The organism is Roseovarius gahaiensis (assembly GCF_011601345.1).
GTDB lineage: Bacteria > Pseudomonadota > Alphaproteobacteria > Rhodobacterales > Rhodobacteraceae > Roseovarius > Roseovarius gahaiensis.
Genome location: NZ_JAAORB010000026.1, coordinates 1 through 41,524 on the forward strand (window position 1 = coordinate 1; position 41,524 = coordinate 41,524).

The 41,524-nt window shown below is 58.2% G+C and carries 38 protein-coding genes; 20 read left to right on the forward strand and 18 right to left on the reverse strand.

Going from position 1 to position 41,524, the window contains the following annotated elements; all coding sequences use genetic code 11:
- Window positions 1–184 precede the first annotated feature (184 nt).
- From HAT86_RS11845 to HAT86_RS11865, 5 genes are all read right to left on the reverse strand, one after another.
- A complete protein-coding gene (locus HAT86_RS11845) occupies window positions 185–1,618 on the reverse strand; it encodes a mannose-1-phosphate guanylyltransferase/mannose-6-phosphate isomerase (protein WP_167197794.1) in 1,434 nt (477 codons plus the stop codon).
- Window positions 1,619–1,738: 120 nt separating this feature from the next.
- On the reverse strand, window positions 1,739–1,993 hold the full coding sequence (locus HAT86_RS11850; protein ID WP_167197797.1) for a Rossmann-fold NAD(P)-binding domain-containing protein: 255 nt from the start codon (window positions 1,991–1,993) through the stop codon (window positions 1,739–1,741).
- 132 nt (window positions 1,994–2,125) lie between these two features.
- A complete protein-coding gene (locus tag HAT86_RS11855; protein ID WP_167197800.1) occupies window positions 2,126–5,095 on the reverse strand; it encodes a glycosyltransferase in 2,970 nt (989 codons plus the stop codon).
- On the reverse strand, window positions 4,987–7,140 hold the full coding sequence (locus tag HAT86_RS11860; RefSeq protein ID WP_167197803.1) for a glycosyltransferase family 2 protein: 2,154 nt from the start codon (window positions 7,138–7,140) through the stop codon (window positions 4,987–4,989). Before HAT86_RS11860 ends, HAT86_RS11855 begins: the two co-directional genes overlap by 109 nt.
- Entirely contained in the window at window positions 7,137–7,661 is a 525-nt protein-coding gene (locus HAT86_RS11865; protein WP_167197806.1) for a hypothetical protein, read from the reverse strand. The genes HAT86_RS11860 and HAT86_RS11865 overlap by 4 nt, the downstream gene beginning before the upstream one ends.
- Before the next feature lie 377 nt (window positions 7,662–8,038).
- Between HAT86_RS11865 and msrB the strand changes: the two genes are divergently transcribed.
- Genes msrB through HAT86_RS11880 form a run of 3 tightly spaced genes read left to right on the forward strand, consistent with a single transcriptional unit; the run spans window position 8,039 to window position 9,959 of the window.
- Window positions 8,039–8,488, forward strand: coding sequence for a peptide-methionine (R)-S-oxide reductase MsrB (gene msrB / locus HAT86_RS11870; protein WP_167197809.1), 450 nt, complete (start codon window positions 8,039–8,041; stop codon window positions 8,486–8,488).
- On the forward strand, window positions 8,485–8,982 hold the full coding sequence (gene msrA / locus HAT86_RS11875) for a peptide-methionine (S)-S-oxide reductase MsrA (protein ID WP_167197813.1): 498 nt from the start codon (window positions 8,485–8,487) through the stop codon (window positions 8,980–8,982). Before msrB ends, msrA begins: the two co-directional genes overlap by 4 nt.
- Window positions 8,983–9,035: 53 nt before the next feature.
- On the forward strand, window positions 9,036–9,959 hold the full coding sequence (locus HAT86_RS11880; protein ID WP_167197816.1) for a DMT family transporter: 924 nt from the start codon (window positions 9,036–9,038) through the stop codon (window positions 9,957–9,959).
- Between the two features lie 9 nt (window positions 9,960–9,968).
- Here HAT86_RS11880 and HAT86_RS11885 read toward each other — a convergent pair whose 3' ends face one another.
- The 5 genes from HAT86_RS11885 to HAT86_RS11905 all read right to left on the reverse strand — a co-directional run bounded on the left by HAT86_RS11885 (window position 9,969) and on the right by HAT86_RS11905 (window position 15,518).
- The gene (locus HAT86_RS11885) at window positions 9,969–11,294 is read right to left on the reverse strand and encodes an NAD(P)/FAD-dependent oxidoreductase (protein ID WP_167197819.1); all 1,326 of its coding nucleotides are present in this window, start codon (window positions 11,292–11,294) and stop codon (window positions 9,969–9,971) included.
- Window positions 11,291–12,106: an ABC transporter permease gene (locus HAT86_RS11890; RefSeq protein WP_167197823.1), complete on the reverse strand. Its 816-nt coding sequence runs from the start codon at window positions 12,104–12,106 to the stop codon at window positions 11,291–11,293. Before HAT86_RS11890 ends, HAT86_RS11885 begins: the two co-directional genes overlap by 4 nt.
- The gene (locus HAT86_RS11895; RefSeq protein WP_167197825.1) at window positions 12,103–12,993 is read right to left on the reverse strand and encodes an ABC transporter permease subunit; all 891 of its coding nucleotides are present in this window, start codon (window positions 12,991–12,993) and stop codon (window positions 12,103–12,105) included. The genes HAT86_RS11890 and HAT86_RS11895 overlap by 4 nt, the downstream gene beginning before the upstream one ends.
- Window positions 12,990–14,369 (reverse strand): ABC transporter ATP-binding protein, encoded by a 1,380-nt coding sequence (locus tag HAT86_RS11900; RefSeq protein WP_167197827.1) that lies wholly within the window; start codon window positions 14,367–14,369, stop codon window positions 12,990–12,992. The genes HAT86_RS11895 and HAT86_RS11900 overlap by 4 nt, the downstream gene beginning before the upstream one ends.
- A gap of 63 nt (window positions 14,370–14,432) precedes the next feature.
- Entirely contained in the window at window positions 14,433–15,518 is a 1,086-nt protein-coding gene (locus tag HAT86_RS11905) for a polyamine ABC transporter substrate-binding protein (protein ID WP_167197829.1), read from the reverse strand.
- A 148-nt stretch (window positions 15,519–15,666) separates the two neighbouring features.
- Between HAT86_RS11905 and HAT86_RS11910 the strand changes: the two genes are divergently transcribed.
- On the forward strand, window positions 15,667–16,362 hold the full coding sequence (locus HAT86_RS11910; RefSeq protein ID WP_167197831.1) for a GntR family transcriptional regulator: 696 nt from the start codon (window positions 15,667–15,669) through the stop codon (window positions 16,360–16,362).
- Window positions 16,363–16,456: 94 nt separating this feature from the next.
- Complete coding sequence (locus HAT86_RS11915) at window positions 16,457–17,854, forward strand: aspartate aminotransferase family protein (RefSeq protein ID WP_167197833.1); 1,398 nt, start codon at window positions 16,457–16,459, stop codon at window positions 17,852–17,854.
- A 34-nt stretch (window positions 17,855–17,888) separates the two neighbouring features.
- Here HAT86_RS11915 and rfbA read toward each other — a convergent pair whose 3' ends face one another.
- From rfbA to HAT86_RS11945, 6 genes are all read right to left on the reverse strand, one after another.
- The gene (gene rfbA, locus HAT86_RS11920; RefSeq protein WP_167197835.1) at window positions 17,889–18,761 is read right to left on the reverse strand and encodes a glucose-1-phosphate thymidylyltransferase RfbA; all 873 of its coding nucleotides are present in this window, start codon (window positions 18,759–18,761) and stop codon (window positions 17,889–17,891) included.
- Complete coding sequence (rfbD, locus tag HAT86_RS11925; protein ID WP_167197837.1) at window positions 18,758–19,615, reverse strand: dTDP-4-dehydrorhamnose reductase; 858 nt, start codon at window positions 19,613–19,615, stop codon at window positions 18,758–18,760. Before rfbD ends, rfbA begins: the two co-directional genes overlap by 4 nt.
- A 36-nt stretch (window positions 19,616–19,651) precedes the next feature.
- Window positions 19,652–20,422 carry a glycosyltransferase family 17 protein gene (locus HAT86_RS11930; protein WP_167197839.1) on the reverse strand — a complete coding sequence of 257 codons (771 nt, stop codon included), beginning with the start codon at window positions 20,420–20,422 and terminating at the stop codon, window positions 19,652–19,654.
- A 6-nt stretch (window positions 20,423–20,428) separates the two neighbouring features.
- On the reverse strand, window positions 20,429–21,469 hold the full coding sequence (gene rfbB / locus HAT86_RS11935; protein WP_167197841.1) for a dTDP-glucose 4,6-dehydratase: 1,041 nt from the start codon (window positions 21,467–21,469) through the stop codon (window positions 20,429–20,431).
- Complete coding sequence (rfbC, locus tag HAT86_RS11940; RefSeq protein ID WP_167197843.1) at window positions 21,466–22,032, reverse strand: dTDP-4-dehydrorhamnose 3,5-epimerase; 567 nt, start codon at window positions 22,030–22,032, stop codon at window positions 21,466–21,468. Before rfbC ends, rfbB begins: the two co-directional genes overlap by 4 nt.
- Window positions 22,033–22,130: 98 nt before the next feature.
- On the reverse strand, window positions 22,131–23,315 hold the full coding sequence (locus tag HAT86_RS11945) for a M24 family metallopeptidase (RefSeq protein WP_167197845.1): 1,185 nt from the start codon (window positions 23,313–23,315) through the stop codon (window positions 22,131–22,133).
- Window positions 23,316–23,476: 161 nt separating this feature from the next.
- On the opposite strand from HAT86_RS11945, the gene eutB reads away from it, so the two are divergent.
- From eutB to HAT86_RS11990, 9 genes are all read left to right on the forward strand, one after another.
- Window positions 23,477–24,478, forward strand: a complete 1,002-nt coding sequence (gene eutB, locus HAT86_RS11950) for a hydroxyectoine utilization dehydratase EutB (protein ID WP_167197847.1) — start codon at window positions 23,477–23,479, stop codon at window positions 24,476–24,478.
- On the forward strand, window positions 24,468–25,460 hold the full coding sequence (locus HAT86_RS11955) for a cyclodeaminase (protein ID WP_167197850.1): 993 nt from the start codon (window positions 24,468–24,470) through the stop codon (window positions 25,458–25,460). The genes eutB and HAT86_RS11955 overlap by 11 nt, the downstream gene beginning before the upstream one ends.
- On the forward strand, window positions 25,457–25,930 hold the full coding sequence (locus tag HAT86_RS11960) for an Lrp/AsnC family transcriptional regulator (protein ID WP_167197852.1): 474 nt from the start codon (window positions 25,457–25,459) through the stop codon (window positions 25,928–25,930). The genes HAT86_RS11955 and HAT86_RS11960 overlap by 4 nt, the downstream gene beginning before the upstream one ends.
- 109 nt (window positions 25,931–26,039) lie before the next feature.
- Complete coding sequence (locus HAT86_RS11965; protein WP_167197855.1) at window positions 26,040–27,515, forward strand: NAD-dependent succinate-semialdehyde dehydrogenase; 1,476 nt, start codon at window positions 26,040–26,042, stop codon at window positions 27,513–27,515.
- Between the two features lie 76 nt (window positions 27,516–27,591).
- On the forward strand, window positions 27,592–28,962 hold the full coding sequence (locus HAT86_RS11970; protein ID WP_167197858.1) for an aspartate aminotransferase family protein: 1,371 nt from the start codon (window positions 27,592–27,594) through the stop codon (window positions 28,960–28,962).
- 227 nt (window positions 28,963–29,189) lie between these two features.
- Window positions 29,190–30,293, forward strand: coding sequence for an ABC transporter ATP-binding protein (locus tag HAT86_RS11975; RefSeq protein ID WP_167197861.1), 1,104 nt, complete (start codon window positions 29,190–29,192; stop codon window positions 30,291–30,293).
- Between the two features lie 110 nt (window positions 30,294–30,403).
- Window positions 30,404–31,516 carry an extracellular solute-binding protein gene (locus tag HAT86_RS11980; protein ID WP_167197864.1) on the forward strand — a complete coding sequence of 371 codons (1,113 nt, stop codon included), beginning with the start codon at window positions 30,404–30,406 and terminating at the stop codon, window positions 31,514–31,516.
- 88 nt (window positions 31,517–31,604) lie between these two features.
- A complete protein-coding gene (locus HAT86_RS11985) occupies window positions 31,605–33,272 on the forward strand; it encodes an ABC transporter permease (RefSeq protein WP_167197867.1) in 1,668 nt (555 codons plus the stop codon).
- Window positions 33,273–33,277: 5 nt separating this feature from the next.
- Window positions 33,278–34,453: an ABC transporter permease gene (locus tag HAT86_RS11990; protein WP_167197870.1), complete on the forward strand. Its 1,176-nt coding sequence runs from the start codon at window positions 33,278–33,280 to the stop codon at window positions 34,451–34,453.
- A gap of 219 nt (window positions 34,454–34,672) precedes the next feature.
- On the opposite strand, the gene HAT86_RS11995 is transcribed toward HAT86_RS11990, so the two are convergent.
- Complete coding sequence (locus HAT86_RS11995) at window positions 34,673–34,915, reverse strand: hypothetical protein (RefSeq protein ID WP_167197873.1); 243 nt, start codon at window positions 34,913–34,915, stop codon at window positions 34,673–34,675.
- A gap of 272 nt (window positions 34,916–35,187) precedes the next feature.
- On the opposite strand from HAT86_RS11995, the gene HAT86_RS12000 reads away from it, so the two are divergent.
- Window positions 35,188–35,559 carry a DUF4168 domain-containing protein gene (locus HAT86_RS12000; RefSeq protein WP_167197876.1) on the forward strand — a complete coding sequence of 124 codons (372 nt, stop codon included), beginning with the start codon at window positions 35,188–35,190 and terminating at the stop codon, window positions 35,557–35,559.
- A gap of 299 nt (window positions 35,560–35,858) precedes the next feature.
- Here HAT86_RS12000 and HAT86_RS12005 read toward each other — a convergent pair whose 3' ends face one another.
- On the reverse strand, window positions 35,859–36,728 hold the full coding sequence (locus HAT86_RS12005) for a branched-chain amino acid aminotransferase (protein WP_167197878.1): 870 nt from the start codon (window positions 36,726–36,728) through the stop codon (window positions 35,859–35,861).
- A gap of 166 nt (window positions 36,729–36,894) precedes the next feature.
- Here HAT86_RS12005 and HAT86_RS12010 point away from each other — a divergent pair, with 166 nt between their 5' ends.
- The 5 genes from HAT86_RS12010 (at window position 36,895) to HAT86_RS12030 (ending at window position 41,468) form a co-directional block, all read left to right on the forward strand.
- Complete coding sequence (locus HAT86_RS12010) at window positions 36,895–37,392, forward strand: MarR family winged helix-turn-helix transcriptional regulator (RefSeq protein WP_167197881.1); 498 nt, start codon at window positions 36,895–36,897, stop codon at window positions 37,390–37,392.
- Window positions 37,389–38,090 carry a response regulator gene (locus HAT86_RS12015; RefSeq protein ID WP_167197884.1) on the forward strand — a complete coding sequence of 234 codons (702 nt, stop codon included), beginning with the start codon at window positions 37,389–37,391 and terminating at the stop codon, window positions 38,088–38,090. The genes HAT86_RS12010 and HAT86_RS12015 overlap by 4 nt, the downstream gene beginning before the upstream one ends.
- 397 nt (window positions 38,091–38,487) lie before the next feature.
- A complete protein-coding gene (leuC, locus tag HAT86_RS12020) occupies window positions 38,488–39,891 on the forward strand; it encodes a 3-isopropylmalate dehydratase large subunit (protein WP_167197887.1) in 1,404 nt (467 codons plus the stop codon).
- Entirely contained in the window at window positions 39,891–40,496 is a 606-nt protein-coding gene (leuD, locus tag HAT86_RS12025; RefSeq protein ID WP_167197890.1) for a 3-isopropylmalate dehydratase small subunit, read from the forward strand. The genes leuC and leuD overlap by 1 nt, the downstream gene beginning before the upstream one ends.
- A gap of 360 nt (window positions 40,497–40,856) precedes the next feature.
- Window positions 40,857–41,468, forward strand: a complete 612-nt coding sequence (locus tag HAT86_RS12030) for a hypothetical protein (RefSeq protein WP_196780598.1) — start codon at window positions 40,857–40,859, stop codon at window positions 41,466–41,468.
- The last annotated feature ends 56 nt before the right edge of the window (window positions 41,469–41,524 follow it).

The window sequence follows — 41,524 nt, forward strand, 5'->3', positions numbered from 1 at the left end:
AAATGGTTGCCCACGATGCCGTGAAACACGTGCCCGAGATCACGTGAAATCGCTGCCCAACTTCCGCGAAATACGCAATGAATACCCTTGCGGCAGATTTGAAGTCTTTGCAACGGGAGCTTTCCAGCTAATCACGACAAAGACGTCGTGAGCGGGCTGGATCGAGGGGTGCCGGCACCGGTCTCTATCCCTTGGCCCCTTGGTCGCGGGCATAGACATCCTCGTAACGAACAATGTCATCCTCGCCGAGATACGTTCCGGTCTGCACTTCGATCAGCACCATGTTCACCTTGCCGGGGTTTTCCATCCGGTGCACGGCACCCAACGGGATGAACACCGACTGGTTCTCGCTTACCAGCTGTACTTCATCGTCGACGGTCACCCGCGCTGTGCCCTCGACCACGATCCAGTGTTCGGCACGGTGGTGGTGACTTTGCAGGCTTAGCGCCGCACCGGGATGTACGACGATGCGTTTCACCTGGAAACGCCCGTCCACCACCAGGCTCTCGAACCAGCCCCAGGGGCGGTAGTCGCGAGGCAGGGTTTCGGCCTGTGCGGCCCCCTCTTCCTTCAGCGCGGCGACGGCCTTCTTTACATCCTGCGCGCGGTTCTTGTGGGCCACCAGCACTGCGTCGGGCATCGCCACCGCGATGATGTCGGTCAGCCCGATACCTATCAGATGCTGATGGCTCTCCTCGGCCCGTAGGAGCGTGTCGTGACAATCGATCGCTGTGGCCGGGCCACCAATCGCGACGCCGCTGTCATCGGGCCCGCTTTCGCGCCACACCGCATCCCAGCCTCCCAGATCGGACCAGGCGCCGTCGTAGGGCATCACCGAAAGGTTGTCGGCATTTTCCATAACCGCGAAATCGATCGAGATATCTTCGAGCGCATCCCAGGGTTCGCGGGCCAGCCGGGTGAACCCCAAATCAATTTCGGCCATGTCGAGCGCGGCGCGCACCCCGGCCAGGGTTTTGGGTGCATGACGTTCGAATGCTGCGATCATAGCATCGGTGGACAAAAGGAAGATGCCTGCGTTCCACAGGCACTGCCCACCCTCCAGCATGGTCTGCGCGGTAACAGCATCAGGTTTTTCAATAAAGGCCTTCAGCGGCTGCGCTTTGGGCGTGAAATCTGGTGCCTCGCTCAGTTCCAGCCAGCCATAGTCAGTTTCGGCACGGTCGGGACGGATGCCGAATGTCACGAGTTGCCCGGCCTCTGCAGTGGGGGCGGCGGCAATCACGGCCGTGCGAAACGCCGCCGCATCGGGGATCACGTGATCAGACGGCGCCACCAACATCAGCGCTCCGGGTGACGTAGCTTCCAGTTTCAGTGCGCCTGCCAGAACGGCCGGGGCGGTATTGCGTCTCTGGGGTTCGATCAGGATCGCCGCAGGGGCAATTTTGACGTCGGCCAGCTGTTCTGTGACGATGAACCGGAAATCCGACCCGGTGATCACCATGGGCGGGCTGAACCCGTCCCCCGACAGGCGCTGGGCGGATGCCTGGAACAGGCTTTCGTCGCCGGTCAGCTTGGAAAACTGTTTGGGATAGCTTTTGCGCGACAGGGGCCAGAGGCGGGTGCCGGATCCACCGCACAGAAGAAGGGGGGTAATCATTTCATTAAATCCTTGTGTCTTTGGCGAACCCTTGGGCGTCTGTAACCATGCTGTGGTATATCCTCTTGTGACGGGTCAAAGCCCCGAAGACTTTTGTTTTCAATTGCTGAGCCCGTTGAATCATTTTGCGCGTAAGGCACCGGATCCATGTCTTGGAAACCAGTCATAGGTGGAGAGGATATGCTTTTCCAGCCCGATCCTCGCAGGCCAACTCATGCGGCCTGTCGCGACATATCCACTAGCTTGCGCATGGTTCCATCGGGTTTGGAGGACGTCAGTGGTGATGCGGCTCTGAGACCAGGTCATGGCGGCCACCATCTGTACCAGTTCCAGGATGCTGACATCGGTGCCAGAGCTTACGTTGATATGGGTCAAGATCGGTGCGATTCATCTTGAGTGCGGTTTTTGCGTCAATATCCATGGCGTGGCCAGAAACGTTGCGGCGACTGATGCATATTCCACCGTTTTAAGCAACCTCAAGATGGAAACTATGGACGAGAAAGCGCATTAAATAGCATCAAGATTATCGGCCGAGGCGTCGAGCTCTCTTGCCCGCGCGCGTGCGCTGCGGCTCATGTCCAGTAAACTCAGACGGGTGGTCGACAATGCAAGTACCGCGCGCGCCACCGCTGCGGGGGTGTCGGGTGGGGCGACGAAGCCCGTTCGACCATGCAGGACTAGGCGTGGTGGGGTTCCTCTGTCATAGCAGATCACGGGTCGGCCTGCAGCCATGGCTTCTAGCACGGTCCGTCCGAAGGATTCCGCAAAATGCGACAGACTGGTGACGAGATCGACTTGTCCGATCGCGGCAAGCGGCCCTTCAGCGTAGGATGCGTGAACCACGTTGCGGGGCAAGCGGCCGAGCGCGTCGAGATCCGCCGATCCAGGGCCAATCAGCCTAAACCGGCAGCGTGCGCGGTCGGGTAGTCCCGCAGCGTCCTCGGCCTGCGCGACTAGCCGCGCGACCTCGACGAAATCGGCGATTCCCTTCTTTGTGATATTGCTACTGATCAAGCCGACCCGCACTGCTGGGCCCGGGGCAAATGGAAGATTGAAGAGCTGGGGATCGATTCGATTGGGACGGATCGTTGTGCGGTCCGGGCATGCAAGCCAATCGGCCACCGCCTGTGAATTGGCGATGAACCGGTCGGCCTCTGACAGCAACCGGCGACGCAGTCCACCGGCGTTGTCACCTAGAATACGACACAGGTCTGGATCCTGCTGCGGCAATTCCCTGACATGAACAATGGTTGGGCAACTTTCCGCGCGTGCCGCGAGAAGGGGGGCGTTCAGGACCAGCGTGTTCACATGTAACTCGGCCGGGTCATATCGCCGAATCAGGGCGCGGATGGCGGACAGGGTCTCCGGCGCGACAGGACGGAAGCGGTGCCTCCAGGCCTGTGGCAAGATCTCGACGACGGCGGAACGCGCTCGCACATCGTCGAGATAAGTCCCATTCACTGCCGATGGCAGGATGACCACGGGGGTCATTGGCATTTCGACGCGGCGATCGGCCAGTGCTTCCAGCGCACGCAACAGACTGCGCTCAGCGCCGAAGACCTGCCGATTGGCTGCATGGGCGAAAACAAGGGCCACGGGGCCTTGCCCTAGTTCAAGTTGCCCTGTGAAGCGTGGCGCGGGCACCGATCTCTCCGCCGGGAATGCCTCCCTGTCGAGCAGTGGCACCGTTTTTTGTGTCAGCTCGCGCAGACGCCGCCAAGTAGAGCCAGAGAAGCACGGCCCCGGGTCCCGGTCTTCCACGCCGCCATGGTCGAGATAATGGCGAACCGGGTCCGCATCGGCCCGCAACACATCACCGTTGCGCTGAAGATACCAATGCGGGTCGAACCGCGGCGAAGTTGCGATTTTGGCATAGCCATCGTCGACCACGACAGCGGAGCCCTCAGCCGGGCCAAGCGCTTCAGGTGCGTGGAATAGGCGCTGCGACGGGGTTTGCGGCAGGTACATCGTAGCGGCACGCACGGCGGCGTCCCCATCACGCCCCGCCATAGCAAGGCGCCGTCTGTGCCAATCTAGCGCCGCGTCGAGATAGGCCCGACGCGGGCCGTGAAACTGGGTCGCCAGATGCGTCGGGATCGAGAGGGTGAGCGAGTCAGCTCCTGTGCGCCCGAAAGCGAGCGGGGTCCCGGGTCGCACTTCGCGCAGCGCTGTTTCGCCATAGGCTGCCAGCACTCGGTGGTAGTATTCCGTGTCTGCATTGGCGCGTACACGGTCCCAGTAACCTAGGCTTTCGCGCAGTTCCATGCGCATCATAAGCGAGGATACGTTGCGGTACACCCAACGGTCCTCGATCCGCCATAGCGCCATCGACAAATCGTCCCCAGCACGAACCCAATTGGAGACGTTGGCGACCGCCGCGGGCGTCTCCAGCAGCGCGCGGACCTGCAACTCAATCTTGCGTGGATGTGACCAGTCATCGGCGTCATGCACAGTGAAAAACGCACCGCGCGCGGCTGCCAGCCCGCTGTTTCGCGCGATATAGGCGCCGCCGTTCTGCTTCTGGCTCAGCACGCGAATCCTTGGGTCTTCCGCCGCCATCCGTTGCGCGATTTCCAGTGTGTCGTCCGGGCTGGCATCGTCAACGAGGAGAATTTCGAGATTACGCCAGCTTTGCGCGGTAAGGCCGCGTAGGCAGGTGGCGAGGGTTGCGCCGGAACCGTAGGCCGGCACTATGACGCTGACCATCGGACCGTCCATGATGGGCGTAACCGGTTCCGTCGTGAACATCCGATCAAATCGCGGCTCCGGGCCAGAGCGCAGAATTACAGGGTCGAGCCCCTCGGCCTCATAAAGCGCGCCAAGCTTTGTAGAAAGCGCGGTGTCCCCTTCGCCGCCTGCAATCGCGACCTCCATCTCGGCAAGGGTTATATCGGCTCGTGGACCGAACCGCTTCCGCGCGGTGTCCAGAAGGCGCCACGCCCCTTCCATATCCCCACAGCGCGCAAAGGCCTGTACCCCCAAAATCCACGGTCCAGCGTGGGAAACGATCGCAGCGCCTTTTGCCCCAGCATGGAATAGCTCGATAGCCGCCTTGGCGCTGTGCCAATGCCCGCGCGAGGCTGCGTGCCGCGCAAAAACCCACCCTGCGACCGCCCGTTCCACGGCTGATCCGCGCCGCATCAGCAATCGCAGTTCCACCAACGCCTCGCGCGGGAAGCCACGCCAAAGGATGTGGTCCAGTTCTAGCGCGCGGATCGGTGCGCCAAGCCGCCCCTCGTCACGGCCATGGGCGAGATAGTGTTCCCAAGGATCTAAACCCGCAGCGCGCACATCCGTGTACGTCTCAAGATACCAAGACGCATCGAATTCGTCCCGTGAGAGGTGGGGAAGTGTGTTGGTTGTGGCGGTCATCGCAGCAACCGCTTCAACCTTGCCGTGGAAAAGGGTCGGCGCATGAGGCGTGTCGCGCCCGCTTTTGACAACGCTGTACGCAGTCCGCACGACACGCTCCACCATTTGGGGTCTCGCCCGCCGGACAGGGCTTGAGCGGCTGCCTCGCACTGTGCCGGGTTGTAGCGACTTAAGCGTCGTCCACTGGGCGTCAGCGTCACCATGGGCGGTGAAGAGACGAGGATACGGACTTTTCTGACGTTCAGCCCAGGATAGGAATGGGGAAGATCTTCCAGCGCCTCGGGATCCGGCAGTAGGAGCAAGGGCGCATGCGCCTGTTCTCCGGCGCTAAGCTGTATTACCTGTTTTCCGTCCAGCCGTGCCCTGAGTGACCGACAAAACATGATTTTTGGGGCTATGCGGCGGGGTGGGTCGAGCCTTGCAAGGGGTACGAGGCCCACCGGACCGCAAGCCGCCGACAACAGGGCATGACACAGTTCTGTTAACCGAGTTTCGCGTCGGAAATCCGCCGCAATAACAAGCGAGAGCGACAGTGAGTCCACATCGCGGGACAGCATGATCCTGGGAGCTGGAAAGGGGCGCGACTGACCCGGCCGGTACCGCAGCGCGGCATCGGCGGCCGTTGCATGGTGATGCTGCTGCGCTTCAAGATAGGCCAGCCGCGCACCGGTGACGTAGCCATCTATCCCGAGGGCACGGCTACGCACGGCCGACCCGGGCCTGTCGCGGGTCAGGGAAAGCAGGCTGGTAACGTCATTCTCGACCGCCGTCGCACCGAACACCCGGCGCATTCGCCGGATCAACTCGTTATCCGCGCCGACCCGAACCTCGTCCCAACATCCAAGCCGCTCTACCACGGGGGCGCGGCGGAACAGGATGGAGGCTGTGTTGTCGGTGATGAAATGTGCCTCGGGGCTTAGACGTGTCAGGCAGAGGTCAGGCTCAATCCGCACATGTTGGGCCGTGCAGGCAATTGCGCCGGGGGACTGCCTCATCACCGCAACCTGTCGTGCGATCCGTTCCGGGTGGCACCAATCATCGGAATCCTGCAACGTCACGAAGGCGCCGCGCGCCTCACCAAGCGCTCTGTTCCGGGCGACATAGGCACCTTGGTTGCGGTCCTGCGCGATGACGCGAATTCTTGAGTCCGTCCGCGCTGCGTCTTGCGCGATGGCAAGGGTTGCGTCGGTGCTGGCATCGTCGACGACAAGGATTTCTAGGTTTCGCCAGCTTTGTTCACTGATAGCACGTAGCGCTGTCCCAAGTGTGGCCTCCGCCTGCCATGCTGCGATGATGACACTGACTAGGGGCCCGCTACTGATTGGATCCGGATGCGTAGCGCCACAAAGCCGATCATAGGGTGGTTTGCCCGACGCATCATCGAGCAGCGCAACGTCTGGCAGACCGTTCGCGGCCAATGCCCGGTTGATCCAGGTCAGTCGATCCTGGGATGCTGCGCCAAATCCCGCTAGGGCAAGGCAGACGTCGGCGGTCAGCAGTCCTTCGGCGTCCCATTCTGCGATTTGGGCGGGCTGAGGCTCGGCCTGTCCCGCCGCCCGGCTCGCGACAAGAAAAAAAGTCAGTATTCTACGGTACAACTGCCTGTCTCGAGCTTCGCGCATCCCAAACCGTGCCCAGTCGAGGGCAGACTGGGCTTCCGTTTCAGCACCCGTTTTACGCCATTGTCGAAGATGCCATAGGCCAAGTTCGCGCGCTGCTAGGGCAGCCTCATCCCCCTCAGCCTCGCGGGCCAAGTTCGCCAATCCGTCCAACGCGGACAGCTGCCCTATGGCGTTCAAACGCGCCCTCAGGATGTCAGTCTCGGCTCGCGCGCGCGCCAGTGGTTCCTCGCTCCAAGGGTCGGGTGAACGCCCTTCACCGCGGCCGAAAGTCAAGAAGTGCTCAAGTGCCGGCTTGCCGGACGCTGTGACATCGCCGTAGGCCGCCAAGTAGGCGAGACTGTCGAAGCCGGGCCCTGGATCGCGCCCCAGACGCCAGCCTACAGTCAGGAAAGAGTCCAGCGGATCGCCATCCATCCGATCACCGGCACCTACCCGCAATCGGTACCAGTCCGGGTCGAAGAGGCCCGACTCCCGCAGAATGTTGTCTGCACCGGGACTTGGGCGGGCGAGGGCCTGTCTGCGGCTCATCCCGTACTTTCCCCGTCGCTGGGGTCTAGCCTGCGCTCCTCGCGCTGTCCGTGAAGCAGGTAATGCGCGAGGGCAGGCCATCCGGCCTGGCGCACATCGGGATTGGCGGCGTAGTAGCTTTCCGTCTTGAAGTCGGGGCCGGGGTCGTGGCCTTCAAAGGCGCCGTACCTGAGATAGTGGGCGCAAGCGTACTTGGGGCCTCCGCACTCCGGGTAGGCGTGCGCGTACCACTGAGCATCGAAAAGCGGGCTGCGCTCAACGGCGGTGTATTTCGATTGGTGCGTGATCCGGTGGTACCGAGAGAGTAACCGCTCTCGGAGTTGATGCATCACATCCGTGTCCTTCCATCTGGACGCACTGCGACGCCCTCTCAGTCCACGCTCATCGGTTGAGTCGAGCAGTTCAAGCAGAGCTTCGATCTCTGCCTCGCGTTCCGCCAGCAAATCCTTGAGCAATCGGATTTCATTGCGCAGATGGACTTGCAACGCGTCGTCGAATGCAGCTTGCTCGATGTCTCGCATGCCTAGTCTGGTTCCATCAGTTCCGCGAATCAATTTATTTGTAACGCGCCATGAAACGAGACACGAGTCTCATCACACTGTGCGAAGTCGGATTCTAATTCAAAATGGCTTAGAACTGAAGCCGTTGGGGTGGCATCCACAGCACCAGTTCGGGTTAAAAGTCGGGTGCTTTAAGTGTCCAGTGAAATTGGTGCCGGATCAAGACCTCCGTCCCAAACTGCATGCGAAGCTTGGTTGTTTGTTTTGGTTTAATTTGGGGAACCATGTGAGGCTGAGTGAGGCTGACAAGCCTCACATGGTTCCGACAAGGTATGTCTTACCTTTAACCCAGAGTAAAACGCACCATCTCATGGGTGACAGACATCAGGAGGGAGGCAATGACGCTATACACCAAAAGCCCCGATGCGATTGCCGCGCTGGACCCCGAGCAATATTGGGTCACGCAGGAAAATGGGACCGAGCGGCCCGGCACGGGCAAGTATCTGGATAACAAAGACCCCGGTATTTACGTCGATATCGTGTCTGGTGAGCCGTTGTTTGCCTCGTCAGACAAATATGAATCAGGCTGTGGCTGGCCGAGCTTTACCAAGCCGATTGAGCCCGCCCATATAACCGAGCTGCGCGACAGCAGTCATGGTATGGTGCGCACCGAGGTACGCAGCACCCATGGGGACAGCCATTTGGGCCATGTCTTTCCCGATGGGCCGCAAGATCGGGGCGGTTTGCGCTATTGTATCAACTCGGCCAGTTTGCGATTTGTGCATCGCGATGACATGGAGGCCGAGGGCTATGCCGCCTATCTGGACCAAGTGGAGGACGTAACATGACCGAACGCGCAGTATTGGCCGGGGGCTGTTTCTGGGGGATGCAAGATCTGATCCGGCGGCTGGATGGGGTGATTTCCACCCGTGTTGGCTATACCGGGGGTGACGTGCCCAACGCCACCTACCGCAATCACGGCACCCACGCCGAAGGGATCGAGATTGTCTTTGATCCCGACAAGATCAGCTATCGCAAGCTGCTGGAGGTGTTTTTCCAGATCCATGATCCAACCACCCTGAACCGTCAGGGAAACGATGTTGGCATGTCCTATCGCTCGGCGATTTACTATGTGGACGAGGCGCAAAAAGATATGGCGGTGAAAACCATCGCCGATGTCGAAGCCTCGGGCCATTGGCCCGGCAAGGTTGTGACAGAAGTTGAACCCGTCGGTGATTTCTGGGAGGCCGAGCCCGAACATCAGGATTATCTGGAACGCTTTCCCAATGGTTACACCTGTCATTTTCCACGCGCCGATTGGGTTTTGCCAGACAGCGCATAAGCGATTTGGGCTAAAATAGAGCCTATGTGGATATGCGGCAGGAGCGACATTACATGAGCCCCTTCAAGGGAATTGCCCTGAAGCTGTGTGCGGTTGTGCTGTTCGTGGTCATGTCGTCGCTGATCAAAGCGGCCTCGGATACCGTGCCGCCGGGGCAGGCGGTGTTTTTTCGCTCATTGTTTGCGATCCCGGTGATCTTGGGCTGGCTGGCGCTGCGCGGTGATTTGGCAACCGGCCTACGGGTAACCTCGCCGATGGGGCATTTCTGGCGTGGGTTTGTGGGTACGGCGGCGATGGGGCTGATGTTTGCCGGGCTTGGCCTGCTTCCATTGCCCGAGGTCACAGCCCTTGGCTATACCGCGCCGTTGCTAACCGTCGTGTTCGCGGCAATGTTTTTGGATGAACGGGTTGGATTGTTTCGTATCGCGGCTGTTGCATTGGGATTGGTTGGCGTCCTGATCGTGCTGGCCCCGCGGTTAAGCACATTGACCGGTGAAACCGTGCAGACCACACAGGCGGTGGGCGCTGTGATGGTCTTGCTGGGCGCCACCTGCGCGGCACTGGCACAGATCTACATTCGCAAACTGGTGGCGACCGAACAAACCAGCGCGATCGTCTTTTATTTCTCGGCTACGTCAACGCTTCTGTCGCTGCTGACTGTGCCGTTCGGCTGGGTGATTCCGGATGGGCCAGAGACGGTTTATTTGATCCTCGCCGGTCTATTGGGTGGGTTGGCGCAGATTTTCCTGACGTCGGCCTACCGCTTTGCCGATGCAAGTGTCGTGGCACCGTTCGACTATGCCTCGATGCTGTTTGCGTTGATGATCGGCTATTTCATTTTTGATGAGGTGCCCACTGGCGCAATGCTATTGGGTGCGGTGCTGGTGATTGCAGCCGGGATCATAATCATCTTGCGAGAGCGGCATCTGGGCATCAAGCGCGGCAAAGCGCGCGCGCTGCGCACGCCGCAAGGTTAGAGCCGGTTTTCAGCCACCGGTCAGGGTGGCCAATGCATAGGGCGGCCACAACCATGCGCGCCGCAAGCGTCCCAAGGGAAAGCGCTGGGGCGGTTTGCGCAGGATCGCCGGGTAGGCCCGGCTTGGTGTCTTGTCTTGCGCCAGATCAGCCAGAATTGCGCCTGCGTGGGTGGCCATTGCAACGCCGTTACCCTGATAGCTGAGCGCGGTAAACGCACCGGGCATTTCAGGGATCGGCCCGGCATAGGGGGTCATGTCACGCGACACCGACAGCAAGCCATTCCAGCTATAGGGTGTATCAACCTGTGCCCATGCCGGGAACATTCGTTCGAAATGCTGGCGAATGGTGCGGTGCATCCGGGCATCCTGTGCGGGTGAGCTGAACAGCCCGCCGCGCATGCCGAACAGGAACCGTTTGTTTGGCATCAGGCGGAAATAGTGCAGGAAAAACCGCTCGTCATAGGCCATTTGATGACTGCTCCAGCCTTGTGCGGCGATTTCGTCATCGGTCAGGGTGCGGGTGACCAACACGTTGGATTGCGCGGGCAGGTATCGCGCGCGCATCCAGCGTGGCAGATCGTCCGAGGAATAGCCATTGGTTGCCACGATCAGGCGTTTGGCGGTGATCTGCGCATGATCGGTGTGCAAGGTAAAACCGTTGCCTTGATCAATCCGGCGCACCGGAGACCGGGCAAAGACGCGCGCCCCTTGCGCCACGGCAGCTTGTGCCAAACCAAGGGCATATTTGGCGGGGTTCAGGGCAAACCCCACCGGAACCGTCATGCCGCAGTGAAACGGGCCGGTCATGCCGTTTTGTGCAAGCTCCGCCTGTGGGATGATCTGCGGTGTGACACTCAGATCAGCCTCAAGCCGTTTGGCCTTGGTTTCAAAGTCGATCAGTGACTTTTCGGTAAAACCCATGATGGTTTCACCGTCCGAGTGCCGATCAACCTGCAAATGGTGGCGGTCGATCAGATCAGCCGCGGTATCGACTGCCGCCATTTCAGTGCGGCGCGCCTCGGCGCGGGCCTCTTCGCCGTGCAGGCGGGCGATCACGCCATCCGGGGCACCAAACCCGCCAAGGCAGCAAAACCCACCATTGCGCCCCGAGGCGCCCCAGCCGGGGGTTTGTGCCTCGAACACGGCGACATCCGCGCCCGATTGCGCCAGATGCAACGCCGCTGACAACCCGGTGAACCCTCCACCGATCACGGCTACGTCACAGGTGATTGGCCCTGATGCGGCCGAATAGCCCGGATCAGAGACTGTATCGACCCAATAACATCCCGCACGGGGTGCATCGGTGTAGGTGTGTGCCGGAAAGACGCGGGTCATGCGCGCTCGGCGGCGCGTTGATCAGCCTCTTGCCGCAGGGCGGAGCGTTTCGTCACGAGCGAGGCGGTGATCACCCCAACCGCGACCACGGCGATCATCAACGTCGACAGCGCGTTGATCTCTGGTGACACGCCCAGCCGGATCGACGACCAGATCTTGATCGGCAAGGTGGTGGAGGATGGCCCGGCGGTGAAGGAGGCGATCACCAGATCGTCAAGCGACAGCGTAAAGGCCAGCAGCCAGCCCGCAAACACCGCAGGCGCAATGATCGGCAGTGTAACAAGGCGAAACGCCTGCATGGGCGAGCAGCCCAGATCAAGCGCCGCCTCTTCCAGCGAGCGATCAAAGCTGACCAGCCGCGATGACACCACGACCGACACGTAGCACATCGAAAAGGTGGTATGCGCAAGGATGATGGTGAAAACGCCCCGATCCAGACCGATGCCTATGAACAAAAGCAGCAATGACAGGCCGGTAATCACCTCGGGCATGACCAGAGGCGCGTAGATCATGCCGGAAAACAGGGTGCGCCCGGCAAAGCGGCCCGCCCGCACCATGACATAGGCCGCCATAGTGCCCAGAACTGTGGCGACGGTCGAGCTGACGAACGCCACCTGTACTGTCACCCACGCAGCATCCAAAAAGGCATCGTTGCGAAGCAATTCGCCATACCACTTGGTGGAAAAACCGGCCCAGACCGTGACCAGCTTGGAGTCGTTGAAGCTATAGATGATCAGCAGGACCATCGGCAGATACAGGAAGGCAAAGCCAAGGGTCAGGGATGTGGCATTAAACCATGTAAAGCGTCTCATCCTTCGGCCTCCCGCTGTTTCTGCTCGTTGCGCTGGAACAGGATGATCGGGATGATCAGGATCAGCAGCAGGATCACCGCCACGGCACTGGCCACCGGCCAGTCGCGGTTGTTGAAGAATTCTTCCCAAAGGACTTTGCCGATCATCAGGGTTTGCGACCCACCCAGAAGCGACGGGATGACGAATTCACCGATGGTGGGGATGAACACAAGGAAACACCCCGCGATAATGCCGTTTTTCGACAGCGGAATGGTGATCAACCAAAAGGCTTGCAGCCGCGAACATCCCAGATCTTCCGCCGCTTCCAGAAGCGAGGCATCCATACGCTCAAGCGCGGCATAGATCGGCAGGATCATGAAAGGAAGGTAGGTATAAACGATACCGATATAGACGGCGACAGGTGTGTTCAGGATCGTGAGCGGCTCGGAAATCAGACCGGTCCACATCAGGAACTGGTTCAAATACCCCTCACCCGACAAAATCCCCATCCAAGAATAAACCCGGATCAAAAAGCTGGTCCAGAATGGCAAGATCACAAGCAGCATCAGTGTCGGACGCCAGTGATCGGGGGCATTGGCCATGCCGTAGGCGATCGGATAGCCGACCAGCAGGGTCAGCAAGGTCGCGATCACCGCGATCTGAAGCGAAGATAGGTAAGCCTTCCAATATAGATCGTCGGTCGTCAGGAATTGGAAGTTTTCCAGATCAAGCTGTGACAGAAAGTCCTTAACGCCCTGCCAGCCAGCGCCAAGGTCAAGCGTGGGGGTATAGGGCGGAATGGCAAGGGCGGTGTCGCTGAGGCTGATTTTCAAAACGATCAGAAACGGCACCAGAAACAGCGCCAGCAGCCACAGATACGGGACGAATATGAGGATCAGGCGCCTCATTCTACAAGCACCACGCCTGCAGTGTCACGGAAGCTGATCCAGACGTCGTCTTCCCAAGTGATGTCGCGTTGGGAAACGCGGCGGGTGTTCGTGGCTTGCGCCTTGATTTTCAGGCCGTCCGGCAATTCGACATGATAGGTCGAGATATTGCCCAGATAGGCAATATCGACCACCTTGCCATGCAGCACGTTCGGGGCGTCGGGCCGGGTCTTGGAAATGCTCATCTTTTCCGGGCGAAGCGACAGAGTGACCGTTTGACCATCCAGCGCGGGGTCTCCGTTGCTGGCGATCAGTGGCGGTGCGCCTTCGTGCCAGTGAATTTCGAGGCCGCCGGGTGCGGCCTCGACGGGCTGTGGGGTCGCCTGCGCCGAGGCCAGCGGCGCATCGCGCGTCGGGTCGGGCGGCGGAAGTCGTTTCGGTGCATCCGAGCGCGGTCCGAGCACGAATTTCAGAACCTTGTCATGTAGCCAACGACCAGCGTCATTGGGTTGCGGGTCAAGCCGCTGGGGCGTTCCGGAGGCCGCATCGTCACGCTTTTCAGGAGGCTGCATGGAAGGCGGTGTTGGGTCGCCTTGTGGCTCTGATCCCGGGTTGCGGGCCTTGGCGGTGCCGGTGATCATGTTCACGTCGCCGATGAAATCGGCCACGTAGCGCGATACGGGCGCCTCGTAGATCGTCTGCGGCGTATCGGCCTGAATGATCTTGCCATGATCCATCACCGCCACGCGGCTGGCCACTGTCATCGCCTCTTCCTGATCGTGGGTGACGATCACAAAGGTCGTGCCGGTGGTTTCCTGAATGTCCATAAGTTCGAATTGGGTGTCTTGGCGCAGCTTGGCGTCAAGCGCTCCAAGCGGTTCATCCAGCAGTAAGAGTTTCGGTGCCTTGGCAAGGCTGCGCGCCAAGGCCACACGCTGACGCTGGCCACCGGAAATCTGATGCGGCTTGCGCTGGGCGAATTTTTCAAGCCGTGTCAGTTTGAGCATCTCGGCGACACGATCACCTATGGCGTCACGGGTCATGCCGTCGCGCTTCAGTCCAAAGGCGATATTGTCCCACACGGATAGATGCGGAAACAGCGCGTAGGATTGAAACATCATGTTTACAGCGCGCTTGTTGGGGGGGATCGGGGCGATATCCTGACCGGCGAGTATAATCTGGCCTTGGGTCGGCGTTTCAAAGCCTGCCAGCATACGCATCATCGTGGTTTTGCCACAGCCCGAGGGACCAAGAAGGGCAAAAAACTCACGTTCAAAAATATCAAACGTCTGGTCGTCGATGGCGGTGAAATCACCGAACCGCTTTGTCACGTTCTTGAACTGGATCAGCGGTTTTTCGTTGGGGTCGTTCCACGGCTCGAATATTGTTTGGTTCATACCTGTCCCACCTGTCGCGTGTGGGCCCGCGCAGCATAACCGCGCGGGCCGGAAATGCGGGCCTTAGGTGCCCGATTTGATCTTGGTCCACAGGCGCGTCACGACGCGCTGCACCTTGATCGGATAGGGGGTGGTGGTGAACAGGTTGTCCATCGCCTCTTGCGACGGATAAATCGCCGGATCGCCGATCACGTCGTCGATCAGGTAGTCCTGCGATGCCTTGTTGCCGTTGGCGTAATAAACATAGTTCGACGCCGCGGCCATGTTTTGCGCATCCATGATGAAGTTCAGGAAGGTGTGCGCGCCGTCGGGGTTGGGCGCATCAACCGGAATGGCCATTTGGTCAAACCACATCTGCGCGCCTTCCTTGGGGGCGTTATAGGCGATTTCCACGCCGTTATCGGCCTCGTCCGCGCGGTCACGGGCCTGAAGGATGTCGCCCGACCAGCCGACGGCGACGCAGATATCACCATTCGCCAGCGCGTTGATGTATTCGCTGCTGTGGAATTTCTGGATATGCGGACGGATCGGCGCGTAAATCTCTTCGGCCTTGGCAATCACCTCGGGGTCGTGGCTGTCGGGATCTTCGCCGATATATTTCAAGGCTGCCGGGATCATCTCGGCGGGGGCATCAAGGAAATGCACGCCGCAGTCGCCCAGCTTTTCCATGTTTTCGGGGTCGAACACCAACTCCCAGCTGTCGATGGGGGCGTCTTCGCCCAGTAGCTCGGTGACCTTGCCGACATTCACGCCAAGGCCTGTTGTGCCCCACATGTAGTTGATCGAATAGGCGTTGTCGGGATCGTATTGCGCGGTGCGCTGTTCGACGACATCCCACATGTTGTCCAAATTGGGCAGCTTGGATTTGTCCAGTTTCTGGAACGCGCCGGCGCTGATCTGACGTTGCAGGAAGGTGCCCGAAGGAACAACAACGTCATACCCCGACCCGCCGGCCAACATCTTGGTTTCCAAAACCTCGTTGCTGTCGAATACGTCATAAACCAGATCCAGCCCGGTCTCTTCTTCGAACTTGTCCAGAAGGTCTTCGTCGATGTAGTCGGACCAGTTGTAGACCCGTACCTCTTGCGCGTTGGCGGATAGGGCGCCAAGGGCAATTGTTGCGGTGGTTGTCAAAATCATCTTGCGCATTAGTGGTCTCCCGTTGGTTCGGCAAGTTGTGATGCCATTTGGATGATTTGATCAAAAAAATCACCTTCTGGCAATATAGCAATGTTTTCACGCAGTCGCTAAACTCGCAAGAACAGTTAGAGCAACAGGGCATCTGGAGGCCCGAAATATGAACAAGGCTGCCGGAAAATTAGCCGACTCAGACGGCGCAAAAGGGCGCTTGCCCGCGCATGAGGTGATCTATCGCCAATTGCGCGATCTGGTGCTGTATGGCGATCTTGCACCGGGGCAGGCGGTGACCATTCAGGGATTGACCGAACGCCTTGCTGCCGGGATGACGCCGGTCCGCGAAGCGATCCGCCGCCTGATTGCCGAGGGTGCGTTGGAATTCCAAGGCAATCGCCGGGTCTGTGTGCCGCTGCTGAACGCTGAGAATATAAGCGAAATAATTCTTGCAAGGCAGTGGCTTGACCCGCATCTAAGCCTGCGCGCGACACAGCGCGCAACGCCGGATGATCTGGATGAACTGACAGCGATGGACACCACCCTCGATCAGTCGATTTTGCGGGGTGATCTGCGCGGATATCTTGAGCTGAACTACAAGTTCCACAAGCGTTTGTATGAACTGGCCGAGGCCCCGATATTGGCGGATATGGCCGATGGTTTGTGGTTGCGGTTTGGGCCGTCGCTGCGCGTGGTCTGTGGTCGGTTGGGCACCCAGAATTTGCCCGACAAACACAAAGACCTGTTACAGGCCATGCGCGCCCGCGACGCCGAAGAGGCCGCACGCGCCATCCGCGAGGATGTGATCCAGGGAATGGAGCAAGTTCGGCAATCTTTCGGTGGGCAAGACCCGCTGAACTGATTCGATTGACAGGAAATAATTTGATCATATTCTAGGCAAAACGGCTGGCCGCGTGCGCCTGTGCCGCCCATGAACTGATTTGAAAGGTTATGCCATGTCGCTGATCACCAATCACATGCCCACGGCAGAATTGCAGGCGCTGGATGCGGCGCATCATATGCACCCCTTTACCCACGGCAATGATCTGAGCCAACGCGGGGCACGCGTCATCACGCGCGCCAAAGGCGTCACGCTGACCGACAGCGAGGGCAACGAGATTTTGGATGCCATGGCAGGGCTGTGGTGCGTGAATGTCGGCTATGGCCGGGATGAACTGGCCGAGGCCGCCGCGCGTCAAATGAAAGAACTGCCCTATTACAACACCTTCTTCATGACGACCCATGTGCCCGCCATTGCCTTGGCCGACAAGCTTGCACAATTGGCGCCGTATGATCTGAACCATGTGTTCTATGCCGGATCAGGGTCGGAAGCGAATGACACCAACCTGCGGATGGTGCGCACGTATTGGGCGCAAAAGGGCAAGCCAGACAAGAAGATCGTGGTCAGCCGTAAGAACGCCTATCACGGGTCCAGCGTGGGCAGCGCCAGCCTTGGCGGCATGTCGGGCATGCATGCGCAGGGCGGATTGCCGATTCCGGATATTCACCACATCAACCAGCCGAACTGGTGGGCCGAAGGTGGCGACATGACGCCCGAAGAGTTCGGACTTGCCCGTGCGCAAGAACTGGAACAGGCCATTCACGATCTGGGCGAAGACAAGGTTGCCGCCTTTATCGCCGAGCCGATCCAAGGGGCAGGCGGTGTGATTGTGCCGCCCGAAACGTATTGGCCCGAGATCCAGCGCATATGCGACAAATATGAAATTCTGCTGATCGCAGACGAGGTGATCTGCGGCTTTGGCCGGACCGGCAACTGGTTTGGGTCGCAAACCTACAACATCCGCCCGCACATCATGACCATCGCCAAGGGGCTCAGCTCGGGCTATGCGCCGATTGGTGGCTCGTTGGTGTGTGACGAGGTGGCTGAGGTGATGAATAATTGCGAGTTTGCACACGGCTACACCTATTCGGGCCACCCGGTCTCCTGTGCGGTGGCATTGGAAAACCTGCGCATTCTGGAAGAAGAAGGTATCGTTGACCGTGTCGGCGCAGAAACCGCGCCTTATTTGAAAGACAAGTGGCAGTCATTGACCAATCACCCGTTGGTCGGCGAGGCCCAGATCGTGGGCATGATGGGCTCGATCGCGCTGACACCGCACAAAGAAAGCCGCGCCGCCTTTGCCTCCGATGCAGGGACAGCCGGTTTGATCTGCCGTGAGGCCTGTTTTGGCAACAATCTGGTGATGCGCCATGTCGGCGACCGGATGGTGATCTCACCGCCGCTGGTGATCTCGAAATCCGAGATCGACACGTTGATGGACCGTGCTTGGACGTCCTTGGATCAGGCCCACCAGCGTTTGACCGACGAGGGATTGATGAAGGCGACCAGCTAAACGCCCGTCATTGCCCAGCTTCGAAAGCCGCCTCTTATTTGAGGCGGCTTTTCAAATACCGGCCATAATCGTTCTTTTTGAACATATCGGCGCGCTCGCTTAGGGCATCGCCGGTCATCCAGCCCTTGTCATAGGCGATTTCGTCCAGACAGCCGGTTTGCAAGCCCTGCCTTTTTTCCAGCGTGCGCACGAAATTTCCTGCATCCAGAAGGCTGCCATGCGTGCCGGTATCCAGCCACGCATAGCCACGCCCCATGCGTTTGACCGTCAGTTTGCCTGCGTGCAGGTACATTTCAAGCAGCGTGGTTATCTCAAGCTCGCCGCGGTCAGACGGTTTGACATCGCGGGCCAGTTTCGGCGCGTCGCCATCCAAGAAATACAATCCAGTCACAGCATAGTTTGAGGGCGGCACATCGGGCTTTTCGATAATCTGTTGCGCGCGCCCTTCGGCATCAAAGCTGACGACGCCATAGCGTTCGGGATCGGACACGTGATAGCCAAACACCGTGCCGCCGGTTGTTTGCGTGTCTGCATCGGCCAGCAGTTCCGGCAGGCCATGCCCGAAAAAGATGTTGTCGCCCAAAACCATGGCAGATGGCGCGCCATCAAGGAAATCCTCGGCCAGAATATAGGCCTGCGCCAGCCCATCGGGCGAGTCTTGCACGATGTAGGTCAGCGAAATACCCCATTGGCTGCCATCGCCCAAGGTCCGTTGAAACTGTGCTTGATCTTCCGGGGTGGTGATCATCGCGATGTCGCGGATGCCGCCCAGCATCAACACGGAAATCGGGTAGTAGATCATCGGCTTGTCGTAGATCGGCAATAGCTGCTTCGACACACCCATGGTGATCGGATAAAGCCGCGTGCCGGACCCGCCGGCCAGAATGATACCTTTGCGTTGGGTCATGCTTTGGATACTCCCAAGTCTGTCAAAACCGCTTCAAGACCAGCGCGCCAATCGGGCCGTGTAATACCAAAAACAGTCTCTGTTTCGCTGCAGTCCAGACGCGAATTCAAGGGTCTGGCTGCGGGTGTTGGATAATCGGCTGTTGCAATGCCGCTGACCGCGACCTCGCGACCGGCCAAATCAAAGATCGCTTCAGCGAACTCTTTCCAACTGGCATCCGGTGCGCCGGAGAAGTGATAGATACCCGCTGTGGCCCTTTTGGCCTGAAGTTGGTCTGCAATGGTCAGGCAGGCCGCGGCGATATCGGCAGCCGCTGTTGGCCCGCCAATTTGATCGTCCACGATATTCAGCGCGTCGCGGCTTTCTGACAGGCGCAGCATGGTTTTGACAAAATTAGCGCCATGCGCCGAAAACACCCAGCTTGTGCGCAGGATGGCAAACGTGCCGCCAGCTTGCGCAATCGCTAGTTCGCCCGCCAATTTGCTGCGGCCATATGCGTTTTGCGGTGCAACCGGGTCTGATACGGAATGCGGATCGGTGCCGCCGCCATCAAATACATAATCGGTTGAGATATGAACGAACGGGATATCAAGATCGGCACAGGCATGCGCCATGGCCGCCGGTGCGATGGCGTTGATCTGATGCGCCAGCTCTTCTTCCTCTTCCGCGCGATCAACGGCCGTATAGGCGGCTGCGTTGATCACAACCTTGGGCGCGTGTTTTCGGATCGCATCCACGCAGGCCGCCGGATCGGTCAGATCAGCCTGATCGCGACCCAAAAAGCTGGCATCCGGTGCCAACCGAGACAGTTCCGTGGCCACTTGGCCAGTTTTGCCGAAGATTAGAATTGTCATCAGTTAAGACCTTTTCTTTGGCTCTTTGAATGCCGCTTACGGAGTTACCAGAAAGTCTGCATACGCGTCGGAATTTTCTCGAATGAAGCGGGGAAAGCTTGCATCAAGGGGGACTGCTTTAAGGTCTCCCTGCTGCTTGCGGTCAAAAAGATCAGCGCGCCTTTGGATGCGCGCCGAGATTTTCTTAGGATCGTTGAAATTGGATTTATTTAATTCTTGATGAGAGAATGCCGAGATCTTCTCGGATATAGCCTCTGGTGGCATCACGTAACTAAAGTGCCAACCGGCCTCTTTGATAATCGGCCTCAGGGGCATGCCTCTCGCCATCTGAGGTGAAACGGGAAGATTGCGAAACAGGCAGGCAGACGGCTTGGTCCAACGCCCTTTGTAGAGGTTGAAATAATAGTAGTAGAAGCTTTGGTCTAAAGCGTTGATATCGTCGTTTGAGACTCCCTCTTCAATTCTGTCGACGTTGGGAATCTCGTCGATATCTAAAAACATTACGATATCAGATTCATGAGACTGGTCGAGCCCGCGCGATACTGCGTTGCGTTGATAAGCCTCTTTTATCCATGGATTGGGGTTGCTGGGCATATCGTCGACTTCAATCACGTCAACACGATTGGCGATGTCAGAGTGGTGCTCTTCAATCCATGCCTTGAGTTTGAATTCTTTGGAATGGCCTGAGAACGTCGAATTGGCTTCTGTGATTACAAATTTATCCACTTTGTTTTTGAGAATGCCAAATCTTAAATCCAGCATCATGAATTCATTGTGAAAAAGCGTGCAGTCAATGATTTTGGCCATTTATTCTCACCCACTTCCCACCCGTGTGCCGACACCTTCCAAATTCAGCAAAGGCTGCCACCAGTCAGCGTTGTCGAGATACCATTGCACGGTCTTTTCCAGACCCTGTTCCACGGTAACTGAAGGTGTCCAGCCCAATTCCGACATGATGCGGTCGGGGTCGATGGCATAGCGGGCATCGTGGCCCGGACGGTCGGTGACAAAGGTGATCTGGTTGCGGTAGCTGCCGTTGTCGCGCGGGCGCTTGTCGTCAAGAATATCGCAGATCGCATGTACAAGGTCGATGTTGCGCCGTTCGTTATGGCCGCCCACGTTATAGCTGCGCCCCGGTTCGCCCTTTTGCACCGCCAGCAGCAGCGCATCGGCGTGATCTTCGACATAAAGCCAATCGCGCACATTCAGGCCTTGGCCGTAAATTGGCAGATCCTTGCCATGCAGCGCGTTCAGGATGACCTTGGGGATCAGTTTTTCAGGGAAATGGTAGGGGCCGTAATTGTTGGAACAATTGGTCAGCACCACGGGTAGGCCATAGGTATGAAACCACGCTCGCACCAGATGATCGGATGAAGCCTTGGAGGCGGAATAGGGGCTGCGCGGGTCATAGGGTGTGTCTTCGGTAAACAGCCCCTCATCGCCCAAGGATCCATACACTTCGTCGGTCGAGATATGATGAAAGCGAAACGTCTCAGGCCGGCCATTGGCGGCCCATTGGGCGCGGGCGGCCTCAAGCATGTTGTAAGTGCCGGTGATGTTGGTTTCGATAAAGTCACCCGGCCCGTCGATGGAGCGGTCGACATGCGATTCCGCCGCCAGATGCATGACCGCATCGGGGTTGTGTGCCTCGAAAACCCGCGTCAGGGCCGCACGGTCGCGAATATCGGCCTGTTCAAACGCGTAGTTCGGATGATCCGCAACGCTGGCCACGTTTTCCAACCGCCCGGCATAGGTGAGAGAATCAAGATTGATCACCTGATGTCCGCGCTCAATCGCCAGCCGAACCACCGCTGAGCCGATAAAGCCCGCACCACCTGTGACAAGAATTTTCATGAACGCTCTCCGTAGGTGAAAGGGCTGTCAAACTGGGCCATCAGGGGGGCGTTTGCGTCTTTGTCGGACAGGATGGCATCACCGCTGAGGCCCCAATCAATCGCAAGATCGGGGTCATCAAACCGAACGGCACCATCACATTCAGGCGCGTAGTAATCCGAGCATTTATAGATGATCTCGGTCTCGGGATCGCGGGTGGCGAACCCATGCAAGAACCCTTCGGGAATCAGCAATTGCAGACCGTTTTCAAAGCTCAGCTCATAGCCCACCCATTGCCCAAAGGTCGGGCTGCCTTTGCGGATGTCCACGGCCACGTCAAAAAGTCGTCCGCGGCCACAGCGCACCAATTTGGCTTGCGCGTGGGGCGGTGACTGAAAATGTAGCCCGCGCACGGTGTTGACCGCCGCTGAAACCGAATGATTGTCTTGCACGAAATCCGTGTCGATCCCGTGCTCGGACAACGTTTTGCGATTCCAGCTTTCCGAGAAAAATCCCCGGTCGTCGCCAAAGCGGCGCGGCTCAAGCAGTAGAACGCCGGGCAGTTTTGTTTGCGTAACTTTCAAAGCAGACCCTCACGGTAACAAATCTGCCTGTGCCTTTAGCAAGCGCAGGCAGGAATGTCACCGCCATTGGGGAAGGAATGTTCTATCTTTGATTGAGTTCAGTCTTTGATAAACATTTTACGCGGACGTTTGCAGAATGTGTCGGCCGGGCCATCCTCGGTGATGAGAATCGATTCGGTGATCTCAAGCCCCCAATCGGCCATCCATAGCCCGGGCATGAAATGGAAGGTCATGCCCGGTTCAAGCAGGCTTTCATCCTCGGCGCGCAGGCTGATGGTGCGCTCGCCCCAATCCGGCGGATAGCTAAGGCCGATGGGATAGCCGCAGCGCGCCCCGCGTTCGATTCCGGCGCGTTCCAAAGGGGCGGCCAGTGCATGCGCGATGTCACACGCCCGGTTTCCTGCCCGTGCGGCCTCAAGCCCGGCTTCCAGCCCTTCGGCCAGTGCTTTTTCGGCATCCAGCAGGAATTGCGGTGGTTTGCCCAGAAACAGGGTTCGGCAAAGCGGCGCATGATACCGCCGGTAGCACCCAGAAATTTCAAAGAATGTCGCCTCACCGGTGACGAAATCCCGCCCATCCCATGTCAGGTGCGGTGCGGCTGCGTCAGACCCTGACGGCAACAGCGGCACAATCGCAGGGTAATCACCCCACGCCCCGTCAACGCCCCGAAGACCATCGCGGAAAATTTCGGCCACAACCTCGTTTTTCGGCACACCCGGCTCAACCCTTTCGATCAGCCCATCGACGATCTTTTCCGAGATTGCCGCCGCCTTTCGGATGAAGGCCAGCTCTTCATCAGATTTGACCCCACGCTGCCAGTTGACCAGCGCAGTGGCATCCACAAATGTTGCGTCGGGCAGTTCGGCCTGCAACACCGCAAAAGCCTTGGCCGAGAAATAGTAGTTGTCCATCTCGACGCCGATACGCTTGTTTTGCACGCCCATGCCGCGCAGGCGTTCGGCGAGATCTTGCATCGGGTGGCGTTCGGTGGACTGCACGTAATTGTCGGCATACCCCATGACCCTGTCATCGGTCATCCACACCGTGCGCACGCCGCCATTGGCATCCTGATTGCGGCCCCACCAGACCGGATCGGCATCGGGCAAGACGATCACACCCTGATGCACATAGAATGACCACCCATCATAGCCGGTCAGCCAGTTCTGGTTTGACGGGTCGGTGGTAAACAAAACGTCTATGCCCGCAGTGTCCATCGCGGTGCGTGTTTTGGTCAAACGGCGCTGAAATTCAGCATCTGAGAACGGAAGATTCTTTTCGATCATGGTGTTACCTATAATAGACGGTCTAAACCGCCTTACGGTCGAAATCGGCAGGACGCCCCAAGGAAAACGGCAGGTGGTGTCGTTTTTAGGAAATTCCATGTCGCCCAGTTGACGATAGCCTGCGCCAAGGCAAAGCTGTGTTCAATCTTTGGAGTGTCCCGATGCAACCGACGCTGGCCGATATTCACGCCGCTGCCAACACGATCCGCGGGGTGGCGGATGGCACGCCCTTGGTGCCGTCACCTTTCATGAGCGATCAATCCGGGGCCGAGTTTCTGCTAAAGCTGGAAAACATGCAGCCCATCGGCGCGTTCAAACTGCGCGGTGCGTTGAACGCGGTGGCGGCTGTGGCGGAGGCCGCTGGTGTGACCTGCTGTTCAACCGGCAATCACGGGCGCGGCGTAGCTTATGCTGCGCGGGCGCGCGGGATACGCGCGGTTGTCTGCATGTCTGAACTGGTGCCACAGGCCAAGGTGGACGGCATCCGCGCCCTTGGTGCTGAGGTGCAAATTAAGGGCCAAAGCCAAGATGACGCCTTGGCCGAATCCCGTCGGCTTTTTCGCGATGAGGGGTTGGTTGAAATTTCGCCGTTTGACGATCCCTTGGTCATCGCGGGGCAGGGCACGATTGGTTTGGAAATACTGGCCGCACGGCCCGATGTGACGACCCTTCTGGTGCCATTGTCGGGTGGCGGGCTGGCCGCTGGTGTCGCTTTGGCCGCCAAGGCGATCAACCCGGCAATCCGCGTGATCGGCATCAGTATGGACCGGGGAGCGGCTATGCATGAAAGCATTAAGGCCGGTCATCCGGTTGAGGTGCAGGAACTGCCCAGTCTGGCCGACTCCCTTGGCGGCGGCATTGGGCTGGACAACAGGCTAAGCTTTCCAATGTGCCGCGATTTGCTGGACCAGATCGTGCTGGTGACCGAAGAACAGATTTATCACGCCATGCAGGTGCTATACTATGAAGATCGCATCGTGGCCGAGGGTGCCTGCGTGGTGGGGTTGGCGGCGGTTCTGGCGGGCAAGATCACGCTGGACGGACCGACCGCCACCATCATCACAGGCCGCAATCTGGATATGCCCACCTTTACCCGCATCGTCACCGGGCAAGATGTGACACTGGGCGACGTCACCGTGAAGGGAAAACCCTATGACGCATGACATCAAGATCGTAACCGAGGCCGAATTGCGGGGCGTTGTTGGGCTAGACCTAGACGCCGTCGATGTGGTCGAACGCGCGTTTACGGCGCTGGCCGGTGGCGATGTCGTAATGCCGCCGATCCTGTCGATGGACCTGCCCGCCGCCAATGGCGAGGTGGACGTGAAAACCGCCTATATTCCCGGCTTTGACGGTTTTGCCATCAAGGTCAGTCCCGGCTTTTTTGACAATCCGAAACTGGGGTTGCCATCGCTTAATGGGTTGATGATCCTGTTCTCGGCCAAAACCGGGATGGTGCAGGCGTTGTTTCTGGATAATGGATATCTGACCGATTTGCGCACCGCAGCGGCAGGCGCCGTGGCGGCGCGGCATTTAGCGCCCGAGGTGGTGGACACGGCGGGTGTGATTGGAACCGGGGTGCAGGCCCGGCTACAGATGAAGGCCGCGCATCTTGTGCGGCCCTTCAAGACGCTGCTGGTCTGGGGCCGTGATGCTGCCAAGGCGCAAGCCTGCGCTGACGATCTGGCCGCCGATCTGGGTGTTGACGTGCGGGTTATGGATGATCCGTCCAAGCTGGTGTCACTGTCGCAACTGGTGGTCACAACCACCCCGGCGCGTGAACCGGTGCTAAAGGCCGAATGGCTGCACAAGGGGCTGCATATCACCGCCATGGGCTCGGATCAGGACGGCAAGAACGAGATTGATCCCCGCGCCTTGGCGGTGGCAGATCTTTACGTCGCCGACCGGGTCAGCCAGACGGAACTTCTGGGCGAGTTGCGCAGCGCCAAGCAGGCCGGTCAGTGGATGCATGGTCTCCCTGCCGAGTTGGGCAATGTGATCACCGGCGATGCGCCGGGGCGTCGCAGCGAAGACGACATCACCATTGCCGACCTGACGGGCACGGGCGCACAGGATACTGCCATTGCCAGCCATGTTTTTGCGATGTTGAAGGGCAGCGATGCCGGCACGGTGATCCACGCATGAAACTGGATGCGCGCGATTTGCAAATTCTGCGGGTCTTGTCGGCCGAGGGCCGGATCACCAAGGCGGATCTTGCCGCCAAGGTGGGCCTCTCGGCCAGCCCCTGTTGGGAACGTCTTAGAAAGCTAGAGCAGGCCGGGATCATCGAGGGCTACAATGCGCGGATTAATCTGCGCAAGCTGGGGCCGCATGTGACCGTGTTTGTCGCGGCTGAGTTGGCTGATCACACCCCGGCCAGTTTCCGCGCTTTCGAGGACAGTGTTCAGCGCTATGAGGAAATCACCGCCTGTTGGGCCTTGGGGGGTGGGTTTGACTACCTGATGCAGATCGTGACCACCGATATCGACAGCTACCAGCGCTTGATCGACGAGATGCTGGAGGCGCGCATCGGGTTGGCGCGATACTTTACCTATATCGTGACTAAACCGGTCAAATCCCCCGGATTGCCGCCTCTGGATGCTTTGATCGGTTGAATCCACCTAATTCGACCGTCTTTTCAGAAGGAACATCTGCATTGATGTATGGTTTCAGCCCCAATGCCCGGTGAATCCGTCTAAATCATCTACGTAAAGGAGGCCGAGTATGACTGATTCCGCGATCTGGACCCGCAATGGTGTCACTGACACGCGCCTTGTGCGCAGTTTTTCATATGTGAATGGCAAGTGGACGGCTGGCGATGATAGCGCCACGATCCCCGTCTTAAACCCAGCAGATGGTCGGCTTTTGGGCGATGTGGCCAACCTGTCAGCCCATCAGGCCAGCGAGGCGGTAGACGCGGCACAAGCGGCCTTTGCGGATTGGTCGATGACCCTGCCGCAGGATCGGTCCGCCATATTGCGCTGCTGGTTCGACCTGATGATCGAAAACCGCGAGGATCTGGCGCGCATCATGGTGCTGGAACAGGGCAAACCCCTGTCCGAAGCGCGCGGCGAAATTGATTATGCCGCAAGTTTCTTTGAATACTACGCGGAAGAGGCCAAGCGCCCCAATATCGAAGGTGTTACCAGCCACTTACCTGATGCCGAGGTTGAGCTTTGGCTAGAGCCGGTGGGCGTTGCCGCACTGATCACACCATGGAATTTCCCGGCAGCGATGCTCACACGCAAAGCGGCGGCGGCGATGGCCGCAGGCTGCACCGTTGTGGCGCACCCATCCGGTGAAACGCCCTATTCCGCATTGGCCTTGGCCGAACTGGCCGAGCGTGCCGGGGTGCCTGCAGGGGTGTTCAACGTGCTGACGGGCAAGGCGGCCACGATTGTGGAACCTTGGACGCAAGATAAACGCGTGCGCGCCTTGTCTTTTACCGGCTCAACAGAAATTGGGCGGCTGCTGTATCGGCAGTCGGCGGATACGGTGAAACGATTGGTCATGGAATTGGGCGGGCATGCCCCGGTGATCGTGTTCAAGAACACCGATTTGGAGACGGCGATCGACGAGTCGATCAAGGCCAAGTTCGCCACCACCGGCCAAGACTGTCTTGGGGCGAACCGGATTTATGTCGAACGTCCGATTTATGATGAGTTCTGCCGCCGCTTTACCGAGGCCACCAAGGCGATGACACTTGGGAAAGGTATGGATGATCCCGACCTTGGCCCGCTGATGAACGAAAAAGCGGTGCAAAAGCAGGAAGAACACGTGGCCGATGCATTGCAGAAAGGCGCAAAGCTGGCCTGTGGTGGCAAGCGCGACGATCTGGGGCCGCTGTTTTATCAGCCCACGGTCCTGACCGATGTGCCCGACGAGGCGGCGATCATGCGCGAAGAAACCTTTGGCCCGGTGGCGGCCATCACGCCCTTTGACACCGAGGACGAGGTCGTGGCGCGTGCCAATGACACGGAATACGGCCTTGTCGCCTATCTGCACAGTCACGACCCCCGCCGCATCTATCGCGTAACGCGGGCTTTGCAATTCGGCATGGTCGCTGTGAACCGCACCAAGGTGACGGGCGCGCCGATCCCGTTTGGCGGGGTCAAGCAATCGGGCCTTGGCCGCGAAGGGGCGCGCAAGGGCATGGAAGAGTTTATGGAGATCAAATACGTCTGCCGCGATTGGGCGTGAGCGGGCGAAATATTGAAAAGATTTCGGGCCGGAATTTTGAAAATTCCGGATCTGGACCACACGAAAGGATAAAAAAATGCTGAAGAACGATCAACTGGACCAATGGGACCGCGACAACTTTTTTCACCCCTCAACGCATCTGGCGCAGTTTGCGCGCGGCGAGGCGCCGAACCGGGTGATCACCGGCGGCACCAATTGCCACATCGAAGACCGTGACGGAAACAAACTGCTAGATGCCTTTGCCGGCCTCTATTGCGTTAACGTCGGCTATGGTCGGCAAGACATTGCAGATGCAATTGCCGCGCAGGCCAAGGAACTGGCCTATTACCACGCCTATGTCGGCCACGGCACCGAGGCCAGCATCACCCTGTCCAAGATGATCATGGATCGCGCGCCGAAGGGCATGAGCAAGGTCTATTTCGGCCTGTCCGGCTCGGACGCGAATGAAACCAACGTCAAATTGATCTGGTATTACAACAACATCCTTGGCCGCCCCGAGAAGAAAAAGATCATCTCGCGCTGGCGCGGGTATCACGGATCGGGATTGATGACCGGCTCTTTGACCGGGCTTGAGCTGTTTCACAAGAAATTCGACCTGCCACTGACGCAGGTGCTCCATACCGAAGCGCCCTATTATTTCCGCCGTGACGATCTGGATCAAAGCGAAGAGCAATTCGTGCAGCATTGCGTGGATGAGCTGGAGGCAATGATCGAGCGCGAAGGCGCAGACACCATCGCCGCGTTCATCGGCGAGCCTGTTCTGGGTACAGGTGGCATTGTGCCGCCGCCGGCCGGGTATTGGGAGGCGATTCAGGCTGTTCTGAAAAAGCACGACATCCTGCTTGTTGTCGACGAGGTTGTCACTGGATTTGGCCGTCTTGGAACCATGTTCGGCTCGGATCATTATGGGCTAGAGCCGGACCTGATCACCATCGCCAAGGGGCTGACCAGCGCCTATGCGCCGCTGTCTGGCTCGATCGTCGGCGACAAGATGTGGAAAGTGCTGGAGCAAGGAACGGATGAAAACGGGCCTATCGGCCATGGCTGGACCTACTCGGCACACCCCATCGGTGCGGCGGCCGGTGTGGCGAATCTCAAGCTGTTGGATGAGTTGGACCTGATCGCCAATAACCGTGATGTTGGCGGCTATTTGAACAAAACGATGGCCGACGCCCTTGGTGGCCATGCCCATGTGGGCGAGGTGCGCGGCGAAGGGATGTTGTGCGCTGTTGAGTTCGTCAAAGACAAGGACAGCCGCACGTTTTATGATGCAGCGGACAAGATCGGCCCGCAGATCGCGGGTGCCTTGGGCGCGCAGGGTGTGATTGCCCGCGCTATGCCGCAAGGTGATATCCTTGGCTTTGCGCCGCCGTTCTGCCTAACACGCGACGAGGCCGACGAAGTGGTTGGAAAAACCGCCAAAGCTGTGCAGCAAATACTTGGCTAAGCTAAAGATTGCGTCGAGCCCTACCCCAAACGGTAGAGGTTCGGCGTTTCCGGTGGTCCGTTTGCAGGTAAATGTCCTGCGATTTTGGTCCAATCTGCCTAATTTTCCTGCTTTGCCGTGTTTCCGGGTATAAAGTTTCACAATGGGCTTGCAACGAAAATTCATAGGCGTTTTAGTCTGGTGGAAACGCGGGAAAATCCGCGAGTAACAAAAACAGGGAGCCTAAATTGGCCGACACCGCGAACAGTGATGCGTTCGTCGAATTCGAACGCGTTCAAAAAAGTTATGATGGCGAAAACCTTGTCGTCAAAGATTTGAATCTGTCGATGCCCAAAGGCGAGTTTCTGACGATGCTTGGGCCGTCCGGATCTGGCAAAACCACATGCCTGATGATGTTGGCCGGGTTCGAAACCGCCACCCACGGCGAGATCAAGCTGGATGGCCGCCCAATCAACAACATCCCGCCGCACAAGCGCGGCATCGGCATGGTGTTCCAGAATTACGCCCTGTTTCCGCATATGACCGTGGCCGAAAACCTTTCCTTTCCTTTGGAGGTGCGCAAGATCGGCAAGTCCGACCGCGAGGGCAAGGTCAAGCGCGCACTGGACATGGTGCAGATGGGTGATTTCGGTGGTCGTCGCCCGGCGCAATTGTCGGGCGGTCAGCAGCAACGAATCGCGCTTGCCCGCGCCTTGGTGTTCGAGCCCGAGCTGGTCTTGATGGATGAACCGCTTGGCGCGCTCGACAAGCAATTGCGCGAACATATGCAGTTCGAGATTACCAATCTGGCGCATGAGTTGGGCATCACGGTGGTTTACGTGACGCACGACCAGACCGAAGCGTTGACCATGTCCGACCGCGTCGCGGTGTTCGACGATGGCCGCATTCAACAGCTTGCCCCGCCGGATCAACTTTACGAAAGCCCCGACAATAGTTTCGTGGCGCAATTCATCGGTGAAAACAACACCCTCGAAGGGACCATCAAGGAAATCAACGATGGTATCTGTCTGGTCGAGCTGGATGATGGCGAACTGATTGATGCCATGCCGGTGAACGTGTCCAACGTCGGTGACCGAACGACGATTTCCATCCGCCCTGAGCGGGTCGAGGTGGATACCGCCAAGCTGGGTGATAGCGCCCACACACTGAAGGCCGAGGTCAAGGAATTCATCTATATGGGTGATGTTTTCCGCACCCGCTTGAGCGTTGCTGGCAAGGATGATTTCATCATCAAAACACGTAACTCAGCCGATCAACGGCGCCTGAAACCGGGCGAGCAGATCAAAATTGGCTGGTTGCCGCGCGATTGCCGCGCGTTGGATACGGTTTAAGATTATGTGTATTCGCGCCCTTTCGGGGCGCGATCACCAAGAGGTTTCGGTGTTCTCGCCCGTGACACGAAGCCCTAATCGCAAAACGGGACGATACTTGGGAGTATAATATGAAATTCAAGACAACTCTTCTGGCCACCACTGCGCTAACCGTTGCGGCGGTTTCGGCGCAGGCACAGGACATGGCGGATTCGATGACGCTTGTCTCATGGGGCGGCGCTTATCAGAACAGCCAGCAGAAGGCGTATGTTGAACCTTATCTGGCCGACAACCCAGACGTCACTGCCACATGGGATGAAAGCTCGGCCGAGGCTGTCGCCAAACTGCGTGCGATGAACGAAGCTGGCAACGTGACCTGGGATCTGGTCGATGTCGTGGCATCCGACGCCATGCGCCTTTGTGACGAAGGTCTGGCGATGGAACTGGACCATGACGAGATTCTGGCCCCGGCGCCTGATGGAACCGATGCAAGCGATGATTTCGGCGATCTGATCGTCAGCGATTGTTTCATTCCGCAGATCGTCTACTCGACCACCTTTGGCTATCGCACTGATATGGTGCCCGAAGGCGTCGAACCGCCGAGCAGCGTGTGTGACGTGTTTGATCTGGAAACCTATCCGGGCAAGCGCGCGCTGCAAAAGCGCCCGATCGACAACATGGAATGGGCTTTGTACTGCGACGGTGTCGCCAAGGACGAAATCTATGATGTTCTGGGCACCGACGAAGGTGTGACCCGCGCCCTCGCTAAACTGGAAGGCATCAAGGACGAGGTCGTCTGGTGGACAGCTGGCGCGGAAACCCCGCAGCTTCTGGCCGATGGCGAAGTCTTCATGGGCTCGACCTACAATGGTCGTCTGTTCTCGGCCATCGCCGAGCAGGATCAGCCGATTGGGATGATGTGGGACATGCAGTCGTTCGACCTTGACGGTTGGATCATCCCGGCCGATCTGCCCGAAGACCGTTTGGCCCGCGTTCTGGACTTCCTGTACTTTGCGACAGACACGCAGCGTCTTGCCGATCAGGCCGCGTATATTTCGTATGGTCCGGCACGTGAATCTTCCGCCCCGCTGGTTGGAGAGCATGCCGAACTGGGTATCGCGATGGGCCCTCACATGCCCACCGATCCGGCAAACGCCACCAACACGCACCTGTATGACTACGAATGGTGGGCCGACAACCGTGACGATCTGGATGCGAAATTCCAGTCGTGGTTGGTTAACTAATAGGTCTGTATGACCTGTGATCTTGCGAGAGGGCCGGTGTCGGCCCTCTCCACCTCAAAAAACAAACAAATATTCCGACGGGGACAAGATGAGCGATACCACCGATACCGGTCCGGTTCTGGCGGCTGACGGGACGCCACTCAAACGCAGCCTGCGGCGCGCGCTCAGGGCGCAAAAATTGCGGGCGCTGGCGCTGATCGCGCCATTGCTGATCTTTGTTCTTGTCACGTTCATCGCCCCAATCGCGGATATGTTGTTCCGCTCGGTCGAGAACCAGATCGTCTCGAACACGCTGCCAAATGCCGTCGCGACGTTGAATGACTGGGATGGCACCAGCGATGGACTGCCCGGCGAAGACACGTTTGAGGCGCTTTATTATGACATGTTCCTTGCCGCAGAGGCCAAACGGCACACGCGCGTTGGCTCGCGATTGAACTACGAAGAGTCCGGTATTTCATCGATGTTCCGCAAGTCGGGACGCGGTGTCGACGATATTGGCGAAGACCAGATTGACGCGTTGGAAGACATAAACGACGTCTGGGGCGACGAGACATTCTGGTTCACCATGATGAGCGGCCCCGATGGCGTAGCGAAAGCGAACGGCATTCTTTCCGCACAGCGCGAGCGTCTTGCCAATCTTGATCAATCTAGTTTCGCTGGCGAGATCGGCTTTGCGCCGTCGCAACAGATTGCTGATCTTTTGCCGCGCACTGTGCGTGCCTATACCGCTTTTGCGGTCTTTACGGCCATCGAGGATGAAGACATCGTCGCCGAGGAAGAACCTTGGGAGGCGGTCAAGGTTGCCTTGATCGAAGACTTGCGTTCAGGCATCGACCTGTCCGGATACGATGGCCCCGGCGCGCAAGAGTTGCGCGAGGCCCAGCAAGGCTTGGCCAACCAGCCCGCAATCGACTACAAACAGGGCTTCATCGACATTACCGAAGATTGGGCCAATCTGGACAATTGGAAAACCATCAAGATGTATGCGCCGCCCTTCACTACTGGCTATTTCTTGAATGCGGTTGATATGCAGAAAACCCCCGAAGGGTTCCAGCCGCGCCCGGAAAACGAACAAATCTACGGCATATTGTTCAAACGAACCCTGTTCATGTCGCTGATGATCACCGGGTCGTGTATCCTGCTGGCCTATCCGGTGGCGTATCTGCTGGCCAACCTGCCGATGCGCACCTCCAGCCTGCTTATGATCTTGGTGCTGTTGCCGTTCTGGACATCGCTACTGGTCCGGACATCGGCATGGAAAGTCATGTTGCAACAACAAGGTGTGATCAATGACACACTGGTGTGGTTGGGTCTTGTTGCCGACGAAGGACGGTTGGTGATGATCAACAACCAGTTCGGTACCATCGTCGCGATGACGCATATCCTACTGCCGTTCATGATCCTGCCGATGTATTCCGTCATGTCGACGATTCCGCCCTACTACGTGCGGGCTGCAAGATCGCTTGGCGCTACGAATTGGACTTCGTTCTGGCGGGTTTATTTTCCGCAATCTGTGCCGGGGATCGGGGCGGGGTCGATCCTCGTGTTCATTCTTGCCATCGGGTACTACATCACGCCCGAGATCGTCGGCGGCACATCCGGTACGTTCATTTCCAACCGGATCGCATATCACATTTCCACATCGCTGAACTGGGGTTTGGCTGCGGCGCTTGGGTCGATCCTGCTGGCCGCCGTTCTGATCCTGTATTGGGCCTATGACAAGATTGTCGGTATCGACAACGTGAAGCTGGGGTAAGACAGATGACCTTGACTATCATCGAACCAAAACCTGTTTCCTTTGTCGCGCTGGTGGTTGCGGCTGCCGGGGCCTTTGCCGGATTGCTGGTGGGAACAGCGCATGACACCCCATTCATGGGGGTCTTGCTTGGCGCCGCCGTGGCGGCTGTGCTTGCGGTCGTGTGGCTGACGGTGTTTCGTAATGAACGCACAGCCCGTTGGCTTACGTTTGTCGCCTTTGGGGCCGTTGGCTTTTTCTATGTCGGGCTGATGGGCGGCGTGATCGGGCTGGCCTTTGGCGCGTTTTTCGGCTGGTTCATCTTTTGGCTGGGCGAAGGGCGGTACCGGGCCAAACTGCCGCCTTACACAACCGCCTATCAGGTGTTTTTGCATTTTCTGTTTCGGGTGACTTGCGGCGCAATCTTCATCTTCCTGATCACGCCGATCCTTGTGGTGATGCCGCTCAGCTTCAATGCCGAGAACTTTTTCACCTTCACACCGGAAATGCTGCGCCTTGATCCTGAAGGGTATTCCCTGAAGCACTATCGTGATTTCTTTAGCAACAGCGACTGGCAGCAGGCGATGCGGAATTCCCTGTCTATCGCACCAATGGCGACGCTTTTGTCTGTTGGGTTCGGCACCCTGGCCGCCATCGGGTTGAGTTCGGAACATGTGCCGTTCCGGCGGGCGATCATGGCGATCTTGATTTCACCAATGATCGTTCCGCTGATCATTTCGGCGGCGGGCATGTATTTCTTCTATTCACGGTTGGGGCTGCAAGGCACCTATTGGGGCGTTGTGTTGGCCCATGCCGCGTTGGGCATTCCCTTTGTCATCATCACGGTAACCGCCACGCTGGTTGGGTTTGACCGTTCGCTGACGCGGGCCGCAGCAAATATGGGCGCAAACCCGTTGACCACGTTCTTCCGGGTGCAGATGCCGCTAATCCTGCCGGGGGTGATTTCAGGCGGTTTGTTTGCCTTTATCACGTCGTTTGACGAGGTGGTCGTTGTTCTGTTCGTCGGCTCGGCCGGTCAGAAAACATTGCCATGGCAGATGTTCATCGGCCTGCGCGAACAGATTTCACCAACTATTCTGGCGGTGGCGACGATCCTTGTGGCCATTTCGATCGCACTGCTGACGACGGTTGAATTGCTGCGCCGTCGGTCCGAACGATTGCGCGGCATGAGCCCCGGCTGACACCAAAGCGCGCCGCCCCATCCGGGCGGCGCGTTTGGTATGAGATCCTACGAATGCGGCTATATCAGTGATGATTTCACGCTCTGAGATCGGGTCCATTTCTGGTCACTGCATCGCCGCGGTCCGGTTTCTCGTATCCCTCGGCGATGCACCTGTCTTTAAAGGCTAGTCACCAAATTGGCTGACCAGCATGACTTTGGCCACCGATGGTTGGCCAAGTTACTGGGTTTTGGTTCCACCGCTGCTGGTGATGCTGTCGGGGGCCTCGGTGTCGACTTTGGGCGCGGGCGTTTGCGCTGGTGACCCGCCAAGGCTGGTGTAGACGATCAGGCCGCTCATCAACACTACAATGACCAATAAGGCGGTCAGGCCGACCCGGGATGAGCTGCCCGCCGCGGGCGAATTCTCAGGGTCTATGCCGTTACGCGGATATCGGTGCATGTCTTCATTGTCACGATACATGATGTCCTCCTTTGCAATAAGGAAACGGTAGCCACGCACACCCCGTCGCGAAATGCCGACTGGTCCATCAACCGTTATCTGGGCGTAAAAATGCCTGTTGGACAGGCAAGGGTGGGCGGCGACGTGCTTATAACCGTTTTGAGCCTCCCCAACGTTCAGCGAAAACCCACCTGTTCCCGCGCCCCTATCGGCAAACTTTCGCAACGCGGTTTGCGCTCAAAGAGCACACCAATAGATTGTGCCTACGTCAAAAAATTCAGGAAAGGTTTGACATGTCCAACGCCAAAAAACTTGCCACCGCCATCACCGTAGCGGCACTTGCGATTGCACCTGTGGTCATGACCCCTGCCATGGCAAAGCAAGCAACAGCGCCTGCGCCTGCGCCCGTGGCCGAGGATGAGCTCGACGCCTTTGTCGTGGCCTACAAGGATGTTATCGCCATCGAGGAAAAATTTGTTGTCCGCCTTGAAGAGGCGAGCGACGAAGCCGAAGAGCAGGCGATCATCAGCGAAGCGCAAGCCCAGATGACGCAGGCCGTCGAAGAGGCGCCTGAGATCGAGGTTGATCGCTACGTCGAAATTCTGCAGCTCGCTCAAACCGATCCCGACCTGCAGGCCGAGTTGACGACCAAGCTTCAAGACTAACCTCCTCCCGCTTGGTTTCATGGCGCTCTCGCAGAGTTCTCCCGCTCCTGCGAGAGCGCTTTTCTTTGAACTGGTGTTCGAGACCCACTGCAAGGCCCCGACGCTGGCACATTGGTCTTGTGGCAGGCACGTCTCTTGCGGCGCGTGGCGTCCAAATCTGGGCCAAAATAACGCTATACCCCGTGACCCGCAGGCCCGGTTGCACAGGCCCGCCACCGGCTATCGGGTTCCTCAACTTACCTGCGGGCGTTGTTCCAACGCACCCGACGCCACCACCAGTCGCGCCGGGCCGCAAGCCGTCACAAACCCCGGACGCGTTTTTCATAGCCCTCGGCGATGTCGCGCGTCAGCTGGCCAACTTCAAAGGTATAGTCGCCAATCTGGCCCACCGGCGTGACTTCGGCGGCCGAGCCGGTCAGCCAACACTGTTCGAATCCTTCCAGCTCTTCGGGAATGATATGGCGGACATGCACCTTGATACCGCGTTCTTCCAGCATCTCGATCACGGTCTGACGGGTTAGCCCGTTGAGGATGGCGTCAGGATCGGGGGTGTGCACCTCGCCGTCCTTGACAAAGAACACGTTGGCACCTGTCGCCTCGGCCACGTAACCGCGGTAATCCATGAACAGCGCGTCCGAGCAGCCCTTGGCCTCGGCGGCGTGTTTGGACATGGTGCAGATCATGTAAAGACCAGCGGCCTTGGCGGCGGTTGGGATGGTGTCAGGGCTGGGACGTTTCCACTTGGCAATGTCCAGCTTGGCGCCTTTCATCTTGGCATCCCCGTAGTAGTTGCCCCATTCCCACGCGGCTACGGCCATGCGAACCGGATTGCGGGCACTGGCCACGCCCATATCTTCGCCTGCGCCACGGAAGGCCACCACGCGCACATAGGCATCTGTCAACGCGTTGGCGTCCAGAACGGCCTGTTTGGCGGCCTCGATCTGATCGACGGTATACGGGATGTCCATATCCATCAGTTGCCCGGACTTCAGCAGCCGTTCGGAATGTTTGCGTGACAGGAACACCTTGCCGTCATAGCACCGCTCGCCCTCGAACACCGAACTGGCGTAGTGCAGCGCGTGGGTCAGGACGTGAACATTGGCCGAACGCCAATCCACCAGATTGCCATCCATCCAGATCTTGCCGTCACGATCATCATAGCCAGCCATTGTCTATCTCCTTCATGTGCCCAATGTTTGCATTTGTTGCGCGGGATATGGCCGAAGTGGGCATAATATTGCGCCAAAACTGCGATTCGCTACCAGTTCATCCTTGGAATGTCAACAAAGCTGACGTAATGTGAAAGGGTGACTATTAGCCCTCATCGGAGGTGACATGCCCGAGCGCCAAGGCGGAGAGACATTGCTGTTCCTGACGGACGAACAGCTTAGGCAGGGCATCGAGGCGATGTTTTTTGCCTATCAGGGGTTCACTGCCGATCCTGACCGTATCCTTGCGACCATGGCCTATGGCCGAGCGCATCACCGGGCCGTTCATTTCATCGCACGCATTCCGGGGACTACCGTCAACAATCTGCTGGCTATTTTGGGCGTTACAAAACAGTCCCTGAACCGGGTTTTGCGCACGTTGATCGAAGATGGGCTGGTCGAAAGCCGCGTTGGCACCGTTGATAAACGAGAGCGGCATCTTTACCTGACCGAAGCGGGCAAGTCGCTGGAACAAAAGCTGAGCGATGCGCAAAGAGGCCGGATGCGCACTGCCTATCGCAATGCTGGCCCCGAGGCCGTGGCGGGGTTTCGTAAGGTCCTTGAAGCGATGATGGACCCAGAGATGCGCCGCCGCTACCAAGCGATGAGGGACAAGGGCACATGAGTGAGCCAAATCCTCACCTCCTGATCGTCGACGATGACGAGCGAATCCGGGGCCTGTTGCGTAAGTTTTTGATGCGCAATGGCTTTCTGGTTTCGGTCGCGCGTGATGCGGCGCACGCAAGGCGGGTGCTGTCTGGTCTGGATTTCGACCTGATCGTGATGGATGTGATGATGCCCGGTGAAGACGGCGTATCCTTGACCAGCGCGTTGCGGGAAACCCGCCAAACGCCGATCTTGTTGTTAACGGCAAAAGGCGAGACCGAAGATCGGATCGCCGGGCTGGAGGCCGGGGCCGATGACTATCTGGCCAAGCCGTTTGAACCCAAAGAACTGCTACTGCGGATCAATGCCATTCTCCGCCGTATGCCCGAACCAGTGACCGAAACAACCGCGCCGAAGCTTTTGCACATGGGCACTGTGCGCTATGACATCGAGCGCAGTGAACTGTTTCAGGGGGCTGATCTGGTCCGCTTGACGGCGACCGAGGTGCAGTTGATGCGGATTTTTTCCGAGAACCTGCGCGAGCCGGTCAGCCGCACCAAATTGGTCGAGGATCTGGGCCGCGACAAAGGGCAGGCGCAAGAACGCGCCGTGGACGTGCAAATCACCCGCTTGCGCCGCAAGATCGAGGCCGATCCCAAGCAGCCGCGTTACCTACAAACCGTGCGGGGCGCGGGCTATATGCTGGTCTCCGATTAAGCGGGCGGTTTCCAAAAGGAGCGCCTACGGCGCGCACGGCATTTTGTGCAGGGGGCGTTGCCCCCTCTTGGCCTTTGGCCAATTCACCCCCAGAGTATTTTCAGAACAATGAAGTGATCGCGGGCCATGGGCTTCATTGTTCCAAAAATACTCAAAATACTCGGGTCAATCCAGGTGATGGCTTCGACGTGGTTGCATGCCGTCGCCCAATCCCCTTGATAGACTCAGGCATCGGCTGTATCTGACGTGTCATGATACCTATTTTTGACATGGATGATCGCGCGCGCCTGCCCTGGCGGTTTTTTGGTGCGACCATGACGGTGCTGGCGCGCCTATGAAGGGCGGCCATACCTGTTAAGCTATCTTTATCACATTCCGCCAAACGGGAGTTCCCCGCATGTCTGCCAAGACACTTTACGACAAAATCTGGGATGCACATCTGGTGCATGAGGCCGATGATGGTACATCCCTTCTGTATATAGACCGTCACCTCGTACACGAGGTGACCAGTCCGCAGGCCTTTGAAGGGCTGCGCATGGCTGGTCGCAATGTCCGCAAGCCGGAAAATACCATTGCTGTGCCTGACCACAATGTGCCCACCACGCCCGACCGCGTGGACGGTATCAAGAATGCGGAAAGCCGGATTCAGGTTGAGGCGCTGGACAAGAATGCCAAGGATTTCGGTATTCACTATTATCCGGTCAACGATGTGCGTCAGGGGATTGTGCATATCGTCGGCCCCGAGCAGGGTTGGACGCTGCCGGGCATGACCGTTGTTTGCGGTGACAGCCACACCGCCACGCATGGCGCGTTCGGCGCGCTGGCCCACGGCATCGGCACGTCTGAGGTCGAACATGTTTTGGCCACGCAGACGTTGATCCAGACCAAATCGAAAAACATGAAGGTCGAGATCACGGGCCAGTTGCGCCCCGGCGTGACGGCCAAGGACATCACGCTGTCGGTGATCGGTAAAACCGGCACTGCGGGTGGTACCGGTTATGTGATCGAATATTGTGGCGAGGCGATCCGCTCGCTGTCGATGGAAGGCCGGATGACGGTGTGTAACATGGCGATCGAAGGCGGTGCGCGCGCCGGTCTGATCGCGCCGGATGAGGTCACTTTTGAGTATATCAAGGGCCGTCCGCATGCACCCAAGGGGGCGCAGTGGGAAGCCGCAATGGCGTGGTGGAAGACGTTGTATTCCGATGACGATGCGCATTGGGACAAGGTGATCACCATCAAGGGCGAGGAGATCGCCCCGGTCGTCACCTGGGGGACCAGCCCCGAAGATGTTCTGCCGATCACTGGGACTGTACCCAGCCCTTCGGATTTCGAGGGTGGCAAGATTGGCGCAGCCCAACGGGCCTTGGAGTACATGGGCCTGGAGCCGGGTCAAAACCTCAGCGATATCGAGATCGACACCGTCTTTATCGGATCGTGCACCAATGGTCGGATCGAAGACCTGCGCGCTGCCGCCGCGATTTTGAAGGGCAAAAAGATCAAGGATGGTCTGCGTGCCATGGTCGTGCCCGGGTCGGGGCTTGTTCGGGCGCAGGCCGAGGAAGAGGGGCTGGCCGATATCTTCAAGGAGGCCGGGTTTGAGTGGCGTCTTGCGGGCTGTTCCATGTGTCTGGCCATGAACCCCGATCAGTTGTCGCCCGGTGAACGCTGTGCCGCAACGTCCAACCGTAATTTCGAAGGCCGTCAGGGCCGGGGTGGGCGGACGCATTTGATGTCGCCGCAAATGGCTGCTGCGGCGGCGGTGACCGGCAGGCTGACCGATGTCCGGGAGATGATGTAATGGAAAAGTTCGAAAAACTCACCGGCATTGCCGCGCCGCTGCCCTTGATCAACGTCGATACCGACATGATCATTCCCAAGCAGTTCCTGAAGACCATCAAGCGGTCGGGATTGGGTGTAAACCTGTTCGACGAGATGCGTTACGATGACGATGGCAAGGAAATCCCTGATTTCGTGCTGAACAAGCCGCAATACCGTGAGACCGAGATTTTGGTGGCCGGTGATAATTTCGGCTGCGGATCATCGCGTGAACATGCGCCATGGGCGATCAAGGATTTCGGCATTCGTTGCGTTATCGCACCCAGCTTTGCCGACATCTTTTTCAACAACTGTTTCAAGAACGGCATTCTGCCCATCGCTTTGCCGCAAGAGCAGATCGACGTGTTGATGAAAGATGCCGAGAAGGGGTCGAACGCCCGCATGATTGTTGATCTTGAAAACCAGACGGTCACCACATCGGATGGTGAGGTGTTCAGCTTTGAAGTTGACCAGTTCAAGAAGCACTGCCTTTTGGAAGGGTTGGATGATATCGGCCTGACGATGGAAAAGGCCGCTGCGATCGACACGTTCGAGGCGCAGGCCGCAAATGCGCGGCCCTGGGTCTGATTGGGCCTGACGACTGACCAATCTGTCAAAATGGACGCCGCCAAGTGATCTTGGCGGCGTCTTCATGTGATACGCTGAAAAGAGTTTTGGCGCCTTGGGGTGGTATTTTGATGATCCACTACATCTTGTAGCCCCCCACAAGCCTGCCAAATTTCTGAACTGAAATTGATGCAATCCAGCACCACACTGATCATCAAATTGCCGAAAAATCAGTGTTTTGTTGTTCGATAGCTTGAGCCGGGCAGCGAAAGTGGGCAAAAATTGGACAGTTTTGAGGCATACCGCCATAACTGGTGGGGTCAAGTTGGCACAACGGCGTGGCAAAGAACTACGTCGGTCCAGTTTGAAGGGAAATGGGCAGTGATTTCACAAATCACCAATGCGCTTGTGCGCGCCGTTTTGGTTGCGGGGCTGCTGGCAGCGCCATCGCTTCTGTTGCCGACCACGGTGACAGATACGGCGCAACTGGTGGTGGTGTTGGCTATTCTTGCCAGTTTCATGACTTTCATCGAGTATTACAGCCGCTATCCCAGTATTGTTGAATTCCGTTTCGCGCCGCCGATTAACCGTATCAAGTTTATCGGGCTGGCCAGCACGGTGCTGCTGCTGACGTTCATGCTGCGAGGCATGGTCGACCCGACCGGTTGGAGCGTTTTTCTGTGGCACTTGGGGACCGGTCTGGGCGAAGCGATTGATTTTCCCTATTCGCCTGTGCGCCTTGTGGTCTTGATGCTGCCCGTCGATGCCGATTCCCAATTGGTGGCTTCGGTGCGTACGGCGGCGGGGCTTTCCTATACGATATCGATCCTGATGATTTTCGTTTTCATAACTGCTGTTCGCATGTTTGGATGGCCATTGCGCAATGGGGCCTTCAACGTCTGGATCAATCTGCCGCTGTTTGACCCGACAGGCGGCGGTGACGTGTTGCAGCGTTTGAAACGTGATGCGGGTCTTAGAGCGTGTCGCGTTTAATCGGTTTTGTATCCTGCTGCCTTGAAGAAGTTGTAGCATTCCTCGTCGGTGAAGAG

Bases quoted from the DNA above. Each gene is read 5' to 3' on its own strand.
- leuD (WP_167197890.1), top strand. From the start codon at position 39,891: ATGGAAAAGTTCGAAAAACTCACCGGCATTGCCGCGCCGCTGCCCTTG.
- HAT86_RS11945 (WP_167197845.1), bottom strand. From the start codon at position 23,315: ATGATCGAAAAGAATCTTCCGTTCTCAGATGCTGAATTTCAGCGCCGT.
- HAT86_RS12010 (WP_167197881.1), top strand. From the start codon at position 36,895: ATGCCCGAGCGCCAAGGCGGAGAGACATTGCTGTTCCTGACGGACGAA.
- HAT86_RS11905 (WP_167197829.1), bottom strand. From the start codon at position 15,518: ATGCGCAAGATGATTTTGACAACCACCGCAACAATTGCCCTTGGCGCC.
- HAT86_RS12015 (WP_167197884.1), top strand. From the start codon at position 37,389: ATGAGTGAGCCAAATCCTCACCTCCTGATCGTCGACGATGACGAGCGA.
- msrB (WP_167197809.1), top strand. From the start codon at position 8,039: ATGACGCTATACACCAAAAGCCCCGATGCGATTGCCGCGCTGGACCCC.
- HAT86_RS11995 (WP_167197873.1), bottom strand. From the start codon at position 34,915: ATGTATCGTGACAATGAAGACATGCACCGATATCCGCGTAACGGCATA.
- HAT86_RS12005 (WP_167197878.1), bottom strand. From the start codon at position 36,728: ATGGCTGGCTATGATGATCGTGACGGCAAGATCTGGATGGATGGCAAT.
- leuC (WP_167197887.1), top strand. From the start codon at position 38,488: ATGTCTGCCAAGACACTTTACGACAAAATCTGGGATGCACATCTGGTG.
- rfbD (WP_167197837.1), bottom strand. From the start codon at position 19,615: ATGACAATTCTAATCTTCGGCAAAACTGGCCAAGTGGCCACGGAACTG.
- rfbA (WP_167197835.1), bottom strand. From the start codon at position 18,761: ATGACCCAACGCAAAGGTATCATTCTGGCCGGCGGGTCCGGCACGCGG.
- HAT86_RS11960 (WP_167197852.1), top strand. From the start codon at position 25,457: ATGAAACTGGATGCGCGCGATTTGCAAATTCTGCGGGTCTTGTCGGCC.
- HAT86_RS11910 (WP_167197831.1), top strand. From the start codon at position 15,667: ATGAACAAGGCTGCCGGAAAATTAGCCGACTCAGACGGCGCAAAAGGG.
- HAT86_RS11890 (WP_167197823.1), bottom strand. From the start codon at position 12,106: ATGAGACGCTTTACATGGTTTAATGCCACATCCCTGACCCTTGGCTTT.
- HAT86_RS11970 (WP_167197858.1), top strand. From the start codon at position 27,592: ATGCTGAAGAACGATCAACTGGACCAATGGGACCGCGACAACTTTTTT.
- HAT86_RS11900 (WP_167197827.1), bottom strand. From the start codon at position 14,369: ATGAACCAAACAATATTCGAGCCGTGGAACGACCCCAACGAAAAACCG.
- HAT86_RS11965 (WP_167197855.1), top strand. From the start codon at position 26,040: ATGACTGATTCCGCGATCTGGACCCGCAATGGTGTCACTGACACGCGC.
- HAT86_RS11990 (WP_167197870.1), top strand. From the start codon at position 33,278: ATGACCTTGACTATCATCGAACCAAAACCTGTTTCCTTTGTCGCGCTG.
- HAT86_RS11895 (WP_167197825.1), bottom strand. From the start codon at position 12,993: ATGAGGCGCCTGATCCTCATATTCGTCCCGTATCTGTGGCTGCTGGCG.
- eutB (WP_167197847.1), top strand. From the start codon at position 23,477: ATGCAACCGACGCTGGCCGATATTCACGCCGCTGCCAACACGATCCGC.
- HAT86_RS11885 (WP_167197819.1), bottom strand. From the start codon at position 11,294: ATGACCCGCGTCTTTCCGGCACACACCTACACCGATGCACCCCGTGCG.
- HAT86_RS11915 (WP_167197833.1), top strand. From the start codon at position 16,457: ATGTCGCTGATCACCAATCACATGCCCACGGCAGAATTGCAGGCGCTG.
- HAT86_RS11980 (WP_167197864.1), top strand. From the start codon at position 30,404: ATGAAATTCAAGACAACTCTTCTGGCCACCACTGCGCTAACCGTTGCG.
- HAT86_RS11860 (WP_167197803.1), bottom strand. From the start codon at position 7,140: ATGAGCCGCAGACAGGCCCTCGCCCGCCCAAGTCCCGGTGCAGACAAC.
- HAT86_RS11855 (WP_167197800.1), bottom strand. From the start codon at position 5,095: ATGGTGGAGCGTGTCGTGCGGACTGCGTACAGCGTTGTCAAAAGCGGG.
- HAT86_RS11930 (WP_167197839.1), bottom strand. From the start codon at position 20,422: ATGGCCAAAATCATTGACTGCACGCTTTTTCACAATGAATTCATGATG.
- HAT86_RS12000 (WP_167197876.1), top strand. From the start codon at position 35,188: ATGTCCAACGCCAAAAAACTTGCCACCGCCATCACCGTAGCGGCACTT.
- HAT86_RS11985 (WP_167197867.1), top strand. From the start codon at position 31,605: ATGAGCGATACCACCGATACCGGTCCGGTTCTGGCGGCTGACGGGACG.
- HAT86_RS11845 (WP_167197794.1), bottom strand. From the start codon at position 1,618: ATGATTACCCCCCTTCTTCTGTGCGGTGGATCCGGCACCCGCCTCTGG.
- rfbB (WP_167197841.1), bottom strand. From the start codon at position 21,469: ATGAAAATTCTTGTCACAGGTGGTGCGGGCTTTATCGGCTCAGCGGTG.
- HAT86_RS11865 (WP_167197806.1), bottom strand. From the start codon at position 7,661: ATGCGAGACATCGAGCAAGCTGCATTCGACGACGCGTTGCAAGTCCAT.
- HAT86_RS11955 (WP_167197850.1), top strand. From the start codon at position 24,468: ATGACGCATGACATCAAGATCGTAACCGAGGCCGAATTGCGGGGCGTT.
- HAT86_RS11880 (WP_167197816.1), top strand. From the start codon at position 9,036: ATGAGCCCCTTCAAGGGAATTGCCCTGAAGCTGTGTGCGGTTGTGCTG.
- msrA (WP_167197813.1), top strand. From the start codon at position 8,485: ATGACCGAACGCGCAGTATTGGCCGGGGGCTGTTTCTGGGGGATGCAA.